Origin of the sequence: Amycolatopsis eburnea, assembly GCF_003937945.1 — a bacterium.
Lineage (GTDB): Bacteria > Actinomycetota > Actinomycetes > Mycobacteriales > Pseudonocardiaceae > Amycolatopsis > Amycolatopsis eburnea.
Genome location: NZ_RSEC01000066.1, coordinates 225,815 through 283,485, shown reverse-complemented (window position 1 = coordinate 283,485; position 57,671 = coordinate 225,815). Strand labels below are relative to the sequence as shown.

At 72.6% G+C, this 57,671-nt stretch carries 52 protein-coding genes (2 of these 52 running past the window's edge); 28 read left to right on the top strand and 24 right to left on the bottom strand.

Features of this window, described 5'->3' with window-relative positions; genetic code table 11:
* Nucleotides 1-1,639 carry the 3' portion of a pyruvate dehydrogenase gene (locus tag EIY87_RS47290; protein ID WP_125316649.1) on the top strand. The gene continues 95 nt to the left of window position 1, outside the view, so only the last 1,639 of its 1,734 coding nucleotides appear in the window; its start codon lies beyond the left edge, outside the window; its stop codon occupies nt 1,637-1,639.
* Between the two features lie 42 nt (nt 1,640-1,681).
* Here EIY87_RS47290 and mftB read toward each other — a convergent pair whose 3' ends face one another.
* The 3 genes from mftB to EIY87_RS47275 all read right to left on the bottom strand — a co-directional run bounded on the left by mftB (nt 1,682) and on the right by EIY87_RS47275 (nt 4,860).
* A complete protein-coding gene (mftB, locus tag EIY87_RS47285; RefSeq protein WP_125316648.1) occupies nt 1,682-1,939 on the bottom strand; it encodes a mycofactocin biosynthesis chaperone MftB in 258 nt (85 codons plus the stop codon).
* Between the two features lie 6 nt (nt 1,940-1,945).
* Complete coding sequence (locus EIY87_RS47280) at nt 1,946-3,055, bottom strand: NDMA-dependent alcohol dehydrogenase (RefSeq protein WP_125316647.1); 1,110 nt, start codon at nt 3,053-3,055, stop codon at nt 1,946-1,948.
* A gap of 197 nt (nt 3,056-3,252) precedes the next feature.
* Nucleotides 3,253-4,860 (bottom strand): sigma-54-dependent Fis family transcriptional regulator, encoded by a 1,608-nt coding sequence (locus tag EIY87_RS47275; RefSeq protein WP_225440457.1) that lies wholly within the window; start codon nt 4,858-4,860, stop codon nt 3,253-3,255.
* Nucleotides 4,861-5,075: 215 nt separating this feature from the next.
* On the opposite strand from EIY87_RS47275, the gene mdo reads away from it, so the two are divergent.
* The 4 genes from mdo to mftM all read left to right on the top strand — a co-directional run bounded on the left by mdo (nt 5,076) and on the right by mftM (nt 9,884).
* Nucleotides 5,076-6,368: an NDMA-dependent methanol dehydrogenase gene (gene mdo, locus EIY87_RS47270; RefSeq protein WP_125316645.1), complete on the top strand. Its 1,293-nt coding sequence runs from the start codon at nt 5,076-5,078 to the stop codon at nt 6,366-6,368.
* A 62-nt stretch (nt 6,369-6,430) separates the two neighbouring features.
* Nucleotides 6,431-7,537 carry an AAA family ATPase gene (locus EIY87_RS47265; protein ID WP_125316644.1) on the top strand — a complete coding sequence of 369 codons (1,107 nt, stop codon included), beginning with the start codon at nt 6,431-6,433 and terminating at the stop codon, nt 7,535-7,537.
* Nucleotides 7,537-9,015 (top strand): VWA domain-containing protein, encoded by a 1,479-nt coding sequence (locus EIY87_RS49100; RefSeq protein WP_125316643.1) that lies wholly within the window; start codon nt 7,537-7,539, stop codon nt 9,013-9,015. The genes EIY87_RS47265 and EIY87_RS49100 overlap by 1 nt, the downstream gene beginning before the upstream one ends.
* Nucleotides 9,012-9,884, top strand: a complete 873-nt coding sequence (gene mftM, locus EIY87_RS47255; RefSeq protein ID WP_125316642.1) for a mycofactocin oligosaccharide methyltransferase MftM — start codon at nt 9,012-9,014, stop codon at nt 9,882-9,884. Before EIY87_RS49100 ends, mftM begins: the two co-directional genes overlap by 4 nt.
* Nucleotides 9,885-9,888: 4 nt before the next feature.
* Here the strand turns inward: mftM and EIY87_RS47250 are convergent, their stop codons facing one another.
* The gene (locus tag EIY87_RS47250; protein ID WP_125316641.1) at nt 9,889-10,251 is read right to left on the bottom strand and encodes an effector-associated constant component EACC1; all 363 of its coding nucleotides are present in this window, start codon (nt 10,249-10,251) and stop codon (nt 9,889-9,891) included.
* 51 nt (nt 10,252-10,302) lie between these two features.
* On the opposite strand from EIY87_RS47250, the gene EIY87_RS47245 reads away from it, so the two are divergent.
* Nucleotides 10,303-11,709: a caspase family protein gene (locus tag EIY87_RS47245; protein ID WP_125316640.1), complete on the top strand. Its 1,407-nt coding sequence runs from the start codon at nt 10,303-10,305 to the stop codon at nt 11,707-11,709.
* Nucleotides 11,710-11,713: 4 nt separating this feature from the next.
* On the opposite strand, the gene EIY87_RS47240 is transcribed toward EIY87_RS47245, so the two are convergent.
* Genes EIY87_RS47240 through EIY87_RS47225 form a run of 4 tightly spaced genes read right to left on the bottom strand, consistent with a single transcriptional unit; the run spans nt 11,714 to nt 15,307 of the window.
* The gene (locus tag EIY87_RS47240) at nt 11,714-12,358 is read right to left on the bottom strand and encodes a MadR family response regulator transcription factor (protein ID WP_125316639.1); all 645 of its coding nucleotides are present in this window, start codon (nt 12,356-12,358) and stop codon (nt 11,714-11,716) included.
* The gene (locus EIY87_RS47235; protein WP_125316638.1) at nt 12,351-13,607 is read right to left on the bottom strand and encodes a GAF domain-containing sensor histidine kinase; all 1,257 of its coding nucleotides are present in this window, start codon (nt 13,605-13,607) and stop codon (nt 12,351-12,353) included. The genes EIY87_RS47240 and EIY87_RS47235 overlap by 8 nt, the downstream gene beginning before the upstream one ends.
* Complete coding sequence (locus EIY87_RS47230; RefSeq protein ID WP_225440456.1) at nt 13,604-14,866, bottom strand: iron-containing alcohol dehydrogenase; 1,263 nt, start codon at nt 14,864-14,866, stop codon at nt 13,604-13,606. Before EIY87_RS47230 ends, EIY87_RS47235 begins: the two co-directional genes overlap by 4 nt.
* A gap of 36 nt (nt 14,867-14,902) precedes the next feature.
* Nucleotides 14,903-15,307 (bottom strand): DUF1989 domain-containing protein, encoded by a 405-nt coding sequence (locus EIY87_RS47225; RefSeq protein ID WP_263855667.1) that lies wholly within the window; start codon nt 15,305-15,307, stop codon nt 14,903-14,905.
* Between the two features lie 314 nt (nt 15,308-15,621).
* Here EIY87_RS47225 and EIY87_RS47220 point away from each other — a divergent pair, with 314 nt between their 5' ends.
* Both EIY87_RS47220 and EIY87_RS47215 read left to right on the top strand, forming a co-directional pair.
* On the top strand, nt 15,622-16,392 hold the full coding sequence (locus tag EIY87_RS47220) for a hypothetical protein (protein WP_225440461.1): 771 nt from the start codon (nt 15,622-15,624) through the stop codon (nt 16,390-16,392).
* A gap of 82 nt (nt 16,393-16,474) precedes the next feature.
* A complete protein-coding gene (locus EIY87_RS47215) occupies nt 16,475-17,122 on the top strand; it encodes an HNH endonuclease family protein (protein WP_125316636.1) in 648 nt (215 codons plus the stop codon).
* Nucleotides 17,123-17,282: 160 nt separating this feature from the next.
* On the opposite strand, the gene EIY87_RS47210 is transcribed toward EIY87_RS47215, so the two are convergent.
* Entirely contained in the window at nt 17,283-18,050 is a 768-nt protein-coding gene (locus EIY87_RS47210; protein WP_125316635.1) for a fructosamine kinase family protein, read from the bottom strand.
* A 55-nt stretch (nt 18,051-18,105) separates the two neighbouring features.
* Between EIY87_RS47210 and EIY87_RS47205 the strand changes: the two genes are divergently transcribed.
* Entirely contained in the window at nt 18,106-18,462 is a 357-nt protein-coding gene (locus EIY87_RS47205; protein ID WP_225440454.1) for an MmcQ/YjbR family DNA-binding protein, read from the top strand.
* On the opposite strand, the gene EIY87_RS47200 is transcribed toward EIY87_RS47205, so the two are convergent.
* From EIY87_RS47200 to EIY87_RS47175, 6 genes are all read right to left on the bottom strand, one after another.
* A complete protein-coding gene (locus EIY87_RS47200; RefSeq protein ID WP_125316633.1) occupies nt 18,387-19,244 on the bottom strand; it encodes a GNAT family N-acetyltransferase in 858 nt (285 codons plus the stop codon). The two genes, EIY87_RS47205 and EIY87_RS47200, sit on opposite strands and share 76 nt — an antisense overlap.
* Nucleotides 19,245-19,289: 45 nt before the next feature.
* A complete protein-coding gene (locus EIY87_RS47195) occupies nt 19,290-21,362 on the bottom strand; it encodes a putative Ig domain-containing protein (protein WP_125316694.1) in 2,073 nt (690 codons plus the stop codon).
* Between the two features lie 107 nt (nt 21,363-21,469).
* The gene (locus tag EIY87_RS47190; protein WP_125316632.1) at nt 21,470-21,691 is read right to left on the bottom strand and encodes a hypothetical protein; all 222 of its coding nucleotides are present in this window, start codon (nt 21,689-21,691) and stop codon (nt 21,470-21,472) included.
* Nucleotides 21,692-21,891: 200 nt separating this feature from the next.
* Nucleotides 21,892-23,478, bottom strand: a complete 1,587-nt coding sequence (locus EIY87_RS47185) for an acyl-CoA synthetase (protein WP_125316631.1) — start codon at nt 23,476-23,478, stop codon at nt 21,892-21,894.
* A 38-nt stretch (nt 23,479-23,516) separates the two neighbouring features.
* A complete protein-coding gene (locus tag EIY87_RS47180) occupies nt 23,517-26,486 on the bottom strand; it encodes an AfsR/SARP family transcriptional regulator (RefSeq protein WP_125316630.1) in 2,970 nt (989 codons plus the stop codon).
* A 231-nt stretch (nt 26,487-26,717) separates the two neighbouring features.
* Nucleotides 26,718-27,308, bottom strand: coding sequence for a hypothetical protein (locus EIY87_RS47175; RefSeq protein ID WP_225440453.1), 591 nt, complete (start codon nt 27,306-27,308; stop codon nt 26,718-26,720).
* A gap of 56 nt (nt 27,309-27,364) precedes the next feature.
* Here EIY87_RS47175 and EIY87_RS47170 point away from each other — a divergent pair, with 56 nt between their 5' ends.
* Nucleotides 27,365-27,727, top strand: coding sequence for a DUF488 domain-containing protein (locus EIY87_RS47170; RefSeq protein ID WP_125316629.1), 363 nt, complete (start codon nt 27,365-27,367; stop codon nt 27,725-27,727).
* Nucleotides 27,728-27,967: 240 nt separating this feature from the next.
* Here the strand turns inward: EIY87_RS47170 and EIY87_RS47165 are convergent, their stop codons facing one another.
* Both EIY87_RS47165 and EIY87_RS47160 read right to left on the bottom strand, forming a co-directional pair.
* Nucleotides 27,968-30,310 carry a glycoside hydrolase family 2 protein gene (locus EIY87_RS47165; protein ID WP_125316628.1) on the bottom strand — a complete coding sequence of 781 codons (2,343 nt, stop codon included), beginning with the start codon at nt 30,308-30,310 and terminating at the stop codon, nt 27,968-27,970.
* A 67-nt stretch (nt 30,311-30,377) separates the two neighbouring features.
* Nucleotides 30,378-31,412, bottom strand: a complete 1,035-nt coding sequence (locus EIY87_RS47160) for a LacI family DNA-binding transcriptional regulator (protein WP_125316627.1) — start codon at nt 31,410-31,412, stop codon at nt 30,378-30,380.
* 150 nt (nt 31,413-31,562) lie between these two features.
* Between EIY87_RS47160 and EIY87_RS47155 the strand changes: the two genes are divergently transcribed.
* From EIY87_RS47155 to EIY87_RS47115, 9 genes are all read left to right on the top strand, one after another.
* A complete protein-coding gene (locus EIY87_RS47155; RefSeq protein WP_125316626.1) occupies nt 31,563-33,080 on the top strand; it encodes a sugar ABC transporter ATP-binding protein in 1,518 nt (505 codons plus the stop codon).
* Nucleotides 33,077-34,117: an ABC transporter permease gene (locus EIY87_RS47150; RefSeq protein ID WP_125316625.1), complete on the top strand. Its 1,041-nt coding sequence runs from the start codon at nt 33,077-33,079 to the stop codon at nt 34,115-34,117. Before EIY87_RS47155 ends, EIY87_RS47150 begins: the two co-directional genes overlap by 4 nt.
* Nucleotides 34,110-35,108, top strand: coding sequence for an ABC transporter permease (locus tag EIY87_RS47145; protein WP_125316624.1), 999 nt, complete (start codon nt 34,110-34,112; stop codon nt 35,106-35,108). The genes EIY87_RS47150 and EIY87_RS47145 overlap by 8 nt, the downstream gene beginning before the upstream one ends.
* Before the next feature lie 5 nt (nt 35,109-35,113).
* Nucleotides 35,114-36,175: a rhamnose ABC transporter substrate-binding protein gene (gene rhaS / locus EIY87_RS47140; RefSeq protein WP_125316623.1), complete on the top strand. Its 1,062-nt coding sequence runs from the start codon at nt 35,114-35,116 to the stop codon at nt 36,173-36,175.
* Entirely contained in the window at nt 36,175-36,510 is a 336-nt protein-coding gene (locus EIY87_RS47135) for an L-rhamnose mutarotase (RefSeq protein WP_125316622.1), read from the top strand. Before rhaS ends, EIY87_RS47135 begins: the two co-directional genes overlap by 1 nt.
* Nucleotides 36,507-37,670, top strand: a complete 1,164-nt coding sequence (gene rhaI / locus EIY87_RS47130; protein WP_125316621.1) for an L-rhamnose isomerase — start codon at nt 36,507-36,509, stop codon at nt 37,668-37,670. Before EIY87_RS47135 ends, rhaI begins: the two co-directional genes overlap by 4 nt.
* Before the next feature lie 2 nt (nt 37,671-37,672).
* Nucleotides 37,673-39,691 (top strand): bifunctional aldolase/short-chain dehydrogenase, encoded by a 2,019-nt coding sequence (locus tag EIY87_RS47125; protein ID WP_225440452.1) that lies wholly within the window; start codon nt 37,673-37,675, stop codon nt 39,689-39,691.
* A 172-nt stretch (nt 39,692-39,863) separates the two neighbouring features.
* The gene (locus tag EIY87_RS47120) at nt 39,864-41,285 is read left to right on the top strand and encodes an L-fucose/L-arabinose isomerase family protein (protein ID WP_125316619.1); all 1,422 of its coding nucleotides are present in this window, start codon (nt 39,864-39,866) and stop codon (nt 41,283-41,285) included.
* A gap of 44 nt (nt 41,286-41,329) precedes the next feature.
* Nucleotides 41,330-42,688, top strand: a complete 1,359-nt coding sequence (locus EIY87_RS47115) for a rhamnulokinase (RefSeq protein ID WP_125316692.1) — start codon at nt 41,330-41,332, stop codon at nt 42,686-42,688.
* On the opposite strand, the gene EIY87_RS47110 is transcribed toward EIY87_RS47115, so the two are convergent.
* Nucleotides 42,678-43,022: a hypothetical protein gene (locus EIY87_RS47110; RefSeq protein ID WP_125316618.1), complete on the bottom strand. Its 345-nt coding sequence runs from the start codon at nt 43,020-43,022 to the stop codon at nt 42,678-42,680. The two genes, EIY87_RS47115 and EIY87_RS47110, sit on opposite strands and share 11 nt — an antisense overlap.
* 153 nt (nt 43,023-43,175) lie before the next feature.
* Between EIY87_RS47110 and EIY87_RS47105 the strand changes: the two genes are divergently transcribed.
* Nucleotides 43,176-43,937 carry an NPP1 family protein gene (locus tag EIY87_RS47105; RefSeq protein WP_125316617.1) on the top strand — a complete coding sequence of 254 codons (762 nt, stop codon included), beginning with the start codon at nt 43,176-43,178 and terminating at the stop codon, nt 43,935-43,937.
* On the opposite strand, the gene EIY87_RS47100 is transcribed toward EIY87_RS47105, so the two are convergent.
* The 3 genes from EIY87_RS47100 to EIY87_RS47090 are packed head-to-tail and all read right to left on the bottom strand — an operon-like array spanning nt 43,934 to nt 45,994.
* Nucleotides 43,934-44,539: a response regulator transcription factor gene (locus EIY87_RS47100; protein ID WP_125316616.1), complete on the bottom strand. Its 606-nt coding sequence runs from the start codon at nt 44,537-44,539 to the stop codon at nt 43,934-43,936. The two genes, EIY87_RS47105 and EIY87_RS47100, sit on opposite strands and share 4 nt — an antisense overlap.
* Nucleotides 44,536-45,603, bottom strand: a complete 1,068-nt coding sequence (locus EIY87_RS47095; RefSeq protein ID WP_225440451.1) for a sensor histidine kinase — start codon at nt 45,601-45,603, stop codon at nt 44,536-44,538. Before EIY87_RS47095 ends, EIY87_RS47100 begins: the two co-directional genes overlap by 4 nt.
* A gap of 10 nt (nt 45,604-45,613) precedes the next feature.
* On the bottom strand, nt 45,614-45,994 hold the full coding sequence (locus EIY87_RS47090; RefSeq protein WP_125316614.1) for a hypothetical protein: 381 nt from the start codon (nt 45,992-45,994) through the stop codon (nt 45,614-45,616).
* A 120-nt stretch (nt 45,995-46,114) separates the two neighbouring features.
* Between EIY87_RS47090 and EIY87_RS47085 the strand changes: the two genes are divergently transcribed.
* The 3 genes from EIY87_RS47085 (at nt 46,115) to EIY87_RS47080 (ending at nt 50,800) form a co-directional block, all read left to right on the top strand.
* A complete protein-coding gene (locus EIY87_RS47085; protein ID WP_125316613.1) occupies nt 46,115-47,146 on the top strand; it encodes a LacI family DNA-binding transcriptional regulator in 1,032 nt (343 codons plus the stop codon).
* 153 nt (nt 47,147-47,299) lie between these two features.
* Nucleotides 47,300-47,461, top strand: a complete 162-nt coding sequence (locus tag EIY87_RS47950) for a hypothetical protein (protein WP_158641466.1) — start codon at nt 47,300-47,302, stop codon at nt 47,459-47,461.
* A 123-nt stretch (nt 47,462-47,584) separates the two neighbouring features.
* Nucleotides 47,585-50,800: a TIM-barrel domain-containing protein gene (locus EIY87_RS47080; RefSeq protein WP_125316612.1), complete on the top strand. Its 3,216-nt coding sequence runs from the start codon at nt 47,585-47,587 to the stop codon at nt 50,798-50,800.
* A 42-nt stretch (nt 50,801-50,842) separates the two neighbouring features.
* Here the strand turns inward: EIY87_RS47080 and EIY87_RS47075 are convergent, their stop codons facing one another.
* Together EIY87_RS47075 and EIY87_RS47070 are read right to left on the bottom strand one after the other, a co-directional pair.
* Nucleotides 50,843-51,379 carry a DUF305 domain-containing protein gene (locus tag EIY87_RS47075; protein ID WP_125316611.1) on the bottom strand — a complete coding sequence of 179 codons (537 nt, stop codon included), beginning with the start codon at nt 51,377-51,379 and terminating at the stop codon, nt 50,843-50,845.
* Nucleotides 51,376-52,308: a DUF1996 domain-containing protein gene (locus EIY87_RS47070; RefSeq protein WP_125316610.1), complete on the bottom strand. Its 933-nt coding sequence runs from the start codon at nt 52,306-52,308 to the stop codon at nt 51,376-51,378. Before EIY87_RS47070 ends, EIY87_RS47075 begins: the two co-directional genes overlap by 4 nt.
* A gap of 218 nt (nt 52,309-52,526) precedes the next feature.
* Between EIY87_RS47070 and EIY87_RS47065 the strand changes: the two genes are divergently transcribed.
* Entirely contained in the window at nt 52,527-54,653 is a 2,127-nt protein-coding gene (locus EIY87_RS47065; RefSeq protein WP_125316609.1) for a discoidin domain-containing protein, read from the top strand.
* A gap of 11 nt (nt 54,654-54,664) precedes the next feature.
* Here EIY87_RS47065 and EIY87_RS47060 read toward each other — a convergent pair whose 3' ends face one another.
* Nucleotides 54,665-55,015, bottom strand: a complete 351-nt coding sequence (locus EIY87_RS47060) for a VOC family protein (protein ID WP_125316608.1) — start codon at nt 55,013-55,015, stop codon at nt 54,665-54,667.
* A gap of 106 nt (nt 55,016-55,121) precedes the next feature.
* Between EIY87_RS47060 and EIY87_RS47055 the strand changes: the two genes are divergently transcribed.
* The 4 genes from EIY87_RS47055 to EIY87_RS47040 form a co-directional block, all read left to right on the top strand.
* Nucleotides 55,122-55,895 (top strand): helix-turn-helix domain-containing protein, encoded by a 774-nt coding sequence (locus EIY87_RS47055; RefSeq protein ID WP_225440450.1) that lies wholly within the window; start codon nt 55,122-55,124, stop codon nt 55,893-55,895.
* A gap of 508 nt (nt 55,896-56,403) precedes the next feature.
* Entirely contained in the window at nt 56,404-56,838 is a 435-nt protein-coding gene (locus EIY87_RS47050) for an XRE family transcriptional regulator (protein WP_125316606.1), read from the top strand.
* A gap of 19 nt (nt 56,839-56,857) precedes the next feature.
* Nucleotides 56,858-57,448: a hypothetical protein gene (locus tag EIY87_RS47045; protein ID WP_125316605.1), complete on the top strand. Its 591-nt coding sequence runs from the start codon at nt 56,858-56,860 to the stop codon at nt 57,446-57,448.
* Nucleotides 57,449-57,457: 9 nt separating this feature from the next.
* Nucleotides 57,458-57,671 carry the 5' end (the start) of a hypothetical protein gene (locus EIY87_RS47040; RefSeq protein WP_125316604.1) on the top strand. 857 nt of this gene lie beyond the right edge of the window, so the window shows 214 of its 1,071 coding nt (coding positions 1-214); its start codon is at nt 57,458-57,460; the stop codon falls past the right edge of the window.

Here is a 57,671-nt window from a genome sequence, read left to right as displayed (position 1 = left end):
CGACGCCGTGCGCCGGATCGACGGCATCGAGTGGGTGCACGTCCGGCACGAGGAGACCGCCGCCTTCGCCGCGGCGGCCGAAGCGCAGGTCACCGGCAAGCTCGCGGTGTGCGCGGGCAGCTGCGGGCCGGGCAACCTGCACCTGATCAACGGCCTGTTCGACGCGCACCGCTCGGGCGCGCCGGTGCTCGCGATCGCCTCCCACATCCCGTCGAACCAGATCGGCACCGGGTTCTTCCAGGAGACCCACCCGGACCGCCTCTTCGCCGAGTGCAGCCACTTCAGCGAGGTCGTGGCGGACCCGGCGCAGCTGCCGCGCCTGCTGCGCATCGCCACCCAGGCGGCCGTCGGCAAGGGCGGCGTCGCGGTGCTGACCATCCCCGGCGACCTCGCCGACCGCAAGGCGACCGGCCCGCTGACCGAGCGGCTGCCCCTGGTCGAGCCGTCGCCGCCGGTGCCTTCTTCGGAGACCGTGCGGGAGCTGGCCGACCTGCTGAACTCGGGGGAGAAGGTGATGCTGTTCGCGGGCGCGGGCGTCCGCGGCGCGCACGAAGAAGTCATGGCACTGGCGGAAAAGCTCGCCGCCCCGGTCGGGCATTCGCTCGGCGGCAAGGAATGGATCCAGTACGACAACCCGTTCGACGTCGGCATGAGCGGCCTGCTCGGCTACGGCGCCTGCTACGACGCGATGCACGAGGCCGACCGGATCGTGTTGCTGGGCACGGACTTCCCGTACGACAAGTTCCTCCCGCAGGCGCGCACGATCCAGGTCGACCACGACGCTTCCCGCCTCGGCCGCCGCACGCCGCTGGACCTGGCCGTGCACGGCGACGTGCGCGAGACGCTGCGTGCCCTGCTCCCGCTGCTGCGGCCGCGCACCGACCGGGCGTTCCTCGACCGGATGCTGCGCGAGCACGTGCGCAAGCTGGAGAAGGTCGTCGGCGCGTACACGGGCAAGATCGAGCAGCGCCGTCCGATCCACCCGGAGTACGTCGCTTCGGTGCTCGACGAGGTCGCGGCCGACGACGCCGTGTTCACCGTCGACACCGGTATGGGCAACGTCTGGGCCGCGCGCTACCTGACCCCCAACGGCCGCCGCCGGGTGCTCGGCTCGTTCCGGCACGGCAGCATGGCGAACGCGCTGCCGCACGCGATCGGCGCGCAGCTGTCCCAGCCGGGCCGCCAGGTCGTGTCGCTCTCGGGCGACGGCGGGCTCGCCATGCTGATGGGCGACCTGCTGACGCTGCCGGCCTACGACGTGCCGGTGAAGGTCGTGGTGTTCAACAACGCGACGCTCGGCATGGTGAAGCTGGAGATGCTCGTCGACGGCCTCCCGGACTTCGGCACCGACCACCCGCCGGTGAACTTCGCGGCCATCGCCGCCGCGTGCGGTGTCTTCGCCGAGCGCGTCGAGGACCCGGCCGACGTGCGCGGCGCGCTGGAGAAGGCGTTCGCCCACCCCGGCCCGGCCGTCGTCGAGGTCGTCACCGACCCGAACGCGCTGTCGATCCCGCCGCGGATCACCGGCGAGATGGTGCGCGGCTTCGCCCTCGGCGCGACGAAGACGGTGCTCAACGGCGGCGTCGGCAAGATGGTCGACCTGGCGCGGGCCAACCTGCGCAACGCCCCGCGTCCGTGAGGCCGGTGGCCACCACGTCGGGATCGTGGTGGCCACCGTGGTTCACGGGTCGGCGACGATGACGCCGGTGGCGGCGAGGTGTTCGAGCGCCGCCACCACCCGGGCGCGGGTGGTCTCGCCGAGTTCGGCGGCGTCGAGCGCGTCGCGGGCCGTGGCGTGCATCGCCAGGGCCCGGACGAAGCGGACCACATCGGGGGTGCCGAGCAGGCACCCCTCGCGGCGCTCGCAGCGGTGCACGAGCACCTCGAAGGATTCGCGCGGGTTGAGCCGGTACGGCGCGTCGAGGTCCACTGTGGACACCGCCCGCTACGCGTGGACGATCACGCCGCGGATGTTCTTGCCGTCCCGCAGGTCCTGGTAGCCCTCGTTCACCTGCTCCAGGGTGTACTTGCGGGTCACCAGCTCGTCGAGCTTGAGCTTGCCGGCGTCGTAGAGCCGCAGCAGGCGGACGATGTCGTACTGCGGGTTCGCCGAGCCGAACAGCGTGCCCTTGACCGTCTTTTCGAACAGCGTCAGCACGGCGCCGGACAGGTGCACGGTGAGCTTCTCGGGGTTGGCGAGCCCGGTGATGACGACGGTCCCGCCCTTGCCGACGACGTCGAACGCGGCGCTGACGACCTCCTCGTCGACCGTGCCGACGGTGATGAGCGCCTGGTCGGCCAGCTGGCCCCAGGTCAGCTCGCCGACCTTCTCGGCGGCTTCGGCGGCGGTGGCGAACGCGTGGGTGGCGCCGAGCTTCAGCGCCGTCTCCCGCTTGAACTCCACCGGGTCGACCGCGACGACGTACTTCGCCCCGGCGTGCGCGGCGCCCTGCACGGCGTTGATGCCGATGCCGCCGATCCCGTAGACGACGGTCGTGTCCCCGGCCCGCACTCCGCCGGCGTAGTTGGCGGTGGCCCAGCCGGTGGGCACCCCGCAGCCGACGAGCACGGCGGTTTCCAGCGGCAGCCAGTCGTCGACCTTGACCACCGAGTGCTGGGAGATGGTGGCGCGTTCGGAGAACGTGCCGAGCATGCACATCGCCCCGAAGTCCTGGCCGCCGCCGTGGAAGCGGAAGGAACCGTCCGGCATGTGGCCGTCGAGGATGGTGGCGCCCATGTCGCACAGGTTCTGGCGGCCGGTCGAGCAGTAGCGGCAGGTGCCGCAGTTGGGGATGAAGCTGCACACGACGTGGTCCCCGGGCTGCACCTTGGTCACGCCGGGGCCGACCTCCTCGATGATCCCGGCGCCCTCGTGGCCGCCGATGATCGGGAACCGCGGCACGAGATCGTTGTCGATCAGGTGCAGGTCCGAGTGGCACAGCCCGGCGGCGGTGTATTTGATGAGCACTTCGCCGGGACCGGGCCCGTCGAGGTCGAGCTCCATGATCTCGAACGGCTTCCCGGCGTCGAACAGTACGGCTGCCTTCGTCTTCACGGCCATCTCCTCCACGTGCGGCGGTGCGCGTGCCTCGATTGTGTGGAGACCGCGCGGCGGTGGAGTGTCCAAATCCCGGACACCCTCGCGTCAGCGGCCGGTCGAAGCGCCCCAATGTGGCGTTCGGTGCGTTGGACGCACCGAACGCCACATTGGGTGCGCTGGACGCAACCAACGCCACATTGGGGCGCTCGGGGTCAGCGGACCCGCAGCGCCCGCATCCGGTTGTAGAGCGTGGAGCGGCTGATGCCCAGCTGCTTGGCCGCCCGGACCTTGTTGCCGTCGCACGCGCGCAGGGTCCGGACGATGACGTCGTACTCGGCCTGCTCCCAGCCGGTCAGGGCCGCGCCCGTCTCCGTGCAGTCCGGGGCGAGGTCGGCCGCCGTCAGGTCGCCCGCGGAGCGGCGGTCGGCCGCGGCCGCCAGTACGCCCTCCAGCTCGCGCAGGTTGCCCGGCCAGTGCTGGGACGCCAGCAGCTCCAGCGCCCCCGGGGTCAGCCGCAGCGAAGCGCCGAAGCCGCGTAGCAGCTCACGGGCGATGGCCGGGATCTCGTCGCGGCGCTCCCGCAGCGGGGGCAGCTCGATCCGGCGGTGCACGCGCGCCGCGAGGGTCGCCTGCTCGCCGTGCAGCTCCGCGGGTGGGCCGCTGAGCAGGGCGAACCACGCCGACGACGTGTCCAGCAGTCGGGCCAGGCGAACGGCCGCGAGCGGCGGCAGCAGCTGGATCCCGTCGATCACCAGCAGGCCCCGCGCACCCGCCGCGGCCTCGATCCGCGCGCACCACTCGGCTTCGCCCGCGACGACGTCGGACGCGTCGAAGTCGAGCACCGGCTCGTCGCCGGCGATCACCCGGGCCGCCGTGCTGCGGCCCGCACCGGGCTCGCCGCACACCAGCACCCGCCGCCGGGCGCGGCCGGCGCGGTGGAGGCGGTCCTCGATCGGCGCCGGGAAGAGCCCCCTGGCCGAGCGCGGCCGCGAGACCACCGGGCTGGCCGGGCGCACCGGCGCCAGCTCGAACAGCAGCCCGGCGCTCGCGGACACGGCTTCGACGCGCACCTCCACCGGCGTGCCGGAGGTCAGCCGGATGCGGCGGAGGCCGCGCTGGGTCCGGCCGAGGTCCTGCAGCAGCCGGTGGTCGGCGGAGTCGACCAGCTCGGTCGCCGCGGTGTTGGCCAGCACGACGTCCTGGCCGAGTGCCAGCACCGCGCACGCCCGGTGCTGCACCGACTGGAACGCGGCCAGCAGCTGCTGCTCGGCGAGCTTCGCGCCGTCGAGCAGCCGCCGTTCGATGTCGGCGACCGCGCGCCGCAGGAACGGCCCGAGCAGCGGGTTCGCGTCGCCGGCCGGGCCGGTGATGTCGAGGACGCCGGCCAGCCGCCGCGTCGACGGGTGCACCACCGGGTGGCCGTAGCAGGTGAACTGCTTCATCGCTTCGAGGAAGTGCTCGTCGCCGTCGACGGAGACGCCCCGGCGGGTCTCGAACGGCGTGGCCAGGGAGTTCGTCCCGGTCCGCTCCTCGAGGAACTGGCAGCCGGGCACCGCGCTGATGTTCTCCAGCGCCAGCTCGACCGACCGCTCGGTGAACCGCCGCGCGACGATCCGGCACTCCTCGTCGGCGAGCACGACGCAGAACCGCGTGCCGGCCAGCTGCCGGGCCAGCTCGTCCAGCACGGGCGAGGCGGCCCGCAGGAGCCGGCTGCGGCTGTCGACGTCGGCGATGTCCAGCCGGTCGATCGACGACGCCGGCGAGAGCCCGGACAGCTCCGCCCGCCGCCACGACTGCGCGATCTCGGTCCGCAGGTCCACTCGCACTCCTCGTCGAGCCGCTCGGTGTCCCCGGGCTCCCATCATCACACGGCGCGCAAGCGGGCGGCACCCGTCCGATCGGGCAGGTACCCGCCCGCTCCGGCCGGACGGTTCCGCCCTCCCACCCGGACGGTTTCCGGTGTGAGCCATTTCGGTTGCCCGGTAACGGAAATAGCGTCGCGGAGCACCAAGCCCGTTCGTGAAAGGGACATCCCATGCAGGTCGACGAACTGATCAAGCCGTTCCCGCTCAAGGAGTTCCACCCGATGCCGCGGGCGCTGCTCGGCCCGGGCGCGCACGAGATGATCGGCCCGGAGGCCCTCAAGATGGGGATGCAGCGGCCCCTGGTCATGACGTCGGGCCTGCGCGGCACCGGCATCGTGCACAAGATCTTCGAGTCGCTCAAGTACCACGGCCTCGACCCGGTGCTCTACGACCAGGTGGAGTCCAACCCCAAGGACTACAACGTGATGGACTCCGTCGCGCTGTACCAGGAGAACAACTGCGACGGTTTCGTCTCCATCGGCGGCGGCTCCTCGCACGACGCCTGCAAGGGCGCGCGCATCTCGGTCGCCCACGACGGGCGCAACATCAACGAGTTCGAGGGCTTCAACAAGAGCGAGAACCCCAAGAACCCGCCGCACATCGCCGTCTCGACGACCGCGGGCACCGGCTCCGAGACGTCGTGGGCCTACGTCATCACCGACACCACGACCGACCCGGACAACCCGCACAAGTACGTCGCCTTCGACGACGCCTCCGTCGTCACCCTCGCGGTAGACGACCCGGTGCTCTACTACGACTGCCCGTCGCACTTCACCGCCCAGTGCGGGTTCGACGTGCTCGCCCACGCGTCGGAACCGTACGTCTCCCGGCTCAACTTCACCCCCTCTCTCGGCAACGCGCTGTATTCGGCCGAGCTCGTCGGGCAGCACCTGCGGGCCGCGACCTGGCACGGCGACAACCTGGAAGCCCGTGAAGGCATGATGTACGCCCAGTACACCGCCGGGCAGGCGTTCAACTCCGGCGGCCTCGGCGTCATCCACTCGGTCTCGCACGCCGTGAGCGCCTTCTACGACACCCACCACGGCCTCAACAACGCCATCGCGCTGCCGCGGGTGTGGGCGTGGAACCTGCCGGTCGCCTACAAGCGCTACGCGAAGCTCGCCGGCGCGCTGGGCGTCGACACCACCGGCATGACCGACGTCAAGGCCGCCGACGCGGCGGTCGCGGCCGCCATCCGGCTGCTGCGCGACGTCGGCATCCCGGAGAAGTTCACCGACGTCCGCCAGGACACCCACCCGAAGAACCGGCTCGGCACCGGCCCGACGAAGTTCTACGAGCAGGCGGCCGTGATCAAGGGCGACGACAACGACGTCGACCGCGTGTCGAACCACATCCTCGGGGACTCCTGCACGCCGGGGAACCCGAAGGAGACGACGTTCGAGACCGTCCGCCCGGTCGTCGACCACTGCTTCAACGGCGACCTGGACGACTTCCTCTCCTGAAACCCTGAAACCCGGCCCGCGGGTGCCCCGGCACCCGCGGGCCCGCCTTCGAAGGGACGCCCGTGACGAGTTTCGCTTCGGTCGACGACGTCGCCGCCCGGCTGGCCGAGGTCGGCTACCTCGCCGACCGGCGGCTGGCCACCACCGTCTTCCTGCAGGCCGAGCTGGGCAAGCCGGTGCTGCTCGAAGGCCCGGCCGGGGTCGGCAAGACCGAGCTGGCCAAGGCGCTGGCCGCCGCGACCGGCCGCCGGCTGCTGCGCCTGCAGTGCTACGAGGGCCAGGACGAGACCAAGGCCCTCTACGACTGGGACTACGGCAAGCAGATGCTCTACACGCAGCTGCTGCGCGAGAAGATCGGCGCGATCGTCGAGGACGCGGGCGACCTGCGCGAGGCCGTGGACCGGATCAGCGCCCAGGACAGCGTCTTCTTCTCCGAGCGGTTCCTCGCCGCCCGGCCGCTGCTCGAAGCCGTCCGCTCACCGGAGCCGGTGGTGCTGCTGGTCGACGAGGTCGACCGCGCCGACGAGGCACTCGAAGCCGTGCTGCTGGAAATGCTCGCCGAGCAGCAGGTGTCGGTGCCCGAGCTGGGGACGTTCACCGCCGCGCACCCGCCGTACGTCGTGCTGACGTCGAACAACACGCGTGACCTCTCGGCCGCGCTGAAGCGGCGCTGCCTGCACCTGTTCCTCGACTACCCCTCGGCCGCGCGCGAGCTCGACATCATCCGCTCGAAGAAGACCGGGCTGGCCGACGCGCTGGCCGGGCACCTCGTCGACGTCGTCCGCGGGCTGCGCGGGCTGGGCCTGCGCAAGCCGCCGAGCATCTCCGAGACGATCGACTGGGCCCGCACGCTGGCCGTCCTCGGCGCGACCGAGCTGGAACCCGGCCTGCTCGAAGACACGATTTCCGTGGTCGCGAAGTACGAGAAGGACGTCGAACGCGCGGCCGCGGCACTGCCGAAGCTCGTCGCGGGGGAGGAGGTCGCGGCCGAGAACGAGGGCGCGGCCCTGCGCGGCGAGCGCGACCGGCCCGGGCGGCACGGCCCCGGCTACTACGGCGAGAAGCAGCAGCCGGCGCCCGGCGACGAGCACGGCCGCGTCCGCCAGGTCAGCACCAGCCAGGGCGCGCGGTCGTTCACCGCGAACCTCGGCCGGCCCCGGCGGGCGTGATGGAAGCGACCGTCCACCACTTCGCGCGGCTGCTGCGCGCGGGCGGCGTGCGGATCTCGGTGTCCGAGGTGCTCGACGCGCTCGCCGGGTCCGCCGCGCCCGGGATCCTCGCCGAGCGCGGCCTCTTCCGCGAGGCGCTGCGGACGTCGCTGGTGAAGGACCACCGCGACGACGACCGGTTCGACGAGCTGTTCGACGCCTTCTTCGCCCTCGTGCGGTTCACCGGTGAGCCGGCGCGACGAGCCCGGGACCTCGACGGGTTCACCCTCGCCGACGAACTCGGCCAGCGGCCGCCGCGCGCGGACATGGAGAGCCCGGACGCCGAGGCCGGCGACCTGTTCGACCGGGCGAAGCTGGTCGAGCGCTACAGCCCGCACCCCGAGCTGAACCCGATCGTCCTCGATGACGAGACCACCGACGAGGTCGTGTTCTCCCAGCAGGAAGTGGCTTCGCTGGACGACTCCAACTCCGTCCGGCTCGACGTCGACCGGACGCACGGCGCCGATCCGGGCGCGGTGAGCACCGCGCCGGGTACCCGGCTGGACACCGAGCTGAGCCTCACCGAGCAGGACGCGTTGCTCGGCTGGCTCGACGACGCGGCCGACCCGGGCGGCGACGAGGACGACGCCGCGGCGGTCCGGGCCCGGCTCGCCGGCGTCCTGGCGGGCCTGCCGGAGGCGCTGAAACAGCATCTCGAGTACCTGATGTCGTTGCGGCACACGGTGGAAGGCCGCCGCGTCGCGCCGGTGGCGGAGCTGGGCGGCCGCGAGCAGGACCAGCTGGAAGCCGCGGTGCGGCGGCTGGTCCGGAGCCTGCGGGGCGGTCCGACGCACCGGAAGCGCGAGGCCGCGCGCGGGCGCGTCGACTCGGGCCGGACGATGCGCCGCAACCTGCGCTACGACGGCGTCCCGTTCCGGCCGGTGACGGTCGCGAAGGCGGCGGACAAGCCACGGCTGGTCGTGCTCGCCGACGTCAGCCTGTCGGTGCGCGCGACCGCCCGGTTCACGCTGCACCTGGTCCACCGGCTGCAGGGGATGTTCGGCCAGGTGCGCACCTTCGCCTTCGTCGCGGACCTCGCGGAGATCACCGGGCTGTTCGGGCGCTACCACGTCGAGGAGGCGCTGGGCCGGGTGTTCGGCGGCGACGTCCTGGACCTCGACGCCAACTCCGACTACGGCCGCGTGTTCGGCACGTTCCTTTCCGAGTTCGGCTCGTCGGTGACGCGCCGCACGACGGTGCTGGTGCTGGGGGACGGCCGCGGGAACGGCAACGATCCCAACCTGGCCGCGTTCGAGGAACTGGCCCGCCGGGCCCGCGAAACCCTCTGGCTCACGCAGGAACCGCGCTATTCGTGGGGACTCGGGCAGTGCGACCTGCCGGCGTACGCGGAGTTCTGCGACCGCGTCCGCGTGGTCCGCGATCTGTCCGGTTTGGACAGTGCGGCGGCCGACCTGGCGACGGCGAGGACCGGCCGGTGACCGCCGTCCTGGACCCGCTGGCCCCGGGCCACCGCGGCTGGTGGGAGCGCGGCGAGCTGCTGGTCTGCCACGAAGACGGCGTCGCGGTGCCGAACGCGCTGACCGCCCGCTTGGCGCCGTCGCACGTGACGTCCCATTTCCGGGTCTACGCGCTGGGCCGGCGGACGCTGGTTTCGCACCGCTACCGCGGCGACGAGCTGGACGACGACCTGGCCGGGCACCTGGCGGCCGAGCTGGACTTCCTGGCCGGGCACTTCGAGGACATCTTCACCGGCGTGGTCCGCACGACGGTTCACGACCCGCTGCTGGCGTGGACGGTGTTCTACGCCAACACGTTGGCGGCGTTGCGGCGCCCGGCTCGTTCGGGGGCGATCGCCGCGTTCGCGCCGGTGCACTCCCGGGCGCTGGAGCTGGTGCGGGGCCGGTCGGTGCTGGATCTGGGCTCCTGCTTCGGGTTCTTGCCGCTGCGGATGCTGGCCGGGGGCCTGCGCCCGATCGCGTCGGACGTTTCCGCCGGGACGATGGGCCTGCTCTCGCGCGTCGCGTCCTGGCTCGGCACCCCGCTCCCGGTCCTGACCTGCGACGCGGCGGCGGTGCCGTTGGCGCCGAAGAGCGTCGACACGGTGACGGCGATCCACCTGCTGGAGCACCTGCCCGCCGCCCACGGCCTGGCGGCGTTGCGGGAGATGCTGCGCGTGGCCCGGCGGCGGGTGGTGGTGGCGGTTCCGTTCGAGGCCGAGCCGAACCCGGTGTTCGGGCACGTGCGGTGCTTCGACTTCGCGGCGCTGCGGGAGTGGGGGAGATGTTCGGGGGTGCCGTTCACGGTCTTCGAGCACCACGGCGGCTGGCTGGTGCTCGACGTGGCGTGAGGTCCTACTCCTCGATCTGCCCGTCCGCGAAGAACTCCTCGATGACGCGCTGGTTGTCGTCGGCCGAGGCACCGGTGATCTCGAGGCTCCGGTCGCCGTCGCGGATGACGATCTTGCGCCCGGCCGAGCGCTTCGCCCAGTCCCGCACCGCGCCGGCCAGCTGCAGCAGCACCGGTGACGTGGCCAGCGAGACGACGATCGCGGCGATACCGGCCGGATCCGCCTTCGCGCCCGGCGGCAGCTCGTGGTCGACGGCGAACCGCGCTTCGTCGACGTCCAGGCCGAGGAGCTCTTGACGCAACTGCCGGTGGAGTCGGTCTCGCACCGCGGGATCGTCGTCGCGCACTTCCAGGGAATACGTCGGCACGATGCGAGGATAGCGCCCCGGCACGGGTGCCCGGCGCCCTATGATCCCCCGGTGCCCGGAGCCAGAAAGGCATTGCTGATCGCCACCGACAGCCACGCCGACCCCACTTTCCGCGAACTGCAAGCGCCGCCGCACGACGTCGCGGCGCTGCGCGAAGTCCTCGCCGACGAGCACATCGGCAATTTTGCCGTGGCGGTCGCCGAAAACACGCCGGTCCGGGACCTGCGCGTGGAAATCGAACGCTTCTTCTCGCGTGCGGAACGCGACGATCTGCTGCTCCTGTATTTCTCCGGGCACGGCGTGAAGGACGAGAACGGCGACCTGCACCTGGTGGTCACCGACACCGAACGGGACCTGCTCGAGTCCACCGGGATCGGCGCCGCGTTCGTCCGGCGGCTGATCGACCGCAGCCCGGCCCGCCGGGTCGTGCTGTGGCTGGACTGCTGCTACGGCGGGGCGTTCCCGCCGGGCAAGACCCCGAAAGCGGCGTCGCGGGTGGACGTCCTCGACCAGCTGACCGGCCGCTCCGGCCGGGGCTGCGCGGTGATGACCGCCTCGACGCACCTCGGCTACGCCTACGAGACCCGCGAGGGCCGGGCGGCGTCCGGCGCGCCGGAGCCGTCGGTGTTCACCCGGGTGATCGCCGAAGGCCTGCGGACGGGCGAAGCCGACCTCGGCGGCGACGGCCTGGTCGACGTCGCCGAGCTGTACACCTACGTCCACGACCGCGTGCGGGCGATCGCACCGGCCCAGGCACCGACGCGCAACGACCAGCTCACCGGCGACGTGTACATCGCACGCAGCCCGGCGCCGCGCCGGCCCGAGCCCGAGGCCGCCGAGGAGGCTGCCGTCCCGGCCCGGCACCGGGGCAGGTACGCCCTGGCCTTCGGGGGTGTCTCGGTGGTCGCCGTCGCGGTGGCGGTCTTCCTGGCGAACTCACCCGGCGACCACCGCGGTGCCGCCACCACCCCGCCTCCGCCCACGTCGCCGGGGACGACGTCCGGCTCCGCGGAGCCATCGGGCGTCCCGCACCTGATGTACGCGTCCGGAGACGAACCGGCTTACCCGTACACCTGGGTCGCGCTCGACGTGCCAGCTCAGTTCCAAGGTGGGGAGGGTGCCGACGCGAAGGCGTGGTGGAAGCTGCGGGGCGCCCGCACGCTGCACACCGAATTCCGGATCGATCCCTACTACCTCGTGCCCACGATCAAGTTCAAGGTCGGCGGCACCTTCTCCCCGAACACGAACTGCGGACCGGTCCACGTCGAGGCGCGGGTGGGGGCGCGGAAGATGTCGCGAACCCTGGATTCCCCGGACGCCACCCTGGCCCTGCCGGGCGAGCTTCCGGCGATCGGCACGAACGACACCTTCGCCGTCGACGCCCGGGTGGTCCAGCCCTCGGCGGGCTGCGAGGGCGAGCTGCGGTGGGAGCACATCACCCTGACCCGGGTCCCGTGAGCCGCTAGATCAACGCCCGCTTCGACGCCGCGTAAACCGCTTCCGCCCGGCTCCCCACCTCGAGCTTCCGCATGATGTTGCCGACGTGGAACTTCGCCGTCGTCGGGGAGATGAACAGCTCCGCCCCGATCGCCTGGTTCGACAGCCCCTGCGCCAGCAGCTTCAGCACCGTCAGCTCGCGGTCGGTCAAGCGCTGCGCGTCCGGCTGCGAACGGCCCGAGAGCGTCCGCACCACCGACGTCACGCTGCGCGAGTCGAACGCGGTTTCCCCGCGCGACACCGCTTTGATCGCGTTCGCCAGCGCCGTCGTGTCGACGTCCTTGACCACGTACCCCCGCGCGCCCGCCTGGACCGCGGCCACCACCAGGTGGTCTTCGAGGAACGTCGTCAGGACCAGCACGGCCAGCGAAGGGTAGGCGGCCGTCAGGGACCGGCACAGTGCCAGACCTTCGGAGTCCGACGACGTCGACAGCTTCAGGTCCAGGAGCACCACCGCCGGCCGCCGGTCGGCGAGGACCGCTTGGGCCTCCGCCGCCGTCGAGGCTTCGCCGACGATGCGGAACAGCGGGTCGCGCTCCAGGACCGAGCGCAGGCCCTGTCGCAGGATCGCGTGGTCGTCGACCAGGACGATCGTGATCGGCTCAGCCATCGAGCGGCACCCCCACGACGATCTTGACCCCGCCGATGCGGGAGCGGCGCACCGAGAACGTGCCGCCCAGCTCGCGGGCGCGGGCGTCCATGTTGGCCAGGCCGCGGTGCGCGCCGTCGAGGTCCTGGCCGCCCGCGACGCGCAGGACCCGGCGCAGCACCTCCGGCTCGCCGCAGCCGTCGTCGGACACCGCGAGCACCACCTGGTCCGGGCGGTAGGTCAGGCGGATCAGCGCGCGGCGGGCGTGGCCGTGCACGGCGCTGTTGAACAGGGCCTCGCCGCAGATGCGGAACAGCGAGTGCTCGGCGCCGGCGGGCAGGTCGACCGGCTTGCCGCCGATGCGCAGCTCCACCGCCAGCTCGGTGGGCAGGTGCACGCTGGTCAGCCGCTCCAGCAGCTCGGGCAGGCCGTGGTGCGCGTGCTCGCGGTCGTGGCTCAGCGCGTGGATGACCGACCGCAGCTGGTCGACCGCGCCGCGCGTGAGGTCCTTGGCCACGCCCAGCCGCTCGGCCGCCTCCCCGGTGGCGTCGGCGCGGCACAGCTCGATCTGCATGCCCGCCGACAGCACCGACTGCGTGACGCTGTCGTGCAGTTCGCGCGCGATCCGGTTGCGTTCCGAGTCCAGCACTTCGCGCTGCCGGGCGGCCAGCAGCTCCTGCTGCGCGCGCTCGCTGCGCCGGTGCAGCGACGAGTTGTGCAGCGCCACCACGCTCTGGCTGGCGAGGATCCGCAGCACGGCCTCGTCGGTCGCGTCGATCTCGCGCCCGCGCGGTGCCCACAGCAGCAGCCCGCCGACGACTTCGCGCTCCAGCGCCACCGGCACCCGCAGGTGGCGGCCCGGCTCGCTGCCGGGATCGTCGAAGTCGAGCGCCCCGGCCAGCACCCGGGTCAGGCAGGCGCGCACGTACCCCGGCATCGGGTCCACAGTGGACAGCTGACGGCCGCCGGGGCCGATGATCGTGCACCGCGGCTCGGCTTCCGGCAGCACCGAGTCGGCGACGGCGAACAGCGCGTACTCCGCGTCGACGTGCTCGGCCGCGGTCCGGACGGTCGCGCGCAGCAGGCTGTCCTGCTCCTCGACGGTCCGCACGAGCGTCCGCGAAATCCGGTCCAGCGCGTGGATCACGCCTTCCAGCCGCTCGATCGACGTCACGTACGCCGGGTAGAACGACCGCTTGCCCGAGCGGACCCCGGTCAGCTCGGCGAGGTAGCCGGGCCGGTCGTGGTCGCCGAGCGGGGCGCGGGTCACAGCGCCGCCCGGAACAGCGCTTCGATCTCCGCGACGCCGGCGCCGCGCGGGTTGGTGGCCAGGCAGGCGTCGTGCAGCGTGTTGCGCGCCAGCACCGGCAGGTGCGCGGCGGTGACGCCCAGCTCGCCGAGCCCCTTCGGCACGCCGACGGCGTCGGCGAGCGCGCGCACCTGATCGGCGACGGCGAGGCCCGCTTCCTCCGGCGGCGTGCCGTCGGAAGCCAGCCCGAGCGCGCGGGCGATCGGCACGTACCGCTCGGGGTGCGCGCGGGCGTTGAACCGGACGACGTGGGGGAGCAGCACGCCGTTGATCACCCCGTGCGGCAGGTCGAGCAGGCCGCCGACCTGGTGGCTCATCGCGTGCGCCGCGCCGAGGATCGCGTTGGTGAAGGCCAGTCCCGCCTCCAGGCTCGCCTGCGCCATCAGCAGCCGCGGCGAGCGCTCGGCCGGCCGGTCGATGCTGCGCACGAGGTTGCCGTTGACCAGCGCGATCGAGTTGAGGGCGTGGTGGTCAGTCAGCGGGTTGTGCGCCTTCGACACGAACGCCTCGATGCCGTGCGTCAGCGCGTCCAGCCCGGTCGCCGCGGCCAGCCAGTCCGGCATCGTGGTGAGCAGCCGCGGGTCGGTGACCGAGACGTCCGGCACCAGGGTGCGGCCGATGATGGTGATCTTGGTGTTGTGCGTGGTGTCTGTGACGATGCAGAACTGCGAGACGTCGGCGCCGGTGCCCGCGGTCGACGGGATCATCACCATCGGCGGGATCGGCTGCCTGCTGCGGTCCACGCCCTCGAAGTCGAGGATGTCGCCCCCGTTCGCGGCCAGCAGCGCGACGCCCTTGCCCGCGTCGATCACCGAACCGCCGCCGAGGCCCATGATCACGTCGCACCCGGCCTCGCGGTAGCGCTCGTACCCGGCGGCGATCTCGTGGTCCTTCGGGTTCGGCGTCGGGTCGGCCCACACCGTGGCCACCAGCCCGGCGGCGCGCAGGTGCCCGACCAGCTCGTCGACCCACGGCGTGGCGGACAGCCCGGCGTCGGTGACGAGCATCGGGCGCCGCGCGCCCAGCCGCGCGGCGACGTGCCCGGCCTCGGCCAGCGCGCCTTCGCCGAACATGATTTCGGGGGCGTGGAACTTCGCGATGGTGAGGCCCTCGGGCGGCGTGCTCGTGGCGCCGCACGGCCCGGCGGGCTGGGTGAGCCCGGTGGCGGGCCAGGCGCCGCCGTCGTCGGCCACCCGGGCGGGCCGGCGGGTGAGGACCACGGGCACTCCCGATGTCGGCGTTGACTTCCGGCCAGGCTACCCCGGCGGTTCGCCGCTCCGACCCGTCCGATCGGGTAGGTCGGGCCACTCCGGCAGCCGGACGCCGTGCAGTCTGCGATAGGCCGCGCGCGCCGGTGGGGACCACCCTTCGAGCAGGCCGGGGCGGGGTGCGAACACCTCGACGCCGATCGGGTCGCGCGCGCCCGGGCCCCACAGCGGGACGGACAGGTCGCCGCCCGGGCACGCCTTCATGAAGTACCGGTCGTCGCCGGTGAGCCCGGTGCACTGGAAGACGTTCAGCACGTCGTGGACGTCGAAGTCCGCGCCGGTGAGCAGCCGGTTGACGTACGGGTCGCAGCGGGTGCCCAGGAGATCGTGGACGCGGCCGCCGTCGCCGTCTTCGCCGTAGTACTCGAGGGTGTCCGCGGTGATCGTGGCCAACGGGCGCAGGAACGGCAGCGTCGCACAGGTTGAGGTCGCCGACCCGCGGGCCCTCGACGGTTTCGAGGCGGCACAGGTGCCCCTTCGGGATCCGCCACGCGCGGCCGGTAGAACGACCGGTCGACCTCGAGCACGGCGCCTCGGTAAGCGGGTGGAGGTGACCCCATGGGCGTGCTCCTTTCCTCGGGGCCGGCGGGTGTGCCCGCGATCACGCACGGTGGTGTTCGACCACTCGTTCGGCTGCTGGGGCTGCGGCGGCCGGGCTTTTACCGTCGTAGTGCCCTATTTCGTGGGAGGAGTGACCGGCGTTGCTCGTGGCCCTCCAGCGCACCGGTGCCGACCGCGCCCTGCCGCCCGCGGCGGAGCACGTCGTGGAGCTGCTGCGGTCCTGGGGACGGGGACCGGACCACCTGACGGGCTTGGCGCTGGCGGGCATCGCGTTGCCGGGCCCCCGGTTCGTCGACGCACTGGTGTTCACGCGCACCGGGGTGGTGGTGATCGCGGCGCACGAGCCCGGCCCGGACCCGGGGTCGGGCGAGCGGGCGGGCGCGGCCGTCGCGGCGGCGAAGGGGGCGCTCTCGGGGCACGAAGGCGGCCGGTACGTGACGGGCCTGGTCGCGGTCGTGCCGGGGGCGCCGGGCTGGACCGAACCCGCGACCGTCCCCGGGGTCGCCGTCGTCCTCGCCGACCCGCGGAGCCTGCGCCGGATCATCGTCCAGCACAACCGCTGGCGGACCGTCTGGTCGGCCGACGACGTCCTCGACGCCTGCTACGCGCTTTCCCTCGCCCACCTGGCCCCGCCCCGGTCCGCGCTGGTCGCCGACGGGTTCCCGGCGCGCCTGCCGGCCCGCTCCCGGCTGCCGGAGCTGCCCGCCGTCGTGCCGGTCCCGGCCGAACCCCCGCCCGCCGCCGAGGACGCCGGCGAGCCGGCCGTCCCGCTGCCCCGGCGGCCGGGTTCGGTGGTCTTCCCGCGGCCACGGCCGATCCGGCAGGTGCCCTGGGGCCTCCTGACCGTGCTGGCGCTGCTCGTCACGGTGGGGGTGATCGCCGCGGTGTTCGTGGCACAGGTCTTCCATGGCTCGTAAAGATCGCGCCAACTAGGCCAGTTGCACCGTTTCCCCGTCGCGTCCGCTGGGCAATTCCCGGTAGACGTGAAAGGGGTTCACGATGCCGCGCACCCGAGCGCTCGTCCTGCTGTCCGTCCTCGTCCTCTCCGGGTGCAAGGTGCCCGGCGAACTGGCGTCCGGCACCCAGCCCGGCGGAACGGCGGCCGCCCCGCCGGTCGCGCCGGCCGAGGCGCGGGCCCAGCTGGGACAGCTGAAGGTCGCCGTGCGCGGCACCATGGACGGCTACAGCCGCGAGAAGTTCCCGCACTGGGACAAGGTCGACGGCGCCTGCGACACCCGCGAAGCGGTGCTCAAGCGCGACGGCGAGGACGTCACCACGAACGCGGACTGCGCCGCCAAGTCCGGCACCTGGGTGAGCCCGTACGACGGGGAAACGTGGCACAAAGCGTCCGATGTGGACATCGACCACCTGGTGCCGCTCGGGCAGGCCTGGATCAGCGGCGCCAAGTCGTGGAGCCAGGAACGCCGCGAGCAGTTCGCGAACGACCTCGTCCGCCCGCAGCTGCACGCGGTCACCGACAACCTCAACGAGCAGAAGAGCGACAAGGCGCCGGACCAGTGGAAGCCGCCGCTCGTCGCGTACTGGTGCACCTACGCCACCGACTGGATCGTCGTGAAGCGCAACTACGGCCTGACGATCACGGTCCCGGAGAAGACGGCGCTGGAGTCGATGCTGCGGCACTGCTAGTCCGGAGCCGGGCCGATGGGCTGCCGCGTGCCCGGTCACTGCCCGCTTCCCATGCGCCCCAATGTGGCGTTGGGTGCGTTGGACGCACCGAACGCCACATTGGGTGCGTTGGACGCACCCAACGCCACATTGGGGGCATCGACGGTGCCAGTCAGCACTGCTAACGCAACGAGCGCGCTGCCGCCAGCGCCTGCCCGGCGTAGGACCGTCCGAACAGGACGGTGTGCACCAGCAGCGGGAACAGCTGGTGCAGCGGGATCCGCTCGGCCCAGCCGTCGGTCAGCGGCGCGACCTCCTGGTACGCGGCGAGGACGCGGTCGAGGTGCGGGCAGCCGAACAGGTGCAGCATCGCCAGGTCCGTCTCGCGGTGCCCGCCGTGCGCGGCCGGGTCGATCAGCCACGCCCGCTCGCCGTCCCACAGGACGTTGCCGGTCCACAGGTCGCCGTGCAGCCGGGACGGCGGCTCGGCCGACGGCGGGAGCCGGGAGCAGGCGCGCTCGAACACCGCCGCCTCGGCCGCGCCGAACGTCCCCGCGTCGACCGCCAGCCGGACGTAGGGCAGCACCCGGTGCGCGGCGTACCACGACGCCCAGTCCTCGCCGGGGACGTTCGCCATCGGGGCCAGGCCGATCCACGCGTCGGCCGGGCCGTCCGGGGGAGGCGCGCCGAACGCCGGCGCGCCGGCGGCGTGCAGCCGCGCGAGCCCGCGCCCGAACCGTTCGGCCGCGGCGGTGGTCGGCCGCCCGGCCGGAACGCGGTCGAGGACCAGCTGCGAGTCGTCGGCGCGGTGGATCGACGGCACCGGGACCGCGTCCGCCGCGGCCAGCCAGCGCAGCCCCGCGGCTTCGGCGGCGGTCGCGCCGGGGGCGTGCCCGTGCTTGACCACCACGGCGCGGCCGTCGTCGAGGACGGCTTCGCGGATGCTCATGTCCCGCACGGTACCGGCGCGCTACCGTAGTCGCCGGAGACAGGGGGAACGACAGGTGACGGTCACGGTCCGGAAACTCGAACGGCTGCTCGGCGGGCTGGCGGAGGTCGAGCGCTCCGAAGCGCGCGACTACTCGTCGTTCAGCGTGCGCGGCAAGCGGTTCGGCTACTTCTGGCCGCGGACGCGGACCGTCGGCCTGAAGCAGGAGATCTCCGAGCAGCTGGCGCTCGTCGCGGAGCGCCCGGACGTCTTCGAAGTCCAGTTCACCGCCGGCGGGTTCGGCTGGGTCGTGGTGTACCTGGACAAGATCGAGGCCGACGAGCTGGCCGAGCTGCTCTACGAAGCCTGGCGGCTGTCGGCCCCCGAAGAGCTCGTCGCGGAGACGCCCTTCACCAGGACAGCCCGCGCGTAGAGCAGGTCGAACCCCAGCCGCTGCACGTTCTGCTGCGACTTCGACCCCGGTTGCGTGGTGACCACGGCGAGGTCGCACCCGAGGTCCGCGGCCGCGGCGAGCCGGGCGCGCACCAGCGCGGTCTGGACGCCGCGGCGTCGGTGGGCGGGCAGCGTCGCCGCGGCGCCCAGCTGCGCGATCCCGTCGGCGACCCGGAGCCCGGCGCCGCCGGCGAACTCGCCGTCCCGTTCCGCGGTGAACCGCAGCATCCCCGGCATGTCCCGCAGCGCGTTGAGGATCGTCTCGCGGGGGAAGTCCTCGTGCGAGGCCACGCCTTCGGTGTCGGCGACGACGGACGCCTCGGCGATCCCGGCCAGCCACGCTTCCAGCTCGTCGTCCCCGGCCCGGCGGATGCCTTCGGGGTGGTCGGCGCCGCCGACCCGCCGGCCCAGCACGTTCTCGTAGTTCTCCAGCCGGTAGCCCCGGCCGGTCAGGAAGGCGCCGAGGGACGGGTCCGCGAGCTGCGACAGCTCGATCTGCACCGGCGCGCCCAGCTCGGCGTAGGCCGCTTCGATCTCGTCCAGCGCGTCCGGGACGCCCTCGAAACCGAGCCCGGCGACCTTGTTGAACGGCGAGTCCGCCTCCGCGAAGCTCGCCACCCCGCCGGCGACCGGCCGCGCGAAACCGACGTCGTCGCCCCGGCGGGCCCGCGCGGCGTCGCTGCTCTCCACCACCAGCCGCACCTCGGCGCGTTCGATCCGGGCCGCCAGCGCGACGTCGCAAAAGAGCCGTTCCCCGTCCACGTCCCCACAGTGGCGGACGCGGACTGGGAACTCCAACGGGTTTTCTCAGCCCTCCACGCGGTGCGACGCCCAGAACGACGTCAGGTCGGTCGACCCGGCCGCCGCCTGCGCCGCCGCCTTGAACTCCGCGGTGGTCGACACGCCGTACCAGTGCGACTGGGCGTAGGACTTCAGCAGGTTCGCCATCGCCGTGTCGCCGATCGTCCGCCGCAGGTCGTGCAGCGTGCACTTGCCGTAGTTGTAGACGACCGTCGAGTAGCGCGACGAATGCGCGTCCCAGTACGCCATCGAGTTGGTCAGCTTCTCCGCGCTCGACTGCCACGTGATGCCGCAGCCGCTGCCGGTGATCCCGCGGTAGAGGTCGGTGGCGTAGTCGGTGAAGCTTTCGTCCAGCCACGGGGAGTTGTACTCGTCGTCGCCGACGATCCCGTAGAACCACTGGTGCGCCAGCTCGTGCGGGAGCGCCGTGGTCGACACGAGGTCGAGCACGAAGCCCGGGTACTCCATGCCGCCGAACCAGAAGTTGTTGTCCAGCACCACGTCCACCTCGCCGTACGGGTAGTCGCCGAAGCGGCCCGAGTGGACGTCGATGGAGTCGGCGGCCAGGCTGAGCATCTGGTTGGCGCTGCTCGTGGAGATCCCGCTGACCGAGTAGACGTTCACCCGCACGCCCTTGCCGGACGTCGTGGTGATCTTCGCGAACGGCCCGGCGGCCCAGGCGAAGTCGCGGACCTTCGCCGCGGTCGCGTGCGTCGTGGTCGTGCTGCCGCTGGTCGTCTCGGTCGACGAGCCGGTGGCCGGGGTCAGCAGCGACGTCGGGTGCACCAGGGTCACGTCGAAGTCGCTGATCACGGTGTAGAACGACTCGCCGTTGTTGGTGTACGGGTCGAGGTGCCAGCCCGCGCCGTCGCGGACCGCCAGCACCGGCAGCGCGTTGCCGATCATGTTGTACGCGCCGTCGTGGCCGAACCGGTCGGCGCCGCTGGGCACGACGATCTTCAGGTCGAACCCGATGGTCGCCGACTGGCCCTGCGCCAGCGGCGCGGGCAGCGTGATCTTCATGGCCGTGCAGTTCACGCTCAGCGCCGAGGGCGTGCCGCCGGTGACGTTCGTGACCGTGATCGGCGTCGTCGGGCAGCTGCCGTGGTAGTTGTCCCAGAGCCGCAGGTAGACCTCGGGCAGCGCGGTCGCGGAGCCGTTGGTGAAGCTGACGCTCTGGTGGCCGTTCCACGTGTCGCCCGCGGTGTTCGACGTCAGGTTCACCGTGTAGGCGGGGTTGATCGGGGTGCGCGTGGAGTCGGCCGGGGCCGCGGTGACCGTCCACGTGAAGGTGGCGCTGCCGCTGTTGCCGGCGGGGTCCTTGGCGGTGACGGTGACCGACGAGGTGCCCGCGGTCGTCGGCGTGCCGGTGATCTTCCCGGTGCTCGCGCCGATGCTCAGCCCGGCGGGCAGGCCGGTCGCGGACCAGGTGAGCGCGTCGCCCTGCGGGTCACTGGCCTGGACCTGCAGCGACACGGCCTGGCCGACGGCGCCGGACTGGGCGCCGGGCGAGGTGACGACCGGGGACTGCGGGTTCTGCGAACCGGTGGTGGTCAGCGAGAAGTCGTCCAGGAGGAAGTTCGTGGCGAGGCTCGAGTCCTCGGTGCCGGTGACCTTGAGCGTCACCGTCTGGCCCAGGTAGCGCGACACGTCGACGGTGCGCTGGACGTACCCGGTGTTCTTGTCGAGGTTCGAGTAGCTCGCGAGGGTGTCGGTGCCGACCTGCACCACCAGCTTGTCGTAGGCGGTGGCCGTCGTCGTCTCCTTGGTGTCGATGTGCGACCACCACGACAACGCCGCCGACGCGCAGCCCGCGGGCAGGGTCAGCGACTGGGACAGCGTGTCGGTGTGCGTACTGCCGTAACCGTCGAGCCAGGCGTCCATCGTGCCGCCGTGGGCCGGCTCCGCCGTGGTGGCGGCGGAGATGACCCCGCTGGTCTGGGTCCACGGCGTGGTGCCGCTTTCGAACCCGCCGTTGCCGACGACCTGGTCACCGCAGACCGCGGCGGCCTCGGCCGGCGCGGCGACGACGACTGTGCCCAGCAGGCCTACGGCCGCACCGAGCGCAGCAGAAAGCACCCTCGATCTCATGGGGGAGTCCTTTCGCGGCCCCGTCCGTCGGGGCCACGGAAAAGGGTCCTCCGCCGCCGGAGCGGCAACAACCCGCCATGAGTCGGGTTCCGGCTTCAGGCCTGCTGGAGCACGTTCAGCAGGATGAAGAGGAGCACGAGCGCGCCGGCCACCGCGACGGCGGCGGACACCGCCGACCGGATCATCTCCCCGAAGCCCTTGGCGGTCCGGGCCCGGTAGGCGGAGTAGTTGGCGCGGGCCTCACGGGCACTGTGGACCCGGCCGCCGACGAGCAGCCCGGCTCCCAGCGCGAGGAGGACGGCGATGAAAACGGACACGAGTGAATCCCTTCGGATGGGGGGAACGGTGGACGGCCTCTATTCCTAGACCCGACGGACGGCACGCGCCACGGCTTTCCGCGGATTCTTTGCGGGCCGGTCGGCCCTGGTGGGACGGATGTCCCGCGTTCTCCGGAAAGCGGGCGCGGACGGTCGACGGTATCCGTCGTTCTCCCTGCCGGGCAAGGGGATTTCGGTGGTCAGCCGCTCGCCGCGAGTCCCTTGTGCTGCTCCCGCAATTCCCGTTTGACGATCTTCCCGCTCGGATTCTTGGGAAGGTGGTCCGAGAACACGACGTACTTGGGACATTTGTAACCGGCGAGATGTGACTTCGCGTGGTCGATCACTTGCGCTGCGCTGAGGGTGACGCCTTCCCGTGGCACGACGACGGCGGTCACGGCTTCGATCCAGTGTGGATGGCTGATGCCGAACACCGCGGCTTCGGCGACGCCATCGAGCAGGTACAGCGCCTCCTCGACTTCCCGGCTCGCGACGTTCTCGCCGCCGGTCTTGATCATGTCCTTCTTGCGGTCCACGACGGACAGGTAGCCGTCCTCGTCGACGACGCCGAGGTCGCCGGAGTGGAACCAGCCGGCGCGGAACGCTTCGGCCGTTTTGTCCTGATCGCGGTAATAGCCGAGGGTGGCGTGCGGGCTGCGGTGCACGATCTCGCCGACCACGCCGGGCGCGACCGGCCGGTCCTCGTCGTCGACGATCCGGGTCTCGACGTTGAGCGACGGGCGCCCGGCCGACCCGGCCCGCTCGAGCTGTTCGTGCGGGCGCAGGATCGTCGCCAGCGGCGCCATTTCGGTCTGGCCGTAGAAGTTCCACAGCTCGACGTCCGGCAGCCGGCGGCGCAGCTCGCGCAGCACCTCGACCGGCATCGCGGAGGCGCCGTAGTACCCCTTCCGCAGGCTCGAGAGGTCGGTGCGGTCGAAGTTTTCGTGGCGCAGCAGGGAGATCCACACCGTCGGCGGCGCGAACAGCTTCGTCGCGCGCTCCCGCTCGACCGCGGCGAGCAGCGCGGCCGGGTCCGGGCCGGGCAGGATCACGCTGGTCGCGCCGAGGTAGACGTCGACCGAGAAGAAGCAGTCCAGCTGCGCGCAGTGGTACAGCGGCAGGGAATGCACCTCGACGTCGTCGGCGCTCATGCCGCCGTCGATCACGCACGAGACGTACTGCGCGATCAGGGACCGGCTGGAGAGCAGCACACCCTTCGGCCGCGATTCCGTGCCGGAGGTGTACATGATCCGCAGCGGGTCGTCGTCGGCGACGAAGACCTCGGGCGCGCTCGAGTCCCCTTCGGACAGCCACCCCTCGACGTCGTCCCACTCGCCGCCCGCGCCGATCCTGCCGCGGACCACCTCGCCGAGTCCGGCGAGTTCGAGGGCTTTCCGCGCGGTCGGTTCGAGGGCACCCTCGGCGACGAACGCGGCCACTTCGGCGTGCCGGAGGAGGTAGGCGATCTCGTCGGCGCCGAGCATGAAGTTGACCGGCACGAGCAGCACGCCGAGTTTGGCGGTGGCGAACGCGAGCGCGCCGTACTGCCAGCAGTTGTGGCTCAGCAGCGCGAGCCGGTCACCCTTGCGCAGCCCGCGGGCGGCGAGCGCGTGCGCGAACCGGTTGGCGGTGGCCTCGAACTCGGCGAAGGTGAACCGCCGCGGCCCGTCGACGACGGCGAGCTTGTCCGGCAGCCGCAACGCGGTCCGGCGGAGCAGGTCACCCAGCGCGTGCTGCCGCGCCCGGTCGACGAGGGCGGCAGTGGCCTCGGAGAACGGCTGATCCATCCCGGCAGTCTCGGCCGGGGAGGGCGAACGCGCAAGCCTCAGCGGGCGAGCTGCCCCAGTGTCGCCGCGGCCCGCGTCTCCAGGGGCCGGTAGCCGGACTGCGCGGCCAGCTTCGCCGCTGCCTCACCGTGCGTGCGGGCCAGTTCGGCGTCGCCCACTGCCAGCGCGGCCTCCGCCAGCCCGGTCAAGGCCGCCGCCTCGCACCACGTAAAGCTCGTCTCGCGCGCGATCTCCAACGCCGCCGACAACGGCGAGACGGCCTCCGCGGCCCGGCCCAGCCGCAGGCACGTCTCACCCAGCGCCGCCAGCGCGGAGGCCTCCGTACCGCGGTCGCCGATGCGCCGGGTCAGCTCCACCGCCTCCGCCGCGTCGGACAGGGCGCGCGTGGCGTCACCCGCGCGGGCTTCCAGGACCGCCCGGCCGGACAGCGCCGCCGCCTCGCCGTACTGGTAGCCCAGCTCGCGGTTCGCCGTCAGGGCCCGTTCGTAGAACGCCGCCGCGTCCGGGTGGCCGAGGTCGCGGTGGACGTGGCCGAGGTCGACCAGGACCACCGCCACGCTGAACTTCGCGCCGTCGCGTTCGGCGATCTCCAGGGCGCGGCCGAAGTGCCCCAGCGCCTCGTCGAGGTCGCCGACCTGGCCGCAGGCGAAGCCGACGTTGGCCAGTGCCATCGTGACACCCGGGATGGCCAGCTCTTCGCACAGCCGCAACGACTCCAGGCCGCACGCGATCGCCTCGTGCGGGTCGCCGAGGCGCTGGTGGACCGCGCTCAGGTTGTTGAGGACCGCGGCGCGGCCGGCGGGCCAGTCCGCGGCGAGCCCGTCGTGCAGGACCGTGGTCAGGTGCGCGCGGGCCTCGGCGTAGCGGCCGCTGTTGACGCCGGCGAGCGCGATCGACAGCCGCATCGCCGCCTGGGCCTGGCGGGCGCCCGCGGCCTGGGCGGCGGCCAGCGCGGTCGTCGCCGTGTCGATCCACTCGGTGTGGTGGCCGCGGTGGTGGAAGAACGCCCGGAGCGCGTCGGCGAGGTGCCAGGCGTACTCCCGGGCCCCGGGGTGCTCGACGGCCGCGGCGAGGTTCGGCCACTCCGTGTCCAGCCAGTCGAGCGCCGCTTCCGTGCCGTCGAAGGCACGCGCGGGCTCGGCACGCGGGAGGCGGAGGAAGTGCGGGATCAGCACGCGGCCCGCGGCGTCGGCCGTCGCGAGGTAGTGGTCGAACAGCCGGCGGCGCGCTGCGTCCTGGTCCGCGGCCGTGTCGTCGGCGGCGGCCCGGCTCGCGGCGTAGCTGCGCAGCAGGTCGTGGAAGCGGTAGCGGCCGGGCAGGTGCCGTTCGACGAGGTGGGCCGCGGCGAGCGCCTTGAGCAGCCGGCCCGCGTGGCTTTCGGCGACCCCGGCCAGCTCGGCGGCGACCGGCGCGGTGAACGTCTGGCCCGGCACCAGCGCGAGCCGGCGGAACAGCAGGCGGTGCTCGGCGGGCAGGGCGCGGTAGGAGACCGAGAACGCCGTCGTCACCGCGCTTTCCTCGGCGCCGTCGACGCTCAGCCCGGCCAGCGGGTCGCCCCCGGCCAGCTCGCGGGCCAGCTCCGCGATCCCGGACGCCTCGCCGGCGCCGAGGTTCGCCGCGGCCAGCCGCAGCGCCAGCGGGAGGTGCCCGCAGAGCCGGGCCAGCTCGGCCGCGGCGGCCGGCTCGGCGGCGACGGCGGGCGGCCCGAGCATCGTCTCCAGCAGCTCGCGTGCGTCGTCCGGGGGCAGCACGGACAGCGGCACCGCGCGGGCGCCGGTGCGGGCGATGAGGTCGCCGAGGCGCTGGCGGCTGGTGATCAGCACGGTGCCCGACGGCGGCAGCAGCGGCGTCACCTGCGCGCTGTCGCGGGCGTTGTCGAGCAGGACCAGCACCCGCCGGTCGGCCAGCAGCGAGCGCCACAGCGCCGTCCGCCCGTCCGGGTCCGGCGGGATGGCCCGCGGGTCGGTGCCCAGCGCCCGCAGGAGGTGCGCGGCCGCGACCGCCGGGGTGAGCGGCTCGTGGTCCGGGTCGAACCCGCGCAGGTCCAGGTAGAGCTGGCCGTCGGGGAACCGGTCGCGGGCGCGGTGCGCCCACCGGACGGCGAGCGCGGTCTTGCCGACGCCCGCGGTGCCGGTGACCAGGCGGATGTCCGGCCCGGTGTCGCCGGCGGGCTCGTCGAGCCGGGCCAGGTCGGCGGCGCGGCCGGTGAAGCCGCGGACGTCGTGGGGGAGCTGGGCCGGCCGCACCGGTTCCGGCGCCGACTCGGGCACGACGTCGAGCGCGGGGTCGCCGGCCAGGATCGCGGCTTCGAGGCGGGTCAGCTCCGGGGCCGGGTCGAGGCCCAGCTCGGCCGCGAGCCGGGCGCGCAGGCCCCGGAAGGCGGCGAGCGCGGCGTCGGTGCGGCCCTCGCGGTGCAGGGCGAGCATCAGCTGGCCGACGAACCGCTGGCGCAGCGGGTGCGCCGCGACCAGCTCGGTGAGCTCGGCCAGGAGGGCGCGGCCCCGCCCCAGCCGCAGCTGCGCGTCGATCCGGTCTTCCAGCGCGCTCCAGCGGGCTTCGTGCAGGCCGGCGAGCAGCCGTTCGGCGACGTCGGTGTCGGCCGCCCCGGCCAGCGCGTCGCCCCGCCACAGCGCGAGCGCCTCGCCGAGCAGCGCGACCGTGGTCTCGTCGTCGGCGGCGCGGGCCCGCCGGACGAGCGCGGTGAAGCGGTGCGCGTCGACCGTGTCCGGGTCGGCGCGCAAGACGTACCCGTGCCCCTCGGTGACCAGCTCGGGGCCGCCCGCGGCGCGGAAGACCGCCCGGATCCGGGACACCAGCGCCTGGACGGTGCCGCGCGCGCTCGCCGGGGGATCGGCGGGCCAGAGCAGGTCGACGAGCCGGTCGCGCGACACCGGGCGGCCGGCGTCGAGCAGCAGCACGGCGAGCACCAGCCGCTGCTTGCGGGAGCCGAGGTCGACCGGGGCGCCGTCCGCCGTCGCCTCGACGGCGCCGAGGACGCGGAACTCCACCCGGTCACCTCCGTTCACCCGGCCGGGGCAAGGCGTGCAAGCGTACTGCAAGCATCTTGCAGGCCCCGTCCGCGATCCTGGCCGGGCTGCAGGACACCACCCCGACGATGTCCGGCGCCGGCTCGCTTCGCCGGTGGGACCGACGGGTTCGGCTGTTGTACCCACCGCGGCACGAGCTGGGGGTAGAGCCACCCCGGCGGCCCCTCCACGGCCGCCGGGGTGGCCCTTCGGTCAGCGGGCGCCGTCGTCGATCTGCACCGGGTAGCCGGCGCGGAGCACGGCGATCGTGGCCGGCGGGGTCAGCACGGGCACGGTTCCTGCCCGGGGCAGCTTCCGCCTGGTGCCGTAACCCGCGGGCGTCCATTCCGCCAGGTGCCCGCCCACGACGAGTTCCGGGTGCCGGCCGCGCTGTACGAAGACGCCCTCGGGGAGCCCGGCCCACGGCAGCTCGTGGCGTCGGCGGACGTGGGTGCCGCGGACCAGGCGTTCGGCGTGCAGCCGCCGGTTCATCTCGGCCGCCGAGGGGTGAGCCGGCCACGCATCCCGGTACGCGTTGTAGGCGGCGCGGCGGCATTCGGCGCACGGCCGGTGCCCGGCGGCGAAGGAGACGGCTTCGTCGTGGAAGAACAGGTGCGTGTACCGGTTCGGCAGCCACTGCTCCCGACACCGGCCGCGGAACTCGAGCGCGCAGGTGATCCAGAGGTCACCGGCGTGGAAGCGGACGATCTCGCGGCCCTCGTGCAGCACCCCTCGGTTGCCGGTCCAGGCACCCCGCAGGGGGATGTCGACGACGTCGCCGACGGGCGTCACGCGGTTGCGCACCAGGTCACCGCCCTTCTCCGGTGGCGGCGCACGCGGGCGCACCGCAGAATGCGCGCATGCAGCCGACGGTCGTCCGGGTGGCGCGCCTGACCGATCCGGCCGGGCCCGCCGACGGTACTCGCGTGCTCGTGGAACGCCTGTGGCCCCGCGGCACCGCCCGCACGGCGGTGGTCCTGGACGGCTGGTACCGCCTGCTGGCGCCCTCCGACGACCTGCGCACCTGGTACGGCCACGACCCGGAGCGGTTCGCGGAGTTCGCCGAGCGGTACCGCGCGGAACTGCGCGAGCCGGACCGGGCGGCGGCGCTGGAGAAACTGCGCTCGCTGGCCGCGGCGGGACCGCTGACGTTGCTGACGGCGAGCGGATCGCCGTCGATCAGCCAGGCGGCGGTGCTGGCGGGGGTGCTCACGGAGGGGTGATGTCATGAACGACCCTTTCATGGCGTCCGGCGACAGGGCCCCGGCAAAGTCGCGCCGGGGCAGCCGATCCGCGATGTCATGAAAGGGTCGTTCACCTCGCCAGACGACATGAACGACCCTTTCATGACATTCCCGCGGCGCCGGGCAGACCACGCGGCCAGGCGACTCTGCCGCCGGTCACCCGCTCGCCGGCGCGACTTTGCCGGGCCCCTGGCGTCCGGGACGTCATGAACGAGTCGTTCATGACGTCCCGGACCGAGCGGCCGCCCCACCCGCGATCGTCGTGATCGTCGCCGTCGCGGTGCCGAGCACGTCGTGGCGGGCGGTCAGCACCACCGTCCCCGGCGGGCCCGCGAACGGCCGCACCCACACCGCCGCCGCGCCGCCCGTCGCGCCGAAGTCGAGCGTCGCGTCCCCGATCAGCTCGCCGGGCCCGTCCAGCGCCAGCGAAACCGCCCCGGTCGTCCCCGCCCGGATCGTGCCGAACCGGTCGGTCGCCGCGATCACCACCCGGGTCGCGTCGCCGCCGTCGGCGCGCAGCGTCGGGTCGTCGGGTACGCAGCCGAGCACGTCCCGGCTCCGGTCCCCGCTGAACCGCCTGCTGACGACCAGCCGCCCGCCCGCGTAGCCGTCGATCCGCAGCTGGGGCTGCTGCCCGCGCGGGACCACGAGGTCCACCGCGAACGGCGGGTGCGGCAGGTGCGGGAAGTCCGCCCGGCGGCTGCGCGCGTCACCCACCGGGCGGTCGTCGAGGAACACCGCCAGCCGGTCGCAGTTCGACCAGAGCGTCGCGTCCCGCCCGGGGCCGGACGGCTGGGCGGTGAAGTCCCACTCGAACCCCGGCTCGACGACCGCCCGCACGTCCGGCGCGCACTGGGACGCGTAGAACGCCGCCGCGGGCTTCGGGATCCGGAAGATGTCGGACACGCCCGCGAACTTCAACCCGCTCACCGAGCGCTGCCAGCCCGACGGGTAGTCGAACGCGCACCACGCCAGCACCCCGCAGTAGCGGTCGTCGGCGGCGGCCAGGTCGTGGGCCTTCGCGTGCAGTTCCGCCTGCAGCTGCCGGGTGGCCTGCGGGTCGGTGCGGCGGTAGGCGCGGGCGCCGGCGAGCGTGCCGATCGTCTCCGTCACCAGGTACGGCACGCCCGGCCGCGGTGGCCGCAGCCGGAACGGCGCTCCCCGGCGCGCGGTGTAGTCGTTGTACGCCAGTACCTCGACGTCGGCGCCGGCGTACCGCGCACCGGTCGCGCTGGCGAGCGCGCCGCTCGTCGGCCGCGACGGGTCCAGCTGCTTCGCGAGCCGCCCGGTCTTGGCGTACATCGCCGTCGTGCCGTCGGCTTCGTTCACCCGCGTGCCCCACACGACGACGCTCGGGTGGTTGCGGTCGCGGGTGACCATGCTCGCCACGTCCTGGAGGTTGCGGCGCTGCCAGGCGGCGTCGCCGACGCGCCCCCAGCCCGGGATCTCCTCCCACACCAGCAGGCCCAGCTCGTCGCAGGCGTCGAGGAACGCGCTCGACTGCGGGTAGTGCGAGCACCGGACCATGGTGCAGTTCAGCTCGCGGCGCAGGATCTCCGCGTCGCGGCGCTGCACGCGGTCCGGCATCGCCCCGCCCGCGAACGGGTACCACTGGTGGCGGTTGAGGCCGAACAGCTTGAGCCGCCTGCCGTTGAGGAAGAAGCCGTCCGGGGTGAACCGGGCGTCGCGGAACCCGGTCCGCACCGTCCGCCGGTCGAGCACCGCCGCCCCGGCCCGGACGGTCACCACGACGTCGCACAACGCGGGGTCGTCGACGTCCCAGAGCCGGACGTCGCCGAGCCCGTGGACGTCGAACTCCGCGGTGGTCCCGTGCACCGGCGCCGTCACCTTCGCGAGTTCCCGGCCCGCCTGCCGCACCGACGCGGTCACCTGGCCCTCGACGGCGGCCTCGAGCGTGCACGTCAGGTGCAGCGACCGGCCGGGGGAGAGGACGTCGTCGGGCCGCGCGAAGACGTCGGTCAGGCGGACCCGCGGCGCGGTCCCGATCGCGGCGGGCCGGTAGATCCCCGCGGGCTGGTAGAAGTCGAGCACCGCCGGACCCGCGCTGCGCGGCAGGTTCGGCGGGACGTCCAGCGCCCACCGCCCGTCGACGACGACGGCGAGGACGTTGTCGCCCTCGGCGATCCCGGGCAGCTCGGCCTCGAACGGGAGGTAGCCGCCCTCGTGGGTGGCCACGAGGATGCCGTTGAGGTAGACCGCCGCGTTCGTCAGGACGCCGTCGAAGCGCGCCCGGTACCGCTCGGCCGGGGTCGCCGTGAAGTGCTTGCGGTAGATCCACCGGTCCTGCCACGACGCCGGGTTCCAGCCGGTCCAGGACAGCGGTGCCACGCAGTGCGGGAGCCGGACCGGGGCGAGGCCGGTCTCGTCGAACCCGGCGTCGGCGCACCCGTCGGCGTACCGCCCGAACAGCCAGAAATCGGTCAGCAGCCCGCTTTCCGGGCCGGGCGCGGCGATTCCCGACGAACCCGCCACGGCGGCGCCCAGCAGCGCGGCCCCGCCCGCGGCGAGGAATTCACGCCGCGAAAGCCGCGGACCGGGCATGCCGACCTCCGTACTCCGGCGGGACTTCTCCCAGTGTGTCCCAGGAGGACGCTCGCCGGCACGGGTTTCACCGCAACGTCGAAGCGCGCACCACCAGTTCGGGGGTGAACACGACCTGCCGGTGCTCGTGGTCCGGCTCGCCTTCGGCCAGCAGCAGCTCCGCGGCCGTGCGCCCCAGCCGTCGCCGGGGCTGGCGGACGGAGGTGAGCGGGACCGCGGCCGCCGCGGCGAACTCGATGTCGTCGTAGCCCACGATCGCCAGGTCGTCCGGGACCCTCATGCGCAGGTTCGCGCAGGTCTGCAGCAGGCCGAGCGCGACGAGGTCGTTGGCGCAGAACGCGGCGGTGGGGCGGATCGCCGCGGGCAGGCCCGCCAGCCGTTCGCCGGCACCGCGGCCGTCGGCCACGGTCAGCGCCGTCGTGGTCAGGTCGACCAGCCGGTCCGCCGGCAGGCCCGCGGCGCTCAGTGCCCGCAGCGCGCCGAGCCGCCGGTCGCGGACCTGGCCCACCGTGGTGTGGTTGCCGATGAACGCGATCCGTTCGTGACCCTGTTCGATCAGGTGCCGCACGGCGATCTCCCCGCCGTAGACGTCGTCCACCGCGACCGAGCAGTGAGTGGTGCCGCCGGGCGTGCGGTCGACGACGACCACCGGCGTGCCGCGCCGCGCGATTTCGTGCAGCAGCGGGGCGTCCGGGTCGACCGGCGTGATGAGGATGCCCTGCACGCGCTGCTGTTCCAGGCGCCCGAGGTAGGCCGCCTCCCGCGTGGGCTGGTGCGCGCTGTTGCAGAGGAACAGCGAGAGGTCGCCCGCGTCGGCGGCGTCCTCCATGCCGGCGGCGACGTCGGTGAAGAACGGGTTGCTGCCGTCGAGCATGACGTAGGCCAGCACGCGGCTGCGCCCGGCGCGCAGCTGCCGCGCGGATTCGTTGCGCACGAAGCGGAGTTCCGCCATCGCGGCCTCGACCTTCGCGCGGGTCGCGGGGCTGACGCGGTCGGGCCGGTTGAGCACGTTCGACACCGTGCCGAGGGAGACGCCGGCCGCCGCGGCGACGTCCTTGATGCCCGCCGCTCTCGGCTCGGCGCCGGACTCCTGGACCGTCATCGGACCCCCTCATTGAAACGTAATATCGCCACGAACTGCCGGCGTACGAAGCCGTTCGGCCACGGTTCGGCCGATTCATTGACTTGCTCTTCCGTCGCATAGTAGCGTCACCGCGCCAGGTTTGTGAAACCTTTCAATCCGGAGGTCGCGATGACGCGGCAGGACCCGGGTCCAGCCCCTCTGCTGGAGGTGCGCGGCGTGACGAAGTCGTTCGGCGCCGTCGCGGCGGTCGCCGGCGTGAGCTTCGGCCTGCACGCCGGCGAAGCCCACGCGCTGGTGGGGGAGAACGGTGCCGGCAAGTCCACGATCGTGAAGATGCTCGCCGGGGTGCACAAGCCCGACGACGGCACCTTGCTCCTGGACGGCAGCCCGGTCGGGTTCGGCTCCCCGGCCGACGCGAAAGCCGCCGGCATCGCGGTGATCTACCAGGAACCCACGCTCTTCCCCGACCTTTCCGTCGCGGAGAACATCGTGATGGGCCGCCACCCGCGCACGAGTCTCGGCCGGATCGACCGGGCGGCGATCCGCGCCGAGGCCGAGCGCCTCTTCGCCCGCCTCGGCGTCCGGATCGACCCGGCCCGCCCCGCGCGCGGCCTCTCCATCGCCGACCAGCAGATCGTCGAAATCGCCAAGGCGCTCAGCGCCGACGCCCGCGTGCTGGTGATGGACGAGCCGACCGCCGCGCTGACCCAGATCGAGGTCGAGCGGCTCTTCAGCGTCGCCCGGACCCTGCGCCAGGAAGGTGCGGCGATCATGTTCATCTCCCACCGCTTCGAGGAGATCACCGAGCTCTGCCAGCGCGTCACGATCATGCGCGACGGCAAGCACGTCTCCACCGACCTGCTCGACGACGTCACCGTCGACGAGATGGTGAAGCGGATGGTCGGCCGCGACCTCGACGCGCTGTTCCCCAAGCAGGACGTCGAACCCGGCGCGGTCGTCCTCGAAGTCGAAGGCCTGGCCCGGGAAGGAGTCTTCCGCGACATCTCGTTCTCGGTGCGGGCGGGGGAGATCGTCGCGTTCGCCGGGCTCGTCGGCTCCGGCCGCTCCGAAGTCGTCCAGGCCGTCTTCGGCGTCGACGAGCGCGACGCGGGTGTGGTGAAGGTGGGCGGCAAGAAGCTCAAGCCGCACTCGTCGCGGGCCGCGATGGGCGCCGGGATGGCGCTGGTGCCCGAAGACCGCCGCCAGCAAGGCCTGATCATGGACCTGTCGATCGAGCGGAACGTGACGCTGCCGCGATCCCGCGCGCTCTCGAAGCTCGGCTTCCTGACCGGCGCGAGCGAGCGGCGGGAAGCCCGCCACTGGACCGAACGCCTGCGCACCAAGTACCGCCGCCTCGGCGACCCGGTCGGGACGCTGTCGGGCGGCAACCAGCAGAAGGTCGTCCTCGCCAAGTGGCTGGCGATGGCCCCGAAAGTGCTGATCGTGGACGAACCCACCCGCGGCATCGACGTCGGCACGAAGGCCGAGGTGCACCGGCTGATGTCGGCGCTGGCCGCCGAGGGCGTCGCGATCGTCATGGTGTCCTCGGAGCTGCCCGAGGTACTGGGCATGGCCGATCGCGTCCTCGTGATGCGGGAGGGCCGGATCGTGGCCGAGCTCCCGCGCGCCGACGCGACCGAGGACGCCGTCATGTTCGCCGCGATGGGCCAGGGAGCCGCCGCATGACCGCGACGAAGGAGGCACCCGTGACCAGGGAGCCGGCAGTCCACTCCGGACGGTCGTGGACCGCGAACGTCTTCAAGGCGCGCGAATCCGGCATCGTGCTCGCGCTGATCGTCCTGGTGGCGTTCACCGCGACGCAGAACTCCCGGTTCCTGTCCGGGCAGAGCATCCGCGACATCCTGCTGGGCACCGCGATCCTGGCCGTGCTCGCGGTCGGGCAGGCGGTCGTGATGATCACCCGCAACATCGACCTGTCGGTCGGCTCGGTGCTCGGGCTGTCGGCGTTCGCCGTCGGCACGCTGATGAAGGACAACCCGGGCCTGCCCGTGATCGTCGCCGTGCTGGCCGGTCTCGCCGTCGGTGCGGTGTGCGGGCTGCTCAACGGCGCGCTCGTGCGGTTCGGCCAGGTGCCGGCGCTGGTCGTCACCCTCGGCACGCTGTACGCCTTCCGCGGCGTCAGCTACTTCTGGGCCGGCGGCCGGCAGATCAACGCGGACAAGCTGCCCGCGTCCTTTTTGGACTTCGGCACGGCGTCGCTGCTCGGCGTGCCGTGGCTGGTCCTGATCGCGCTGCTGGTGCTGGTGGTCGCCGGGATCGTGCTGCGCAGCTACCCGGCCGGGCGCGAGCTGTACGCGATGGGGTCGAGCCCGCAGGCCGCGCGGCTGGCCGGCATCCGGGTCGGCCGCAACACCATCGCCGCGTTCCTCGTCAGCGGCGCCCTCGCCGGGCTCGCCGGTGTCCTGTTCGCGGCCCGCTTCGGCACCGTGGACGCGGCCGCCGGCACCGGCTACGAACTGAACGTCGTCGCCGCGGCCGTCGTCGGCGGGGTGGCGGTGTTCGGCGGCAGCGGCTCGGTCTGGGGCGCGGGCCTCGGCGCGCTCCTGCTGACCGTGATCGGCAGCGCGCTGGCCGTGCTCGACATCAACCAGTTCTGGCAGCAGGCCATCGTCGGCGCGCTGATCCTGCTGGCCATCGGCGCGGACCGATTGGTCGCCGTGCGGGTCGCCAAGGCACTGAAGAAGAGGGACGCCCATGTCTGACCGACCGAACCCGCTCGGGCGGCTGCTCAGCTGGGACGCCGCCGTCGTGCTCGTGACGGTGGTCGTGCTGATCGTCGCTTCGGGCGCCGTCGAGAACTTCGGGACCAGCCGCAACTTCACCTTCCTGCTGCTCGACCTGCTCCCGATCGCGCTGGTCGCGCTGCCGATGACGTTCATCATCGTGACCGGCGAGATCGACCTGTCGGTGGCGAGCACGCTCGGGCTGACGTCGGCGGTGATGGGGTCGCTGTGGGACGCGGGCCTGTCGATCGAGACGATCATCCCGCTGTGCATCGTGCTCGGCGCGGTCCTCGGCGCGCTCAACGGCTTTTTCGTGACCGTGCTGAAGCTGCCTTCGCTCGCCGTCACCATCGGCACCCTGGCGCTGTACCGCGGCCTGGCGTTCGTGGTGCTCGGCGACGGCGCGGTCGCCGACTTCCCGCGGACCTACACGAGCTGGGTCACCGGCACCATCGGCGGCGGTCCGGTCCCGAACGTCCTGATCCCGCTGGTCGTGGTGGCCCTGATCTTCGGGATCGTGCTGCACGCGACCCCGATCGGCCGTGGCGTGTTCGCGGCGGGCGCGGGCGAACAGGCGGCCCGGTTCGCCGGCATCCGCACCGGACGGCTCAAGTTCTGGCTGTACGTCGTCAGCGGCGCGGTCGCCGGGCTCGCCGGGGTGCTGTGGACCCTGCGGTACTCCAGCGCCCGCGCCGACAACGGCTTCGGCCTCGAACTCGCCGTCGTGGCCGCCGTGCTGCTCGGCGGCGTGTCCATCTTCGGCGGCAAGGGCACGCTCCCCGGCGTGCTCGCCGGGGTGGTCCTGCTGGCGTCCCTGCAGAACGCGCTGCGCCTGCAGGACGTGTCCAACGAGGCCCTCAACATCGTGACCGGCGTGCTCCTCATCGTGTCGGCCCTGCTCCCCAACATCGTGACTTCGGCGCGCACGGCAGTGCGTCGCCGACGGCAAGCGGTAACCCCGGAAAGGTGACGAAGATGTCCCGACGGTTCCTCACCGGTGCGATCTCGGCCGGGCTGGTGCTGGTCCTGGCCGCCTGCGGCGGCACGACCAAGAACGACAACGCGGGCTCCGGCGCGAATGCATCCACCGCGGCGGCGAACCCCAACGCCACGGCACAGGAGGGCGTCAAGATGGCGTTCCTGCCCAAGCAGCTCAACAACCCCTACAGCGACATCGAGGTCAGCGGCGGCAAGGCGGCGCTGGGCGAGCTGAAGGGCGAGTACAAGCTGGTCGGGCCGAACGACGCCAGCGCGTCGTCGCAGGTCAGCTACATCAACACGCTGATCCAGCAGCAGCAGGACGTCATCGGCATCGCCGCGAACGACCCCAACGCCGTGTGCCCGTCGCTCAACCAGGCCCGCAGCGCCGGCATCAAGGTCGTCGCGTTCGACTCCGACGCCGCCAAGGACTGCCGCGACGTCTTCATCAACCAGGCCACCACGCAGGGCATCGGCGAGGCGCTGGCCAAGCAGGCCAAGGACCTCTCCGGCGGGTCCGGCGAGATCGCGGTACTGTCCGCGACGCCCAACGCCACGAACCAGAACGCCTGGATCGACGTGCTGAAGAAGGAGCTGGCCAAGCCGGAGTACGCGGGCATCAAGCTGGACAAGGTCGCCTACGGCAACGACGACGACCAGAAGTCCTTCCAGGAGGCACAGGGCCTGCTGCAGTCGTTCCCGAACCTCAAGGTGATCGTCTCGCCGACCACCGTGGGCATCGCGGCCGCCGCGCGCTACGTCAGCTCGTCGAGCTACAAGGGCAAGGTCGCGGTGACCGGCCTGGGTACGCCGAACCAGATGCGCGCGTTCGTCAAGGACGGCACGGTCAAGCAGTTCGCGCTCTGGAACCCGGCCGACATCGGGTACCTCGCCGCGTACGCCGGGGTCGCGCTCAAGTCGGGCCAGATCACCGGCAAGGAAGGCGAGAAGTTCAAGGCGGGCAAGCTCGGCGAGTACACGATCGGCGCGAGCGGCGAGATCGTCCTCGGCCCGCCGACGACGTTCGACGCGAACAACATCGACAAGTTCAACTTCTGATGCCCCGGTACTGCTTCTGCCTGCAGGTGAAGCCCGAGCGGAAGGCGGAGTACGCGCGGCGGCACCGCGAGGTGTGGCCGGAGATGCGGCAGGCGCTGCACGACACCGGCTGGCGCAACTACTCCCTCTTCCTGCGCGAAGACGGCCTGCTCATCGGCTACGTCGAGGCCGACGACCTCGCGGCCGCGCAGGCCGCGATGGCGGCCACCGAGGTCAACGCGCGCTGGCAGGCGGAGATGGCCGAGTTCTTCACCGGCCTGGACGGCGGTCCGCCCGATGAAGGGTTCCAGCTGCTCGACGAGGTCTTCCACCTTGACGTCCGGGAAGGACAGTGATCGCCGTGGATGTCAAAGCGGCCCTGCGGGCCCAGCGCATCGAGACGCCGTCGTGGGCGTACGCGAACTCGGGCACCCGGTTCAAGGTGTTCCCGCAACCGGGTGTTCCCCGCACGCCCGAGGAGAAGATCGCCGACGCCGCGACCGTGCACCGGTTCACCGGGGTCGCGCCGAGCGTGGCGCTGCACATCCCGTGGGACAAGGTCGACGACTACGGTGCCCTGACCGCGTACGCGCGTGATCTGGGCATCGAGATCGGCGCGATCAACACCAACGTCTTCCAGGACGAGGACTACAAGCTGGGTTCGGTGACCAACCCGGACGCCGGGATCCGCCGCAAGGCGACCGACCACCTGCTGGAAGCCATCGACATCATGGACGCGACCGGGTCGCGGGACCTGAAGCTGTGGTTCTCCGACGGCATCAACTACCCGGGCCAGGACGACCTCCGGGACCGCCAGGACCGGCTCGCGGCGGCGTTGAAGGAGACCTACGACCGGCTCGGCCCGGACCAGCGGATGCTGCTGGAGTACAAGCTCTTCGAGCCCGCGTTCTACGCCACCGACGTCCCGGACTGGGGCACGTCGTACGCGCACTGCGTCGAGCTGGGGGAGCGGGCGACGGTGTGCATCGACACCGGCCACCACGCGCCGGGCACGAACATCGAGTTCATCGTGGCGTTCCTGCTGCGGGCCGGGAAGCTGGGCGCGTTCGACTTCAACTCCCGCTTCTACGCCGACGACGACCTGATGGTCGGGGCGGCGGACCCGTTCCAGCTGTTCCGGATCATGTACGAGATCGTCCGGGCGGATGCGTTGGACCCGGCGTACGGGATCGCGTTCATGCTCGACCAGTGCCACAACATCGAGGCCAAGATCCCGGCGATCATCCGGTCGGTGATGAACGTCCAGGAGGCGACGGCCAAGGCGGTGCTCGTCGACAGGACCGCGTTGCGCGCCGCGCAGCAGGCCGGGAACGTCCTGGAGGCCAACGCCGTGCTGATGGACGCCTACAACACCGACGTCCGGCCGCTGCTGGGTGAACTGCGGGAGGACGCCGGGCTCGACCCGGACCCGGTCGCGGCGTATGCCCGCAGCGGGTACCAGGAGAAGATCGTGGCCGAGCGCGCCGGCGGCACGCAGGCCGGATGGGGAGCATGACGATGACCGTGCCGGAGCAGCTCATCGCGCGCAGCAACGCGCTCGGGGCCGACCCGCGCAACACGAACTACGCCGGCGGCAACACCTCCGCCAAGGGTTCGGTGACCGACCCGGTGACCGGCGCGCCGGCGGAGGTGCTGTGGGTCAAGGGTTCCGGCGGCGACCTCGGCACGCTCACCGAGAGCGGGCTGGCGGTGCTGCGGCTGGACCGGCTGCGGTCGCTTGTGGACGTTTACCCCGGTGTCGAGCGCGAAGACGAGATGGTCGCCGCGTTCGACTACTGCCTGCACGGCCGGGGCGGCGCGGCGCCGTCGATCGACACGGTGATGCACGGTCTCGTCGAGGCCGCGCACGTCGACCACCTGCACCCCGACTCCGGGATCGCCCTCGCCACCGCGGCGGATGGCCCCGCGCTGACGAAGGAGTGCTTCGGCGACCGCGTCGCGTGGGTGGACTGGCGGCGGCCGGGGTTCCAGCTGGGCCTGGACATCGCGGCGGTGAAGGCGGCGAACCCCCAGGCGATCGGCGTGATCCTCGGCGGTCACGGCATCACCGCGTGGGGCGCGACGTCCGAGGAGTGCGAGCGGAACTCCCTGGAGATCATCCGGACGGCCGAGGAGTTCCTTGCCTCCCGGGGCGCTCCCGAGCCGTTCGGGTCTGTCGTCCCCGGCTTCGAAGCCCTTCCGGAAGCCGAGCGGCGCACGCGGGCGGCGGCGTTGGCGCCGGTGATCCGCGGACTGGCTTCGACCGATCAGCGACAGGTGGGGCACTACACCGACAGCGACGTCGTGCTGGAGTTCCTCTCCCGGGAGAAGCTCGCGCCGCTGGCCGCGCTCGGCACGTCGTGCCCGGACCACTTCCTGCGCACCAAGGTCCGTCCCCTGGTCGTCGACCTGCCCGCGTCGGCGCCGCTGGAGGACGTGGTGGCGCGGCTGAAGGAACGGCACGCGGAGTACCGCGACGCCTACCGCGCCTACTACGAGCGTTACGCCACTTCGGACTCGCCCGCGATGCGAGGCGCCGATCCGGCGATCGTGCTCGTGCCGGGGGTGGGGATGTTCTCCTTCGGCAAGGACAAGCAGACCGCGCGGGTGGCGGGGGAGTTCTACGTCAACGCGATCAATGTGATGCGCGGCGCCGAGGCCGTCTCGACCTACGCCCCGATCCCGGAGAGCGAGAAGTTCCGGATCGAGTACTGGGCGCTGGAAGAGGCGAAGCTGCAGCGGATGCCGAAGCCCAAGCCCCTGGCCGGGCGGATCGCCTTGGTGACCGGCGCCGGTTCGGGCATCGGGAAGGCCATCGCGGTCCGGCTCGCGGCCGAAGGGGCGTGCGTGGCGATCGCCGACCTGAACGCCTCGTCCGCCGCCGAAGTCGCCGCGGAGATCGGCGGCATCTCGGTCACCGCCGACGTCACCGACGCCGAGGCGGTGCAGGCCGCGGTGGACGCGACGGTGCTGGCCTTCGGCGGGATCGACCTGGTGGTCAACAACGCCGGGCTGTCGATCTCGAAGCCGTTGCTGGAGACCACCGAACGCGATTGGGACCTCCAGCACGACGTGATGGCCAAGGGCTCGTTCCTGGTCGCCCGCGCGGCGGCCAAGGCGATGATCGACCAGGGCATCGGCGGCGACATCGTCTACATCTCGTCGAAGAACGCGGTGTTCGCGGGCCCGAACAACGTCGCCTACGGGGCCGCGAAGGCCGACCAGGCCCACCAGGTCCGGCTGCTCGCGGCCGAGCTGGGCGGGCACGGGATCCGCGTCAACGGCGTCAACCCCGACGGCGTCGTCCAAGGCTCGGGCATCTTCGCCGGGGGCTGGGGTGCCCAGCGCGCCGCGGTCTACGGCGTCCCGGAGGAGAAGCTCGGCGAGTTCTACGCCCAGCGGACCATCCTCAAGCGCGAGGTGCTCCCGGAGCACGTCGCGGCCGCGGTGTTCGCCCTGACCGGCGGCGACCTCACCCACACCACCGGCCTGCACGTGCCGGTGGACGCCGGGGTGGCCGCCGCGTTCCTGCGCTAGTGCCGCGCGTCCGAGCGTCGTTGACCGCGGCCCGGCGACGCGCCCCAATGTGGCGTTCGGTGCGTCCAGCGCACCCAATGTGGCGTTCGGTGCGTCTGACGCAACCAACGCCACATTGGGGCGCTCGCGCCGAGCGTCAATCACCTTTCGACGCGTGACACTGGGAGAGCCGATGACCTTCGACCGCATCACCCCGCGCCGCACCCGGGTCGGCCTCGTCTCCGGCGGGCTCGGCGCGTACTGGCCGCAGTTCCCTTCCCTGCTGCCGCAACTGGAAGCGTCCGCGCGACGGGTCTCTTCGCGACTGTCCGAACTGGACTGCGAAGTCGTCGACGCCGGGTTCGTCTCGGACGCGGCCGAGGGCGCGGCCGCGGCGGAGAAGCTGCGCGTCGCCGGGTGCGACCTGATCATCGGGTTCCTCACCACGTACCTGACGTCCAGCATGCTGGCCCCGGTCGCGCAGCGCTCGGGCGCGCCGGTGCTGCTGCTCAACCTCCAGCCCACCGAGTCGATGGACCACGAGTCCTTCGACACCGGCGCCTGGCTCGCGTACTGCGGCGCCTGCCCGCTGCCGGAGATGGCCAACGCGTTCCGCCGCCTGGGCGTCGAGTTCCGTTCGGTGTCCGGGTACCTGGAGGACGAGCGGGCGTGGACGCGCATCGAGCGGTGGATCAAGGCGGCCGGGGTGCGGGCGGCGCTGCGGCACGGCCGCCACGGCCTGCTCGGGCACCTCTACCCGGGCATGATGGACGTCTCCACCGATCCGACGCTGGTGTCCGCCCAGCTCGGCGGGCACGTCGAGATCCTCGAGGTCGACGACCTGCGGGTGCGCGTGGAGAAGGTCTCCGACGACGAGACGGCGTCGCGGGTGGCGCTGGCCCGCGAAGTGTTCACTGTGGACGAGTCCGTCGTGGACGAAGACTTCGCCTGGGGCGCCCGGGTTTCGGTGGCCCTCGACCGGCTCGTCGAGGACTTCTCGCTGGACTCCCTGGCGTACTACCACCGCGGCCTCGACGGCGAGACCCACGAGCGCGTCGGCGCTGGCTTCATCCTCGGCGCGTCCCTGCTCACCGCGCGTGGCATCCCCGCGGTCGGCGAGTACGAGCTGCGCACGTCACTGGCCATGCTGGTCATGGACCGGCTCGGCGCGGGCGGCTCGTTCACCGAGCTGCAGGCGCTGAACTTCCGCGACGGCGTCGTCGAGATGGGCCACGACGGCCCGGCGCACCTCGGGATCAGCGCCCGCAAGCCCCTGCTGCGCGGCCTCGGCGTCTACCACGGCAAGCGCGGCTGGGGCGTCTCGGTGGAGTTCGACGTCAAGCCCGGCCCGGTGACGCTGTGCGGGCTCGGGCAGCGGCGCGACGGGACGTTCTCGCTCATCGCGTCCGAGGGCACGGTCGTGCCCGGGCCGCTGCTGCGCATCGGCAACACGACGTCCCGCGTCGACTTCGGCTGCGACCCCGGCGAGTGGACCGACGCCTGGTCGGCCAGCGGCATCGCGCACCACTGGGCCCTGGGCACCGGCCACCGCGTCGCCGAGCTGACGGCCGTCGCGGACCTGCTCGGCCTGGAGCTGACCGTGGTGCGCCCGTGAAGCGCGTCGCGGCCGTCGACCTGGGCGCGTCCAGCGGCCGGGTGATGGCCGGGACGGTCGGCCCTTCGACGTTGCGGCTCGAGGAGGTGCGGCGCTTCCCGAACGGCGGCGTCCAGGCCGGGCCGTCGCTCTACTGGGACGTGCTCGGGTTGTACCGCGAGACGCTGGCCGGGATCCGCGACGCCGGCGCGGTGGACGGCGTCGGCATCGATTCGTGGGCCGTCGACTACGGGCTCCTCGACGAGCGCGGCGCCCTGCTCGGCAACCCCGTCTGCTACCGCGACGCGCGCACCGACGGCATCGCGGCGAAGGTGGCGGCCACGGTGCCGTCCCGCGAGCTGTACGACGTGACGGGCTTGCAGCAGCTGCCGTTCAACACGCTCTACCAGCTGCTGGCCGAGGGCGACCGGCTCGAGGCCGCGTCGGCCGTGCTGCTGATCCCGGACCTGTTGAACTACTGGCTGACGGGCTCGATCGGCGCCGAGCGCACCAACGCGTCGACGACCCAGCTGTACGACGTGCGCGCCCGGGAGTGGGCTCGTTCGCTCGCGTCCCGGGTCGGCATCCCGCCTCGTCTTCTGCCTCCGCTGCGCGACCCGGGCACGGTGGTCGGCACGGCCGACGGGCTGTCCGGTCTCCCGGTGATCGCGGTCGGCTCCCACGACACGGCTTCGGCGGTGGCCGCGGTCCCGGCCGCCGACGGAGAGAACTTCGCCTACATCTCCTCGGGCACGTGGTCCCTCGCAGGCCTGGAGCTGCCCGCGCCGGAGCTGAGCGACGCGGCACTGGCGGCGAACTTCACGAACGAAGGCGGCGTCGACGGCACCATCCGGTTCCTGCGCAACGTGATGGGCCTGTGGGTGCTCTCGGAGACCCTGCGCACGTGGTCCACTTCGGACTTGCCGCCGCTGCTCACGGCCGCCGCGTCAGCACCGGCACTGGCGGCGGTGGTCGACATCGACGCCCCGGAGTTCCTGCCGCCCGGCGACATGCCCGCCCGGATCGCTTCGGCTTGCACCGCCACCGGCCAGCGCCCGCCGCCGGACCGGCCCGCGATCGTCCGCTGCATCGTGGACAGCCTGGCACTGGCGCACCGCCGCACGATCCGCGAGGCGGCCCGGCTGACCGGCCGCCGGGTCGACGTGGTCCACCTGGTCGGCGGCGGCGCCCGCAACGAGCTGCTCTGCCAGTCGACGGCGGACGCGTGCGGGGTCCCGGTCCTGGCGGGCCCGGTGGAGGCGGCGGCACTGGGGAACGTGCTGGTGCAGGCCCGGGCGCTGGGGGAGGACCTCCAGGACCTGCCGTCGATGCGGGCGCTGGTCCGGGAGACGCAGGAAATCCGGCGCTACGAACCGTCGGGCACCGGTGACTGGGACGCCGCGGAGGCCCGGCTCAGAGGTTGATGTTGCCGTGCACGTCGCGCAGCTGCACGACCTTGCCCGTCACGGTCCCGGTCACCGTGTTGTGCACTTCGCCGTAGCTGACCCGGCTCTCCGGGAGCTTCTCCCACTCCGTCCGCAGCGCTTCGGCGAACTCCTGGTCCGCCGCCTGCGCGGTCTCCAGCCGCTCGGCCAGCGCCTTGACCGGCTCGGTGCCGGACGGCGCCCCCGAAGCCGCTTCCAGGGCCAGGGTGGCCGCCGGGTCCTTGGCGAACTTGCGTTTCACCAGGTCGTAGAGGCCGGTCGCACCCTTCGCCGCCAGTGCGGCGGCGATGGAGATCAGGATCGGTTCGGGCATACCCCCAACCTAGCCGCGCCCCGGCCCCGGAACCAGGATTGCGCGTTCGTCCCCACGAACGGCGGTAGCCGGGCAGACTCCCGCCACCGTGGTTGTGCACCTCGGCGAACACCCGCGACCCTGGTCGGAAAATCACCGGCGAAGGAGTCCGCGATGGCGCACCGCTCCCGCACCCTGGCCGCCGCTGCCGCCGGCGCGCTGGCGCTCTCCGTCCTGTTCCCGGCCACGGCGCTGGCCGACCCGCCGGGCGCGCTCCCGGTGAACGCGACCGACTTCGAAAAGACGTTCCAGCCCGCCTTCGACTACGACAAGGACGGCTGCTACCCGACCCCCGCCATCGGGCCCGACGGCACGATCGCCCCCGGCCTGTCCCTCGGCGGGGACACGAACGGCCACTGCCGCGACTCCTGGGACCTCGACAACACCAACTCCTACTCGCGCCAGAAGTGCAACAACGGCTGGTGCGCGGTGATGTTCACCCTGTACTTCGAGAAGGACCAAGCCTCGCTCGGCCCGGGGAGCGCCGGCCACCGGCACGACTGGGAGCACGTCGTCGTCTGGGTCAAGGACAACCAGGTCGAGTACGTCGCCACGTCGCAGCACGGCGGCTTCGCCGTCCACGACCGGGCCGGCCTGCGGTTCGAGGGCACCCACGCGAAGGTCGTCTACCACAAGGACGGCGGCTCGACGCACTGCTTCCGCGCGGCCAACGGGAACGACGACCCGCCGGAGAACCACCAGGGCACCTGGCAGTACCCGGCCCTCGTCGGCTGGGACGGCTACCCGGCGGGCCTGCGGGACAAGCTCGTCCAGGCCGACTTCGGCAGCGCGACGTTCGGCATCAAGGACGGCCAGTTCACCGGCAACCTCGCGAAGGCCAAGCCGGCCGGGATCCCGTTCGACGAGAACGCCTAGAGCCAGCCCCGTTCGTCGGCGATCCGGACCGCTTCGACGCGGTTGCGGGCGCCGGTCTTCGCGATCGCCGCGGAGACGTAGTTGCGGACCGTGCCTTCGGACAGGTAGAGCCGGGACGCGATCTCGGCGATCGTCGCGCCGGTCCGCGCGGTGATCAGGACGTCGCGTTCCCTGGCGGTCAGCGGGGATTCGCCGGCCGCCAGGGTGGCGACCGCCAGCGCGGGGTCCACCACGCGCTCGCCGGCCCGGACGCGGCGGATCGCGCCTGCCAGGACCTCGGCCGGCGCGTCCTTGACCACGAACCCGGCCGCGCCGGCCTCCATCGCGCGGCGCAGGTAGCCGGCGCGGCCGAACGTCGTGAGCATGACGACCCGGCAGTCCGGCACCTGCGCGGCGAGCACCGCCGCGGCGGCCAGGCCGTCGAGCCCGGGCATCTCGATGTCGAGCAGCGCGACGTCGGGGCGGTGCTCGCGCGCGGCCGCGACGACCTGGTCGCCGCGGCCGACCGACGCGACCACCTCGAAGTCGTCCTCGAGCGCGAGCAGCGCGCACAGCGCCTGGCGCACCAGTTCCTGGTCGTCGGCCAGCAGCAACCGGATCACACCGTCACCCGCAATCGCCAGCCGCGCGGGTCCGCCGGTCCCGCGTCGAGCACCCCGCCGGCCGCTGTGACGCGCTCGCGCAGTCCGGCGAGCCCGGAGCCGCCCGCGGCCGAACCGCCCACGCCGTCGTCGAGAACCTCCACAGTGGACGCCGAGAGCGTCACCGCGCAGCGGGTCGCGCGCGCGTGCCGGGCCACGTTCGTGAGCCCTTCGCGCACCACCCAGCCGAAGAGTTCCTGCTGGGCGGGCGCGACGACGTCGGTGGCGGTGGGCAGGTCGGCGGTGACCCCGCAGGCGCGCAGCAGTTCGCGGCCGCGGGCCAGCTCGCCGGCGAGGGAGACTTCGCGGTAGCCCGACACCGCCGCGCGGACCTCGGTCAGGGCTTGCCGGGCCAATGTTTCCACGGCGCTCATCTCCTCACCCGCGCGAGCGCCGTCGGCGTCGACGAGGCGTCGCGCCAGGGTGCTCTTCACGGTGATCGCGGTGAGCGAGTGGCCGAGCAGGTCGTGCAGGTCGCGGGCGATCCTCGCGCGTTCGGCTTCGGACGCCAGCCGCGCGACCTCGGCGCGGGCCGCGACCAGCGCGGTGTTCGCGCGGATCGCCTCGGCGAACGCGCCGACCATGAGCACGGTGAACACGAGCGCGACCGCCTGCGCCCAGCCCGGCCCGTCCGGCCAGGGTACGGCGACCGCGACGAGCGCCGCCCCCGCCACGAGGACGACCGCGACGCGGCGGGGGAGCCGGGGCGCGGCGAGGGACAGGACGACCGCGGCGAGGAAGAACGCGTCGGCGTGGGCGAAGGGCAGCGCGGCGGCGAACAGCACGGCGCACGTTCCGGTGAGCGCCCAGAACGGCCGCTTCGCCCGGCGCGCCGCCGCGGTCGCGGCGAGGAGGTAGCCCACGGCGAACGCGGCCACGATCCCGCAGCCCGCGGCCGCCGCGGCGCCCGCCGAGTGCTGCAGCACGCCCGCCAGCGTCACCGCCGGGTAGACGAGCATGCCGGCGTCGAGCAGCCGCAGCCGCCAGCCGCGCACCCAGCGCTGCACGTCCGATGCCCCGTCCACCACCGGAACGCTACCGCGAACGCCGGCCGTTGATGAGCACGGTGACACCGAGGAGCAGCAGTCCGCAGACGCCCTGCTCGAGCCGCAGCCACAGCGGGAACAGCCCGGGCAGCGCGACGATGACGGCGATCGCCACGAGCATCACCGCCGAGACGATCCGCAGCCGCAGGAGGCCCTTCTTCGACCCGCGGGCGGCGCTGCGGGCGAAGGCGAACGTCAGCAGTGAACTGGCGACGACGAGGGTGGCGCGCACCCAGACGGCGTCGGTCACCACCGCCGGGTGGTTCCGGAGCAGGACGATCACGGCGAGCGTGAGCACGGAGAGCGCGGCGTACGCGCCGGTGAGCAGCAGCACGGGCCGGAAAGCGGCCGGTCGAGTCGTGGTTGTCATGCCGGAAATGCTCCGGCGCGGGCCGTCGCGGGGGCAGTGCCGTCCAACACCGGGCGGTCATGACATTTGTCATCGGCGCGGTACTGGGAGAGCGCTCTCACAGCGTGCTACAAAGGACGGGTGACGACGCAGCCGCCCACCTTGGAGGACGTCGCGCGGGTCGCCGGCGTCTCGCGGGCCACGGTGTCCCGCGTGGTCAACAGCGTCCGCAACGTCGACCCGAAGCTGCGCGAGACGGTCGAGCGCGCGATCGCCGACACCGGCTACGTCCCGAACCGGGCCGCGCGTTCCCTGGTCACCCGGCGCACCGGCGGGATCGCCCTGGTGGTGTCGGAGCCGGAGCGGCACGTCGAAGCGTTCACCGGCGGCGTCTTCGGCGACCCCTTCTTCGGCCGCGTCGTCGAGGGCGTCGTCTCCCACCTGCGGCCGCACGGGCTGCACCCGCTGCTGATGCTCGTCGACAGCGATGAGGAACGCGCGAAGCTGGTCCCGAAGCTGCGCCAGGAGCAGGTCAGCGGCGTCCTGCTGATTTCCCTGCACCCGGCGGAAGACCCGCTGCCGCGCGCGCTGACCGACGCGGGCGTGCCCACGGCGCTGTTCGCGCGGCCCGCCCGCCCGGCGCCGGTGTGCTACGTCGACGTCGCCCACCAGGACGGCGCCCGGCTCGCGGCCGAGCGGCTGGTGTCGCGCGGCTGCCGTCGCGTCGCCACGATCGCGGGCCCGGCGGGCACGCCGGCCGGCCAGGACCGGCTGGCCGGGTTCCGCGACGCGATGGCCCGGCACGGTCACGCCTACGTGGCGGTGGCCGAGGGCGACTTCACCGAGCACGGCGGCGAACGCGCGATGGAACGCCTGCTGGCCGAGGATCCCGCGCTGGACGGCGTCTTCGTGGCCAACGACCTGATGGCGTACGGCGCGCTGACGGTGCTCCGCGAAGCCGGCCGCCGCGTCCCGGACGACGTCGCGGTGGTGGGTTTCGACGACAGCCGGGTCGCGCTGAGCTGCCGCCCCCGGCTCACGACGGTCCGCCAGCCGGTCGAGGAGATGGGCGCGGCGATGGCCCGGATGGTCCTGGACCGGATGGCCGACCCGTCGCTGCGCGCCGAATCGGTGATCTTCGACCCGGAACTGGTGGTCCGCGGCTCGGCGTGAGCGCCAGGTCGGCACCGCGACGGCGTTCCTGACCTTCGCCCGCGAGTCCGTGCTGAACATCGACGGGCTCGGCGAAGAGCAGCTGCGCCGGGTGCTCCTCGAGTCCGGCACCACGTCGCCGGCGGCGAGGACCCCGGCGACATCGACATCACCGTGCCCGCCGGGCGCACCGCCGCGGAAGTGCTGGCCGGCTACCGCACGGAGATCGAAGCGAGCGACGCCGCCATCCGGGCCGCCGACGGCCCGGACCGGCCGCTGGCGAACCCGGTCCAGGGCACGCACCACACCCTGCTCGACGGCGTCACCGGCCGCTGACCTGTCCGGACAAGTTCGCCCCGGCGGTCTGGACACCGGCCGCCGCGCTGTGCTCAGATCGTTCCGGCTTTTCCAACGTTGTAAAACTTGCCGAGGTCCCCTGACCGGAACGGAGTTCCGCCCGTGCGGACGAGAACAGCGAGAGCCCTGCGGCTGACGTGCGTGGTCGCCGTCGCCGCGGCAACCGTGAGCGTCGCGACCCCCGCCACCGCCGCCCCGCGCGGCCAGACCGTCACCGCCGGGAACGCCCGCTTCCAGGTGCTGTCGCCGACGGTGATCCGGACCGAGTACGCCGGTGACGGCCGCTTCACCGACGCCGCCACCTTCAACGCCGTCGGCCGCGGCGTGTTCACGCCGACGCCGTACACCTCCACCGTTTCCGGTGGCGTGCTGACGATCCGGACGAGCGCGACGACCCTGACCTACCGCCTCGGCTCGGGCCCGTTCGACGGTGGCAACCTCGAAGTGCGCACGACGGCGGGCGCGACCCCGGTGCTCGCCGCGCCCTGGCGCCACCTGACCTGCCCGACCGGCGCGCTGTGCGAGGCCGAAGACCTCACCGCCGACGGGCTCGGCGTCGCCACCGACCACCGGGGCTACACCGGCGAAGGCTTCCTGGCCGGTTTCGAAAGCGCCGGCACGTCGGCGACCGCGGACGTCGAAGCCACCACCGCCGGGACGTACGCGGTGGCCGCCCGCTACGCCAACGGCCAGGGCGGGGACGGCCAGCACGTCACGCGCACGCTGAGCGTTTCGGTCGACGGCGGCGCGCCGCAGAAGCTCACCCTGCCGGTCACGGCCGACTGGGACACCTGGGCGGTCGCGTCCGTCCCGGTCACCCTCGGCGCCGGGCACCACAGCGTCCGCCTGCAGCGGACCGCGGCCGACTCCGGCAACGTCAACGTCGACGCCATCGCGGCGCTGCCCGCCGGTGCGGCCTTCCCGCCCGCGTCGGCCCGGGCGTTCACCGGCTGCCCGGCCGGTGTCAGCTGCGAGGCGGAAGCCGGGCTCCGGGCCGGTTCGGCCGTCGTCGCGACCGACCACCCGGGCTACGCCGGGCGCGGCTTCGTCGCCGAGCTGAACCGGGGTTCGGCGCTGACGCAGCGGATCACCGACGTCGCCACCGCCGGCACGTACCTGCTGCACCTCCGGTACGCCAACGGCACCGGCGGCGACGGGCGCCACGAGACGCGGACCGCGTCGGTCGCCGCGAACGGCGTCACGCGCACGCTCAGCCTCCCGGTCACCGACGACTGGGACGCGTGGAAGACCGCGTCGGTCCCGGTCGACCTGAAGGCCGGCGCGAACGACGTCGTGCTCGGCTGTCCCGAGGACACCAGCTGCCACGTCAACATCGACACCGTCGCGGTCACCGCGCCGGGCGCGGCCGCCCCGCAGCCGCACCTCGCCCTCGGCGGGTACCGGCGCGGCCTCGACGGCGTCAACGGCGACAACGGCACCCCGTCGCTCACCGAAGGGCTCCTGCACCAGGACGGCTGGTACCTGCTCGACGACAGCCCGTCGGCGCTCTACGACACCGCGACCAAGAAGGTCACCCAGCGGCCGTCGCACGGCGGCAGCCCGTACCAGGACGGCTACGTCTTCGCCTTCGGGCACGACTACAAGACCGGGCTCCGCGACCTCGCGACCCTGACCGGGCCGCCCGAGCTGCTGCCGCGCTGGGCGTACGGCGTCTGGTACTCCGAGTACATCGACCGCACCGCGGCCGACTACCGCGACACGATCCTGCCGCGCTTCCGCAGCGAGGGCGTGCCGCTCGACGTGCTGGTCACCGACACCGACTTCAAGGCGCCGGACACCTGGAACGGCTGGCAGATCGACACGAACAAGTTCCCCGACCCGGCGGGCTTCTTCGCGTGGTCGAAGGCGCAGGGCCTGCACAACACGCTCAACACCCACCCGAGCATCATGGGCTCGGACCCGCAGTTCGCCCGCGCGCAGGCGACGGCGAAGGGCAAGCTGGCGAAGTCCGGCTGCGGCACCGACTGCTACGTCTTCGACTGGGGCGACCCCGACCAGCTGAAGGCCTACCTCGACCTGCACGCCGACATGATGAAGCAGGGCAACGACTTCTGGTGGCTCGACTGGTGCTGCGACGGCTCGAAGTCGAGCCTGCCCGGCGTCACCCCGGACGCGTGGATCAACCAGCAGTACGCCGACCTGGCCGCCCCGGCGACCGGCCGCGGCTTCGTCACCTCGCGGGCCTACGGCTCGCTGCAGGCCGGCGGTTACGGCGGTCCGATCGGGCTGTCGACGGGACCGTGGGCGGACAAGCGCAGCACGCTCCACTTCACCGGGGACACCTCCTCGACGTGGGGCACCCTGCGGATGGAGGTCGGGATCACCCCGGCCGAGTCGGCCGCGACGGGGATGTCGGCGATCAGCCACGACATCGGCGGGCACAACGACACGACCGGGCTGCGCGGCAGCGAGACCTACACCTCGGGCGGGCAGCAGCGGCAGACGGTCAAGCTGCCCGACGACATGTACGCGCGCTGGGTGCAGCTCGGCACGTTCCAGCCGATCGACCGCCTGCACAGCAACCACAGCGACCGGCTCCCGTGGCAGTACGGCGACGCGGCGAAGGCTTCGGCGACGAAGTTCCTGAACCTGCGGGAGAACCTGGTGCCCTACACCTACACGCTGGCCCAGGAGGCCGCCACGACGGGCGTTCCCGTGGTGCGGCCGACGTACCTGGAGTACCCGGACGAGCCGGCCGCCTACGCGGCGGCGTCGAGCGAGTACTTCTACGGGCCGGACCTGCTGGTGGCGCCGGTGACCACGCCGGGGACGTCGGCGACGACGTCGGTCTGGTTCCCGCCGGGGCAGTGGACGGACTACTTCAGCGGCAAGGTGTACGCGGGCGGGACGACCCAGCAGGTCACGTCGGACCTCGGCACGATGCCGGTGTTCCTGCGCGGCGGCGGCATCACCGCGACCCGCACGGCGGACGTGCCCAACGACGTCCAGAGCCCGCTGGACCGGGTGACGGTGACCGTCGCGCCGGGCGGGTCCGGGTCCTTCTCGCTGTATGAGGACGACGGGACTTCGTCGGCGCGGAGCTCGACCACGAAGATCACCTACGCCGAGCGCGGTGGTTCGCACACGGTGACGGTGGCACCGCCGCAGGGCCGGTACCCGGTGACCGATCGCGAATGGACGGTGAAGTTCCTCGGCGTGGCCGCGGCGCCGAACCGGGTCATGGTCGGCGGCGGCTGGGCTCCGGCGTCGGCGTGGAGCTGGGACGCGGCGACGAAGACGTTGACGGTGAAGGCCCCGGCCCGCCCGGGCCGGGCCCCGGTGACCGTGACGTACTGAGCCGGCACCACCTCGGGGGACTTCCGGGTCCCTCGAGGTGGTTCAGTTCGGGAGCAACTCGGTTTCGCGGGCGCCTTCGGCGCTGACGTCCGCGGCCAGCGCGCGGGTCTCCGGATCGGCGCCGGAAGCCTGTTCCCCTCGCGCGAGGACCACGAGCTGCGCCGCGTGCGCCCGCAGCAGGGCGATCAGCCGCCGGTCGAACCCGCCGGCGCCGTCGGTGCGCAACGCGGCCAGGTCGGCGGGGGTGATCATACCCGGCATCCGGTGTCCACTGTGGACGTCCGTGGCCGGGAGCCCGGCCCGGTCCCGTACCGCCTCCAACCGCTCGAGCAGACGTTCCGACGGCGCCACCACAGCTGTGGCCGCCGACCGCACGGCCGCGCTCCCGGCCCGTTCGGGGGCCAGCCGGGCCGCCGCGAGGGCGTTCGCCGTCATCGGCACCACGAGCTGCAGCCAGGCCACGTCGGTCGGGTTGAAGGCGGTGGCCGGCCCGGGCGCGGGGCCGGTGGCGGCGGTGGTGGTGGCGCACCCGCCCAGGATCAGCGCCACCACCACCGCCCCCAGGGCCGGCCCTTTCACGGGCGGCCGGGCAGCCGGTAGTTCGGCCCGAGCACCGTGCCGCGGTCCGGCTTGTAGAGGTCGAACCCGCGCGGGTCGCACTGCAGGCCGCCGTTGATGCAGTGGCTCACCAGTGCGGCGAGGGTCGGCGGGTCCCACGCGTTGAAGAAGTCGTAGTGCCACGAGTACCCGCGTCCGCTGGCCAGGTGCACCCCGGACATGTCGCCGCTGACCGGGAAGGCGATCTTGAACTCCAGCATCGGCACGGCCACCGGGTGGTCGGCGGGGCACGTCAGCGTCGCGCGGTCCGGGTACGCCATGTGGCTCTTGTGGTCGGCCGAATCCAGGTGGACGCCGTCCCAGCAGCTCGGGGCCTGGTACCGGATGTTGAGCTGGCTGCCGGCCACGCAGCTCACCGGGATGTCCCAGTTGTGGAAGCTGTCCCCGCACTCCCAGCCCTCGATCGCGCCGGGGGCGTGCTGGAACTCGTCCTGGGTCGCGGTGACGGTGCCGGCGACGTACCGCAACCCGGGCGGGAACGGTACGACCTTCGTGTAGTCGAGGATGCCGGACTTGTAGTAGACGACCTGCGCGAAGTTCGGCAGTACCACGTCGTTGCCGTTGTAGACGGTCGGGAACCAGTACGCCGACAGGTCGTCCGGCGCCAGGCAGGTCGTGTTCCCGACGCCCGCGGCCTGCAGCGACTGGAGCGTCGTGGCCGCGTTCGTCGTCTTGTTGCCGATGAACGTGTGGTCGTGCGAAGCGCCGGGCAGGCCCGGGAAGACGATCGGGTCGTCCGGCTGGTGGTGGCTGGGGGAGCAGTTGACCTGGAACTCGTGGTGGGTCACGAGGTCGTCGGCTCCGGCGGGCGACCAGGTGGCCGCGGTCAGGAAGGCGCCTGCCAGCACGGTGGCGGCGGTGCAGGCGAGGAGCGCGGCTTTCGTTGCCAAGGGTCCTCCACGGTGAGGGTGCCAAGGATGGGAGAGCGCTCTCCAAGAGCATGCGCACCGGGGTGCCGCCGTGTCAAGGAGCACCCGGATACCCCGTCGGAAAGCCATTGTCCGGTTCGGGACGAGTCCCTTGACAACGCGGGTCGCGGTGACGAACCATCGGTCGCGGCGGAGAGCGCTCTCCAACCTCTGTCCCCTTGTTTCGTACGGGAGTCATCGTGGACCGACCGTCGCTCCTCCGCGCCGTCCAGGCGCTGGTGGCCCTGCTGGTGCTGGGGTTGCTCGCCGGCCCCGCTCCGGCGCACGCCGCCGCCGTGCTTTCCCAGGGCAGACCGGTGACCGCGTCCAGCACCGAAGGCGCGGGCACCCCGGCGTCGGCGGCCGTCGACGGCGACCCCGGCACGCGCTGGGCGAGCGCCTGGAGCGACCCGCAGTGGCTGCAGGTCGACCTCGGCGCGCCGGCCGACATCAGCCAGGTCACCTTGAACTGGGAGGCCGCCTACGCGACTGCATACGAAATCCAGATTTCCGACAATGCCGCGAATTGGCAGACTGTATACAGTACGACCACGGCGGTCGGTGGTATACAGAATCTCGCGGTCACCGGGCACGGGCGTTATGTCCGCCTCTACGGCACCCACCGCGTCGGCGGCTACGGCTATTCGCTGTGGGAGTTCCAGGTCAGCGGCACGCCCGGCGCGCAGAACGGCGCCGGCGTCACGCGGGTGACCGGTTCGCAGGGCGCCTGGCAGCTGACGGTCGACGGTATCCCGTGGACCGTGAAGGGCCTGACCTGGGGACCGCCGGTGAGCGAAGCGGCCACGCGGATGCCGGAGCTGCACGCGATCGGCGTCAACACCGTCCGCACCTGGGGAACCGACGGCACCTCGCAGCCGCTTCTCGACGCCGCCGCGGCCAACGGCATCAAGGTGATCAGCGGCTTCTGGCTGCAACCCGGCGGCGGCCCGGGCAGCGGCGGCTGCGTCGACTACACGACGGACACGAACTACAAGAACACGATGCTCGCGGAAATCCAGAAATGGGTTACCGCATACAAAACACACCCGGGCGTGCTGCTGTGGAACGTAGGCAATGAGTCGATCCTCGGGATGCAGAACTGCTACTCCGGCACGCAGCTGGAGCAGAACCGGATCGCCTACACGCGGTTCGTCGACCAGGCGGCGCAGGCCATCCACGCGATCGACGCGAACCACCCGGTCACCTCGACCGACGCCTGGACCGGGGCCTGGCCGTACTACAAGGCGTACGCGCCGAGCCTCGACCTGTACTCCGTCAACTCCTACGCCCAGGTGTGCCAGGTCAAGCAGGACTGGCTCGCCGGCGGCTACGCGAAGCCCTACATCATCACCGAAACCGGCCCGGCCGGCGAATGGGAAGTGCCGGACGACGCGAACGGCGTCCCCGCCGAGCCGACCGACCAGCAGAAGCGCGACGGCTACGTCAACGCGTGGAACTGCGTGCTGGCGCACCCGGGCGTGGCGCTCGGCGCGACGCTCTTCCACTACGGCACCGAAGGCGATTTCGGCGGCGTCTGGTTCAACATCACCACCGGCAACGAGAAGCGGCTGTCCTGGTACGCCGTCCGCAAGCTCTACAGTGGACAGACCGGGGGCAACACGCCGCCGGTGATCTCGTCGATGAACCTCAGCCGCAGCACCGACGTCCCGGCGGGCGGCACGGTCACCCTGACCGCCGCGGTGTCCGATCCGGACGGTGACCCGATCAGCTACACCATGGGGTACAACAGCAAGTACATCAACGACGCGTCCGGCCTGATCCCGGCGCAGTTCACCGGGACCGGGACGTTCACGGTCACCGCGCCGCAGCAGCTCGGCGTCTGGAAGCTCTACCTCTACGCCCGGGACGGCCACGGCAACGTCGGCATCGAGACGCGTTCGCTGCGCGTGGTCGCCCCGCCGGTGCCGGGCACGAACCTGGCCCGCGGCGCGGCGACGACGGCGTCGACGTACCAGGCCGACGGTCCCGGCGCGCCGTACCCGCCGCAGGCCGCTACGGACGGGAACACCGCGACCCGCTGGGCGAGCGCATGGGCCGATCCGCAGTGGCTGCAGGTGGACTTGGGCAGCCGCCAGGCGTTCGACCACGTCCAGCTGGTCTGGGAGGCGGCGTTCGGCAAGGCGTACGAAATCCAGGTCAGCGACGACGCGGCGAACTGGCGCAGCGTGTACGGAACGACGTCCGGGGACGGCGGCGCCGACGACATCGCGGTCGCGGCCACCGCGCGGTACGTCCGCGTGCACGCCACCCAGCGCGGCACCGGGTACGGCTATTCACTGTACGAGTTCGGCGTCTACCGGTCCTGACGCCTGGCGCGTCAGGCCGGGATCAGGCAGAACAGGTGACCCTCGGGATCGGCGAGCACCACCCATTCGGTGCCGCCGGGCTGGAACTCCGGCCGGGTGGCGCCGAGCCCTTCGAACTCGGCGACGGCGGCTTCGAGGTCGCCGACGGTGAGGTCGAAGTGCGCGTGCTTGGCGGCGTCCGGCCAGCCGGGGCCGCGGTAGCCCTCGACGCGCTGGAAGCCGAGCCCGACCGGCCCGCCGCCGAGCTGGGCGGAGTCGGCGTCCTGGTGCGCCACCTCCCAGCCGAGCGCCTTGGCGTAGAAGGCGGCGAGCGCGGCGGGGTCGGCGCAGTCGAGGACGATCGTGGTGAGTTCTGCGGGCATGGGAACCGCTCCTTTCGTTGTGCGGCAGCCTGCCCGCGGTCGCGGGTGCGGTCTTGAAGATCCTTGCGGCCCGGAATTGTCGTACCCCCGGCGTACCGTCCGGGACGTGCGTGAAGCAGTGGAAGTCGTGGCCCGCCCCGGGTACGCGGTGAGCGTGGTCGAATGCGCCGACGACCACACCGGCTGGTCGCCGGCCGAGGTGTCATCGGCGTACCGGATGGTGCTGGTCCGCCGCGGCCGGTTCCGCCGCCGTGCCCGGGGCGTGGTGGCGGACGCCGACCGGACGGTCGCCTACCTCGCCGCGCCCGGCGACGAGGAGTGCTTCGCGCACCCGGCGGGCGGCGACACCTGCACGGCGGTGAGCTTCGGTGCCGAGCTGTGGTCCCGCCTGACGGCCGACCGCCCGCTGCGGCCGGTGGTGTACGTCGACGGCGCGCTGGAACTGGCCCACCGCCGAGCCGTGGCGTCGGCGGCCGACCCGGACTACGCGCTGGCGGAGGAGCTGCTGGTCCTGGTGAGCCGGGCGCTCACCCGGTCGACGGGCTCGACGCGCGACGATCGCGTGCTGGTCGCCCGAGCAAGGGAAGCGATCGCATCGGACGAACCGGCGGCCGGTGGGCTGTTCCCGCTGGCGGAAGCGCTGGGGGTGTCGCCGTACCGGCTGAGCCGCGCGTTCCCGCGCGAGCTGGGCGTTTCGGTGACGCGCTACCGGAACCGGGTGCGAGTGGGCCGCGCCCTCGAGCGGCTGGAGGCGGGGGAGCGGGAACTGGCGGTGCTGGCGGCGGACCTGGGCTTCGCGGACCAGGCCCACCTGACGCGCACGGTGCGGGAGCACACGGGAACGACACCGGGGGTGATGCGCCGGCTGCTGGCGAAGTAGACGGAAGGGTCGCGCTGCGGCGGTGGCGCGAGGTGCGGGCCGGTCGCGCTGAGTCCCGGCTCGTGGCCGTCGGGCCGGGCGTCCCGGTCAGCTGCCGGCGTGCTCGCGCGGCGAGCCGGCGCGTCCCAGCTCGCGCCGAAGTCCCGCTAGCGGCGTGCTTGCGTGGCGAGTCCGGGGCCTGCCTCATGCCGAAGCGGTTCGTGCGAACCGGCGCTCACCGCCACCAGGCCCGCACACATCGAGCGGGCGGCTCCGGCGTGGCCGAAAACGCGGCCGCGCGGCCGAACCACGGGCTCACAAGGATCGCGCGGCGGGCACGGAGCTAGGCACGTGGCCACCCCCAGCGGCCACGTGAGTCACCCCGTGGCCGCAGCGCCACCCCGGGTTCTGTGTCATGTTTCCGAAACACCGAACGGGAGTATCGTAGTCTTTCCGGGACGGTCTGTGCCAAGTTTTCGGAACAGCTACGCTGGTGGTTGTCACGTTTCATGACTGAGGGTGGTGTGTGGTGGGTGAAGAGCGCAGTTTCGCCGAACGGCTGGCGCACTTGATCGCGACCGTCCACCCGCCGGACCGCAAGCCGTACTCCTACCGGGAGATCGCGACCGGGGTCGCCGACCAGACCGGCGTCTCGATGTCCGCCACACACGTGCAGCAGCTGGCCGTCGGCGCGCGCAAGGACCCCAAGCGCTCACACATCCAGGCGCTGGCGCAGTTCTTCGGCGTGCCCGTCACCTACTTCTTCGACGACGAGGTCGCCGGCCAGGTCGACCAGCAGGTCGAGGACGTCGTGGCGTGGCGCGACACCGAAGCGCGCAACTTGGCGCAGCGGGCGATGCGGCTCTCCCCGCGCGACCGCGAAACCGTGACGGCGCTGCTCGACCAGCTCAGCAGTTACGACGACACCCGCCGCCGAGAAGGCCGGCGGCGGAAGCCCGAGTGAGCCGCGGCGGTCGGTTACGATGACCTCGTCCGTGATCGCGCCCCGGTGCAGCCGGCTGGCGCCCGGTGAGCGGGGAGGACCCATCGACGAGCGTGGCCTGCCGGACCTCCGCGACCGGGCGCGGGCGCGCGTCCGGACGGTGCTCGCCGCCGTCCCGCTGCCGCGGCCGTGGTCGATGAACGCCTGGGTCGATGGCCTCGAAGCCTGGCGGGGGCGCGAGATCGACCTCGTCCCGATCGACTACCGGCCCGGGCAGCCGTCCGGGGCCTGGCAGGCGCGCCCGGACTACGACCTGATCGCCTACACCGAGCACACGTCGGCGCTGCACCAGGACCACATCATCGCCCACGAGCTCGCCCACATGCTGTGCGCGCACACCGGCACCTGCCTGATGGCCGAGTCCGAAGCCGCCGAGCTCGCCCCGGACCTCGCGCCGGCGGCGTTGTCGCACCTGCTCACGCGCGTCACGAGCGGCACCGAGGAGTACGAAGCCGAGCTGATCGCCGTCCTGCTGATGAGCGCGGCGACCAGCGAGCCCCCCGCCGTTCAGCCGGGCGCGTCCGGCCGGGCGGCCGACCAGGCTAGGCGGCTGGCGGCACTCCTGGGATAGTCGCCTCCCGTGATCGACATTCTGTTCCTCGGGGTCGGGGCGTTCGCGCTCGTCGTCGGAATCTGGCGCGCCGTCCGCGCGCGGCGCACCGGCGCGGGCGCGGGACTGGCCGTCTCGCTCATCGCGCTGGGAGCGGCGTTCTGCTTCCTCGCCAACCGCGCGCAGCGGTTCGAGAGCGAGATCTACCCGAGCCTCGGGCGCCTGCTGTCGAACCTGGCGACGA

Coding starts and splice junctions, on each gene's coding strand:
- mdo (WP_125316645.1), top strand. CDS start 5,076: ATGCAGGTCGACGAACTGATCAAGCCGTTCCCGCTCAAGGAGTTCCAC.
- EIY87_RS49100 (WP_125316643.1), top strand. CDS start 7,537: ATGGAAGCGACCGTCCACCACTTCGCGCGGCTGCTGCGCGCGGGCGGC.
- EIY87_RS47240 (WP_125316639.1), bottom strand. CDS start 12,358: ATGGCTGAGCCGATCACGATCGTCCTGGTCGACGACCACGCGATCCTG.
- EIY87_RS47215 (WP_125316636.1), top strand. CDS start 16,475: ATGCCGCGCACCCGAGCGCTCGTCCTGCTGTCCGTCCTCGTCCTCTCC.
- EIY87_RS47210 (WP_125316635.1), bottom strand. CDS start 18,050: ATGAGCATCCGCGAAGCCGTCCTCGACGACGGCCGCGCCGTGGTGGTC.
- EIY87_RS47185 (WP_125316631.1), bottom strand. CDS start 23,478: ATGGATCAGCCGTTCTCCGAGGCCACTGCCGCCCTCGTCGACCGGGCG.
- EIY87_RS47170 (WP_125316629.1), top strand. CDS start 27,365: ATGCAGCCGACGGTCGTCCGGGTGGCGCGCCTGACCGATCCGGCCGGG.
- EIY87_RS47165 (WP_125316628.1), bottom strand. CDS start 30,310: ATGCCCGGTCCGCGGCTTTCGCGGCGTGAATTCCTCGCCGCGGGCGGG.
- EIY87_RS47160 (WP_125316627.1), bottom strand. CDS start 31,412: ATGACGGTCCAGGAGTCCGGCGCCGAGCCGAGAGCGGCGGGCATCAAG.
- EIY87_RS47155 (WP_125316626.1), top strand. CDS start 31,563: ATGACGCGGCAGGACCCGGGTCCAGCCCCTCTGCTGGAGGTGCGCGGC.
- EIY87_RS47150 (WP_125316625.1), top strand. CDS start 33,077: ATGACCGCGACGAAGGAGGCACCCGTGACCAGGGAGCCGGCAGTCCAC.
- EIY87_RS47145 (WP_125316624.1), top strand. CDS start 34,110: ATGTCTGACCGACCGAACCCGCTCGGGCGGCTGCTCAGCTGGGACGCC.
- rhaS (WP_125316623.1), top strand. CDS start 35,114: ATGTCCCGACGGTTCCTCACCGGTGCGATCTCGGCCGGGCTGGTGCTG.
- EIY87_RS47135 (WP_125316622.1), top strand. CDS start 36,175: ATGCCCCGGTACTGCTTCTGCCTGCAGGTGAAGCCCGAGCGGAAGGCG.
- EIY87_RS47125 (WP_225440452.1), top strand. CDS start 37,673: ATGACCGTGCCGGAGCAGCTCATCGCGCGCAGCAACGCGCTCGGGGCC.
- EIY87_RS47120 (WP_125316619.1), top strand. CDS start 39,864: ATGACCTTCGACCGCATCACCCCGCGCCGCACCCGGGTCGGCCTCGTC.
- EIY87_RS47115 (WP_125316692.1), top strand. CDS start 41,330: ATGGCCGGGACGGTCGGCCCTTCGACGTTGCGGCTCGAGGAGGTGCGG.
- EIY87_RS47110 (WP_125316618.1), bottom strand. CDS start 43,022: ATGCCCGAACCGATCCTGATCTCCATCGCCGCCGCACTGGCGGCGAAG.
- EIY87_RS47105 (WP_125316617.1), top strand. CDS start 43,176: ATGGCGCACCGCTCCCGCACCCTGGCCGCCGCTGCCGCCGGCGCGCTG.
- EIY87_RS47090 (WP_125316614.1), bottom strand. CDS start 45,994: ATGACAACCACGACTCGACCGGCCGCTTTCCGGCCCGTGCTGCTGCTC.
- EIY87_RS47060 (WP_125316608.1), bottom strand. CDS start 55,015: ATGCCCGCAGAACTCACCACGATCGTCCTCGACTGCGCCGACCCCGCC.
- EIY87_RS47045 (WP_125316605.1), top strand. CDS start 56,858: ATGACCTCGTCCGTGATCGCGCCCCGGTGCAGCCGGCTGGCGCCCGGT.